Source organism: Paenibacillus sp. FSL W8-0919 (assembly GCF_038003785.1).
Lineage (GTDB): Bacteria > Bacillota > Bacilli > Paenibacillales > Paenibacillaceae > Paenibacillus_AQ > Paenibacillus_AQ lactis.
This window is the reverse complement of sequence record NZ_JBBOPV010000001.1, coordinates 865,069-922,739: the sequence shown is the minus strand read 5'-3', so window position 1 is coordinate 922,739 and position 57,671 is coordinate 865,069. Positions and strand designations below refer to the sequence as shown.

Here is a 57,671-nt window from a genome sequence, read left to right as displayed (position 1 = left end):
CAACAAACTGAAAGATAAAGCCATTAGTAAATACACAATCAAGGCAGCCGACTAAGCGAAAATCCCACGGAGTAAATCCGCGGGATTTTTTTATTTGGGGGCTCGTCTTATTGGCCGCTATTTGGCTTTCTATGGGCTTAGCTGATCTAAGACAGCAACCGGGAACAGCCTTCAAAAGGATAGGGTGTAAACACTTGATCGTGAATGGTGTCAAATTAAGGCAACCTTGAGTCAGCCTCTTATGTAACAACGGACCTCTCGTGACTTAATCGAGATCCTTCCACTTCATATCCAGCATAGGCGGTGTATAACTCTCCATTAGCTCCAGAAGCTTGATCGGATCGTCGGAAATGTTGATCAGATTCAAATGGGACGAATTAGCAAAGCCGGCGGTAATGCTGGATTGGACCAGGCTCATCAGCGGGTCGTAGTAATTTCGGATATTCAGCAGCCCGATCGGCTTCTGGTGAATCCCGATTTGAGACCAGCACAACACCTCGAACAATTCCTCAAAGGTTCCGAAGCCCCCAGGCAAAGCGATAAAGCCGTCGGCGTATTTCCCCATCGTTGCCTTACGCTCATGCATATCCGCAACTTCAATCAGCTGCGTTAGTCCGGTATGTACAATTTCGCCCTTAAATAACCCCCGGGGCATGACCCCAATGACCTCGCCGCCAAGCTCAAGCACCGTATTGGCCACCTCGCCCATCAGTCCGACACGCGATCCGCCGTATACCAGCCGGTATTGTTTTCGGGCAATCAGTTCGCCTAGCGCTGCCGCTTGGGTCTTATAATCCGGATGCTCACCCATGTTCGAGCCTGCAAATACGCATATTGATTTCAATTCAGCCACTCCTAACCAGATGTTGATAATCATTCCGAGTAATTATACTATATATAGTGATTGGTGTCATGGAACGAAAAAACATGTCTTCGTGTTCCTTAAGTTAGAGCATGTTTATATCGTACTCGCCTTATGTTAAACCGCATGTTAGAAGACCCTTATATGTAAAAATTTATGAATAAGCCGACAACACTCGCGGTTTCAACCATGAAATGAATCGGCTTTGGGCAAGGCGTATCTTTTTAGCGGCTCAAGACATAGGGTACAGCCCAGAACTCGGAGGTATTTGGACAGTGAACATGAATGAAGCGCAGCAATGGATCAAGCAATTTTACGGAGGGCGGGGCTGGACGGACTACGGTCCTTTTATCCGCATCGGTTTTCTGATGGAGGAGGCGGGGGAGGCCGCCAGGGCAGTACGCGCTTATGAAATCGGGAGAGACCGACCGGACGAGGAAGTATCGTCCCGAGAGCGGCTGAAGCAGGATTTGGTGGAAGAAATCGGCGACGTTCTTGGCAATATATCATTGCTGGCCGATCTCTATGATATATCGCTGGAGGAGGCATTTCGGGCACATCAGCAGAAGCTGCTGAAACGGTTCAGCTCCTGAGTGGAGTGACGGATTGACATAGAACATTAATGTATGAAAAAAAGAAAGGTCGAGTCCTGTCATCCGATATGCCGGATGGGAACTCGACCTTCTTTGAGCTGGAGAAGCCGGGTAGGCTTCAATAGCACAGACCGCTAATGCTTCGGCCGGTTAAGACACCAACACCTTGCGGAATTCCTGGGTGAGCAGCGGCACGATGTCGAACAGGTCGCCGACGATGCCGTAATCGGCTACCTTGAAGATCGGCGCTTCCGGGTCCTTGTTGATCGCGATAATGACCCGCGATTGGCTCATGCCTGCCAGGTGCTGAATGGCGCCGCTGATGCCGCAAGCGATATAGATCTCCGGCGTAACCACCTTGCCGGTCTGCCCGATCTGGAGCGCATAATCGCAGTATCCGGCATCGCATGCGCCCCGGGAAGCGCCGACGGCGCCGCCGAGCAGCTCGGCCAGCTCCTCGAGCGGCTTGAAGCCCTCCGCGCTCTTCACGCCGCGCCCGCCGGAGACGACGATTTTGGCCTCGGAGAGGTCGATTTTTCCCGTCGTTTTGCGGACGACATCCTTAACGACGGAGCGGAGGGAAGGCGCGGGGAAGGCGACATCCTCGATGCTCGTGTCCACACCCTCAACAGCTTCGGCTGCCGGGATGTTGTTGGGCCGCACGGTCACCACCCATGGTCCGTTTACGAACACCCGCTTCTCGAATGCTTTGCCGGCATAGAGCGGACGGGTGAATACCGCTTCGCCGCTGTTATTCTCAATCGCGGTTACGTCGGAGATTTGACCGGCATCCATGGAAGCCGCCACCAGCGGAGCGAGATCGCGTCCGATCGCTGTATGTCCGAATAGAACCGCATCCGGCTTCGCAACGCCTAGCACCGCTTCGATCGCCGCCATGTAAGCGTCGGGATTATAGTGCTCCAGGTCGTCATGCTCAACGGTATAGATGATTTCGCCGCCGTAAGGCTTAAGCGCGGATACGGCCTCCGTAATGTTCGAGCCAGCCACGAGAATGCGGATGCTGTCCCCGTCACCTGCGATCAGACGGGCTGCCTCCAGCGTTTCCAGGGCGACCTGACGCAGCTTCCCGTCGCGGGTTTCCGCGTATACCAGTATCGTTTTGCTCATAACATAACCTCCTTAGGTCCCTATCGAGATGGATGAAGAGATGATAAATCAATAAGTTAAGAGCCAATCAAACAAATCACGGTTCAAGCTTAGATTGATCAGAGGGCTGTAATTCGCCCACCCGAACCTAGGGCCCGGCCATCGAAATGCGTGCATGACGGACATCCCATGAACCATACAATCAGAATACGTAGTGAAAGGGGAAGTGCTCGATCAGCCCCTGTGTAACCGCATTCAACGAATCGTATAAAAGTAAGGAGCGAAGAATCTCCCCGTATTCCGTAAAAAACTAGATCACCTTGGACTCGGTTCGCAGCAGCGTAACAAGCTCATGCGCCACCTCGGCAGGCTCACCCTTCAGAATGCGTCCGGCGCTGCGCTCCGGCGGCAAGGACAGATCGCTTTGCTTCGTCGCCGGGCGGATATCGTCCTCGGAGAGACCGAGATCATCCAGCGACAGCGTTTGAAACGGCTTCTTCTTCGCCTTCATAATGCCCGGCAGCGACGGGTAACGCGGCTCGTTCAAGCCCTGCTGGGCGGTGAAAATCGCTGGCAGCTGAACCTCCAGCACTTCGAGATCGCCCTCGGCGTCCCGGTGCACTTCAGCCTTATTGCCGCTGATCGTAAGCTTGGTAATCGATCCGGCATGGGCTATGCCGAGCAATCCCGCAAGGCGTATCGCGACTTGGCCCGAACCCCGGTCGACCGAGAAGTTGCCGCCTAGAATCAGATCCGGCGTTTCTTTAGCCAAATACGCATGGAGCACTTTCGATACGGCATATTCGTCATCCGGTATCCGTTCATCCGAGATAAGCACCGCATCGTCCGCACCCATCGCAAGCGCGGTCCGCAAAGCCTCCGACGTGCGGTCCGGACCGACCGAGAGAAGCGTGACGCTGCCGCCATGCTCGTCGCGGAGCTTTACGGCTTCCTCCACAGCATATTCGTCATACGGATTAATCACGAATTTGACGCCATCCTCGGCAATCGACCCGTTCTCAATCTCAATCTTCTCCTCGGTGTCAAATGTTTGCTTCAGCAATACTACAATCTTCATGGGCCTCAGCTCTCCTTTCGAATGGTTGCCTTCATAAAATATGATGAGCGGGACTTGTTTTATTGCCCGCTGGACACACCGTTCAGAAAAAATCCAAGCGTCTCCTCCACCTGATCGGACAGGGAATACTTGCGGCCCGAGATGAGCCAGGAGGTTACCGCTTCGTCCATCGCTCCGAATATCAGGCTGCGCACAAGCTTAACGTTAAGATCGGGGCGGAACTTCTTCTCTTGGATACCCTGCTCCAGGATATTCTCGATCAATACGATATAGGGCTTAAGCGCATTGCCGATTTCCTTGCGAAGCTCGAGATCGCTCTGCCGGAGCTCAATCTGCGTGACATAAGCCAGTTCCGGATTGCTCTCCAGCTCGGAAAAATGAATGCTGCATACGGTCCGCAGGGCTTCCACTGCGTCTGTCGTTCCTTTCACGCTTTCGTGGAATTTTCCGACGAGCTCGCCGAGCTTCTCCTGGAACAGACGGATCAAGATATCCTCCTTTCGCTTGAAGTATAGATAGATGGTACCGTCGGCTACGCCGGCCGCCTTGGCGATCTTGGACACCTGGGAGCGGTGGTAGCCGTTCTCGGCGAATACTTTCAGGGCGCCTTGAAGGATCAGATGGTACTTCTCATTTTTTTTACTTGTCATATGCTCACCCCGATGTTAGAATACAGTTAAAATTATGAATGAATACTCATTCAGTTCTTGTATCCATCATAAAATACGTTCATGTCATTGTCAACGACCGGTTGACTGGGGCCGGGAAATTTATGAAGCGGGCGTATTCGGACCACAAATTATAGACGTTCATATCACTAGGGCAACAGACGGCAGTTTAACCGTAAGAGCGAAATGCAGCTTTAAGGATCGGCAAAGCCATTACCGGTTTAAAGGATCTAGATACGCAGCTAACGCAAGCAAGTTCGGTTTGAAGAAGTCGGCAGGGCACAGGTATGAAGGTCTATTTTTAGTCCTTGAATGTAAGCGCTTCATATGTTGTCCGAGTAACGCATGGACGGGCGGATTAGCGGAAGGAGTGACGGCAGCCTGGTTTCACGGTGCAGAGTGCAGTTGGATCAACACCAACCTCGTTGTTGGCAGTCTTCCGGCTTAGGAGGCGGGTTAAGAGTCCAACCACATCGCCTGAGCGGCAAGCAGGGGAAAGAAAAATAACGCAAGGAGCTGAGAGGGATGATTCTTGATCTGATCAACGCCGTGCTCTTTGTTGGAATCACAGGCTGGGCGGTATATATGTTCGCGAGCGTGGTGTATCGCCGATACCTGTACATCCGTTTGGGAAAGCCGGCGAATTTGAAAAAGGATCTGAAGGAGCGCTTGAGCCAATTTGCGATTCAAGTGTTCGGCCAGAGCAAGCTGTTCAAGGACCGCAAGAGCGGGATCATGCACTTTATCGTTTTTTATGGATTCATCATCTTGCAGTTTGGCGCGATCGACATTATATGGAAGGGCCTGTCAGGGCACGGACTCCCGATTCCGGGGTATGCGGGCTTCATCCTGATGCAGGAGATTACGGTGGCCCTTATTCTGCTCGCGATCGGCTATGCGGCATACCGGCGGTACGGCGAGAAGCTGAAGCGGCTGAAGCGCGGGTGGAAGCCGAGCATTGTGATCTTCTTCATTACCTCGCTGATGGCTTCCGTGCTGCTGACGATGGCATTCGAGCGTCTGCGGGAAGGTCTTCCCTGGTCGGCATTGGCACCGATCACCTCGAGCATTGCCGCCGCGTTTGCCTGGATGCCTTCCACGGCGGTCTCGGTATGTTATTTCGCATTTTGGTGGATTCATCTGCTCATTCTGTTGTCGTTCTTAGTCTACGTGCCGCAGTCGAAGCACTTTCACCTTATTACGGCACCGATCAACATTCTGGTCCGCCGTACCGATCCTCCCGGCAAGCTCAGCAAGCTGGATCTCGAGGATGAAGAGGCGGAGTCGTTTGGCGTCGGCAAAATCGAGGACTTTACCCAGAAGCAAATGCTCGATTTCTACGCCTGCGTCGAGTGCGGACGGTGCACGAATGTGTGTCCGGCCTCGAATACCGGCAAGCTGCTGTCGCCGATGCACATGATCGTGAAGCTGCGCGACCACCTGACGGAGAAAGGGGCGGCCCTTACCTCCAAGTCGCCGTGGATGCCGGCTTCGGTGTTTGGATCCGCCGGCGTGCATACGATGGCCGCCACCGATCTTGCGCTGGTCGGCTGGAAGGGCGAGGGCATTACCGATATCGGGCCGACGATGGAGGTCCAGAAGCGCTCCTGGCATCAGGTTGAGGGCGTGGATCCGAAGGATGTCCAGCTGATCGGCGGGGTCATGACGGAAGAAGAGATATGGGCATGCACCACCTGCCGGAATTGCGAGGATCAATGCCCGGTCGCGAACGAGCACGTTGACAAAATCGTTGACCTAAGGCGGCATCTGGTCCTGATGGAAGGCAGTGTGCCGCAGGAGGGGCAGCGTGCCATGCAAAACATCGAGCGCCAGGGCAATCCATGGGGCATCAGCCGTGCTGACCGCAGCAAATGGGTGAAGGAGATTGATCCGGAAGGAACGCTGGATTTAAAAATTCCGACCGTGAAGGAAAATCCGGATTTCGACATCCTGTTCTTCGTCGGTTCCATGGGGTCCTATGACAACCGGAGCCGCAAAATCACCCGCGCCTTCGTCCGGCTCATGAATGAAGCGGGCGTGAACTTCGCCATTCTCGGCAATGAGGAGAAGAACTCGGGCGATACCCCGCGCCGGATGGGCAATGAATTTTTGTTCCAGCAGCTGTGCATGGAGAACATCGAGACGTTCCAGAAGTACGATGTGAAGCGAATCGTCACAGCTTGTCCGCATACCTTCAATATTTTCAAAAACGAATATCCGGAGTTCGGGCTCACGGCTGAAGTCCTCCATCACACGGAGCTGCTGGATCAGCTGGTAAAGGAAGGCCGGCTTACGCCGAAGCATCCGATCCGGGAAAAAATCACCTACCACGATTCCTGCTACCTCGGCCGGTATAACGACGTCTATGACCAGCCGCGAAACGTGCTTCGCGCGATTCCGGGCGTGGAGCTGCTCGAGATGGAGCGCACCCGCGAGAACGGAATGTGCTGCGGAGCCGGCGGCGGCCAGATGTGGATGGAGGAGGATGCCGGCAAGCGCGTCAATCTGGCGCGAACCGAGCAGGCGCTGGCGGTCTCGCCGACGATGATCAGCTCGGCCTGCCCGTACTGCCTGACGATGCTGGAGGACGGCACGAAGCTGAAGGAAGTGGAGGACAGCGTAAGGACGCGGGATATCGCGGAAATTTTGGAGTTATCCGTATTTGGTCTATCCGAAATCCATGAACAGGAGGTCGTTGTGCAATGAATCAAACCACTACCCGGGAAGCCGTCAGAGGCTCCGGCGTCGCTAGCCGAAACATTACCAAAGCCGCTGTCATCGGCTCCGGCGTGATGGGATCCGGCATTGCCGCCCATCTCGCCAATGCAGGCATCCCTTGCCTGCTGCTCGATATTGTTCCAAAGGATCTGACGCCGGAGGAGGAGAAGGCCGGTCTTACGCTCGACCATCCGAAGGTGCGTAACCGGTTGGCGGCCAAGGCTGTTGCCGCGCTGCCGAAATCAAGCACCGCTCCGCTGTACCGTGCCGATTTTGTCAGCCGCATTACGCCTGGGAATATGGAGGATCACCTGAGCCAGCTGAAGGAGGCCGACTGGATCATTGAGGTCGTCACCGAGCGGCTGGAGATCAAGAAGAGCATTCTGAAGACGATCGAAGGCGTTCGCAAGGATGGAGCGATCGTCAGCACCAATACATCCGGGATCTCGGTCAATGCGATGGCGGAGGAGTGCGGCGAGGAATTCCGTAGGCATTTCCTGGGGACGCATTTTTTCAACCCCCCTCGCCATATGAAGCTGCTGGAGATCATTCCGGGCTTCGATACCGATCCCGATATTACGCAGTTCATGGTGGATTTCTGCACGAAGCGTCTTGGCAAAGGCGTTGTGCTGGCGAAGGATACGCCGAATTTTATTTCGAACCGCATCGGCACCTATGGCCTGCTCGTCACGCTGCAGGAAATGGTAAAGAACAGCTACTCCGTCGAGGAAGTGGATGCGGCGACCGGGCCAGTGCTGGGACGGCCGAAAAGCGCCACCTTCCGTACGCTCGATCTGGTTGGGATCGATACGTTCGTCCATGTGGCGAAGAATGTGTACGACAACGTGCAGGACGGACATGAGAAGGACGTATTTACAGTGCCCGACGTGCTGAATGAGCTTGTATCCCGCGGATGGATCGGGGAGAAGGGCGGCCAGGGCTTTTATAAGAAAATAAAAGGAGATCAGGGCAGCACCATTCTGTCCCTGAATCTGTCCACGATGGAATATAACCCGAGCGCTAAAATCAGCTCCGCATCCATTGAGGCGGCTAAGGCGGTGAAGGGGGCTAAGCGGAAGATCAAGGCTTTTCTCGGCACGAAGGACCGCTACTCGGAGCTCGCCTGGAATGTGCTGAAGCAGGTACTCGTGTACTCCGCCGAGAAGCTGGGCGAAATTGCAGATTCCATCCAGGAGATCGACAATGCCATGAAATGGGGCTTCAACTGGGAGCTGGGGCCGTTTGAAACCTGGGATCTGATCGGCCTGCCGGAATCGGTGCAGCGGATGGAGGCCGAGGGGCTGACGGTGCCGGCCTGGGTCAAGGACTGGATCGCCGCAGGGAATAAATCCTTCTATCAAGAGAAGGACGGTCAGGTGTTCCATTATTTGAAGGGCGAGTACAGAGGCGTGGACGTGGAACCGGAACGAATCTCGCTATCGGCGCTCAAAGCGCAGAATCGGGTGATCCGATCCAACACGGGGGCGAATCTGATCGATATCGGGGACGATGTCGCACTGCTGGAGTTCACGTCACCGAACAATGCGATCGGTGCGGACATTCTGGTCATGATCCAGCAGAGCGTGGAGGAAGTCCGGGCGAATTACCGCGGGTTGGTTCTTGCTAACGAAGGACGCAATTTCTGTGTCGGGGCGAATCTGATGCTCATGCTGATGGAGGCCCAGAGCGGCGATTGGGATGAGGTGGATGACATCATCCGTCTGTTCCAGGGCAGCATGATGAAGCTCAAGCGGCTGGAGAAGCCGGTCGTCGCGGCGCCGCATCGGATGACACTCGGCGGCGGCGTGGAGGCGTGCCTGCCGGCGGACCGGATTGTTTTCTCGGCCGAGACCTACTTCGGCCTGGTAGAGACCGGTGTCGGCCTGATTCCAGCAGGCGGGGGCTGCAAGGAGCTCGCCCTGATGGCTAGCAGCCGCTACCCGGATCCGGGCAGCGATCCGCAGCCGGAGATTAACCGCATGTTCGAGATGGTGGCCATGGCGAAGACGTCCACCAGCGGTCACGAAGCGGTTCAAATGTACGGCCGCGGGGCGGATACGGTGGTCATGAATCAGGACTACCGGATCTATGAGGCCAAGCAGGCCGTGCTCGAGCTTGATCGCGCAGGCTATGTCCCGCCGCAGCCGGGCAAGGCCCGGGTCGTCGGCCGCGACGGCCGCGCCGTGCTCCAGATGGGCGCCATCGACATGAGACGCGGCGGATATATCAGCGACCACGATCTGCTGATTGCAAAGAAGCTGGCGCATATTTTGACCGGCGGCGACGTGCCGACCGGAACCGTCGTCAGCGAAGAGCATCTGCTCGATCTGGAACGCGAGGCGTTCCTCAGCCTGCTCGGCGAGGTGAAGACGCAGCAGCGCATGCAGCATATGCTCGCCAAGGGTAAGCCGCTGCGGAACTAGGGACAGCTGTTGGTCAAAAGCAAGTCACTGCGGAACTCGGGGAGTTGTTGGTAATCCGTTGGGGATTAGATTTTACTTTGACAATTCCTCTGTGATTCACCATTCATCAAATGCTGTTGCTGCTTGCAAATAGGTCTTATACGTTCATCGAACCTTTCGATTTCCAGCAGTGCCTTAGGTCCTGATTGAATTATAGTCGGCAAATCCGATTAGTAAATGAAGTTAGAAGTTGTCCTATTATATCCAACCAATTCAAGGTGACGAGGTGAAGATGGCATGAGAGAAGCAGTCATCGTATCGCTTGCCCGAACTCCGGTGGGGAAAGCGAAGAAAGGGAGTTTGGCCCAGACGCGCGTGGAGGACCTGGGGAAGGCGGTGCTGGAAGCCGTCATAGCTCGTGCGCCGGGCCTTAAGAAGGAGGATGTTGAAGACATCATCCTCGGGTGTGCGATGCCGGAAGGCGAGCAGGGATTGAACGTCGCCCGGATCATCTCGTTGTATGCGGGATATCCGGTCACGGTTCCCGCCCTGACGGTGAACCGGTTCTGCTCCTCCGGCCTGCAGGCAATCGCCTTTGCAGCGGAACGGATTATGCTCGGTTACGCCGACGTGATTATCGCTGGCGGCGTCGAGAGCATGAGCCATGTGCCGATGACCGGCTTCAAGCCGGCTCCGCATCCGACGATCGTTGATGAGATGCCGGAGGTGTACATCGGCATGGGGCATACGGCGGAAGAGGTCGCCCGCCGGTTCGGCATTACCCGCGAAGCGCAGGATGCCTTCGCGGCCAGCAGTCACCGCAAGGCAGCGGCTGCCATTGCGGAAGGGAAGTTCCGGGACGAGATCGTGCCGGTGAACGTGTCCTTGGCTGCCGCAGACGAGTCGGGCAAGGTGCGCAGCAAGTCCTTCACCTTCGAGATGGATGAAGGCGTACGTCCCGACACATCGCCGGAGGTACTGGCGAAATTGCGGCCTGCCTTTGCTCTCGGCGGGACCGTAACCGCCGGGAACGCCTCACAGACCAGCGACGGCGCGGCGGCGGTCGCGGTCATGAGCCGCGAGAAGGCGGAAGCGCTCGGCCTTAAGCCGCTCGCGACCTTCAGGTCCTTCGCGTTGGCGGGCGTGGAGCCCGAAATTATGGGCGTGGGTCCGGTGGAGGCCATTCCGAAGGCTCTTCGGATGGCGGGCATCGGGCTGGGTGAGGTGGATGTGTTCGAGATTAACGAAGCGTTCGCTTCGCAATGTCTCCACATCATCCGCGCCTTGGACATTGACGAGAGCAAAGTCAATGTCAATGGCGGAGCCATCGCCCTTGGTCACCCGCTCGGCTGCACCGGAGCGAAGCTGACGGTCAGCCTTGTGTCCGAGCTGGCCCGGCGAGGCGGCGGCTACGGCGTCGTGAGCATGTGCATCGGCGGCGGTATGGGCGCCGCGGGGGTGTTCGAGGTGCATGCAGCCGGGGCGTGAGGTAGCTATTCACTACATCGGAGCAGGTACCTTCACAGCCAACAAGCGCTGTGCCCGCTCCGAACACGGACCGGGCACCCGCGCCCTTCCCCCCACCAACAGTGATTGTGGGGGGAGGCGGTCCTACCCAGCGGAGAGGGCGGAATTGGACTGAGAAACGGAGTGTTCGCCTTTAATTTCAGATTTCGACCGCACTAAGGGTCATTCAGGAAATCTGAAATTAACAGCGATCGGAAGTACAATCCGCCATCGTAGCGGACACCCGGCCATTACCCGCACCAGTCATCGAAGCGACGCCATCCAATACATCGCAGCAGCACCCGTACAGTCTTCGAAGCATAAACACAGCCAACAAGCGCTGTGCCCGCTCCGAACACGGACCGGGCACACGCGCCCTTCCCCCCACCAACAGTGATTGTGGGGGAGGCGGCTACCCAGCGGAGAGGGCGGAATTGGACTGGAGAAACGGAGTGTTCGCCTTTAATTTCAGATTTCGACCGCACTAAGGGTCATTCAGGAAATCTGAAATTAACAGCGATCGGAAATACAATCCGCCATCGGAGCGGACACCCGGCCATTACCCGCACCAGTCATCGAAGCGACGCTATCTAAGGAGGTACATCGAAGCAGCACCCGCACCAGTCATCGAAGCAGATCACAGCCAACAAGCGCTGTGCCCGCTCCGAACACGGACCGGGCACCCGCGCCCTTCCCCCACCAACAGTGATTGTGGGGGAGGCGGCTACCCAGCGGAGAGGGCGGAATTGAACTGGAGAAACGGAGTGTTCGCCTATAATTTCAGATTTCGACCGCACTAAGGGTCATTCAGGAAATCTGAAATTAACAGTGATCGGAAGTGCAATCCGCCATCGCAGCGGACACCGAAGCAGCACCCGCACCAGTCATCGAAGCAGAACACCAGGAAGTACAATCCGCCATCGTAGCGGACACCGAAGCAGCATTCACAGTAGTCATCGAAGCGACGCTATCTAAGCAAGCAGACCTAAACATCGCAGCAGACGCACCACCACAATCACTAATCCCATTCCAGAAAGGAGCCATAACCATGAGCGACAACCAAACGAAAGAACCGAAAATCAAAGGCGGCAGCTATATTATCGATAACCTGGACGTGCAGCGCATCCTGACCCCGGAGGATTTCACCGAGGAGCATAAAATGATCGGCGACACGGTCCGGGACTTCATCGACGGTGAAGTGGTGCCGCATGACGAGGAGCTGGAGAAGCTCAATTACGAGCTGACCGTGGATTTGCTGCGCAAGTCCGGGGAGCTCGGACTGCTGGGCGCTGACGTGCCGGAGCCGTTCGGCGGCGTCGGGCTGGATAAAGTGAGCTCCACGATCATCAGCGAAGCGTTGGCCAAGGGCTCGTCCTTCGCCCTGTCCTTCGGGGCGCACGTCGGCATCGGGACGCTGCCGATTGTGTTCTTCGGCACGGCGGAGCAGAAGAAGAAGTACCTGCCGGACCTGGCCACCGGGGCCAAAATCGCGGCCTACTGCCTGACCGAGCCGACGTCGGGCTCCGACGCGCTCGGCGCCAAAACGACGGCACGTTTATCCGATGACGGCGAATATTATATTTTGAACGGATCGAAGTTATATATTACCAATGCCGGATTTGCGGATATCTTTATCGTGTACGCCAAGATCGACGGCGAGCATTTCACCGCGTTTATCGTGGAGAAGGAGATGGAAGGCTTCACGCTCGGACCCGAAGAGAAGAAGATGGGCATCAAAGGCTCCTCGACGCGTCCGCTCTTCTTCGAGGACGTGAAGGTGCCGAAGGAGAATTTGCTGGGCGAAATCGGCAAAGGCCATCGCATCGCCTTCAACATCCTGAATATCGGACGGTATAAATTGGCAGCCGGTACGGTCGGCGCGGCGAAGGAAACGATCGAGCTGAGCGCGAAATATGCAAATACCCGCAAACAGTTCGACACCCCGATCTCCCAGTTCCCGCTCATGCGCAAAAAGCTGGCCGAGATGAACATTGCCACCTTCGTGATGGAGAGCATGGTGTACCGCACAGCCGGCCTGCTCGACGAGGCGCTGCAGGACATCGATTATGCCAGCGAGGACGCGGGCGCCTTATCGGCCGCCGCAATCTCGGATTATGCCATCGAGTGCTCGATCAACAAGGTATTTTGCTCGGAAGGGCTGGATTTTGTAGCGGACGAGGGGGTTCAAATCCACGGAGGGTACGGGTACATTCAGGAATACAAGGTGGAACGGATCTACCGCGATTCCCGCATCAACCGCATCTTCGAGGGCACGAACGAGATTAACCGCCTGCTCATCCCGGGAACACTCGTGAAAAAAGCCATGAAGGGCGAAATCGCGCTGCTGCAAAAAGCTCAAGGCCTGCAAAATGAACTGCTGCAGATCGTTCCAGGCCAAACGTTCGAGGGTACGCTGGAGCAGGAAGCCCACTTCCTGGACATGAGCAAAAAGATTTTCCTGCTCGCCGGCGGCCTCGCGGTTCAAAAATTCGGGACCAAGCTCGAGAAGGAACAGGAGCTATTGTCCAATCTGGCGGACATGATGATTGATATTTTTGCGCTGGAAAGCGCCCTGCTGCGCACCAAGAAGCATATCGCTCGTACATCGGAAGAGAAAGCGGCCGGCATGATCGAGATGACGCAGGTATTTGCGTATGAAGCGTTCCAACGCATCGAGGCGCTCGCCAAAGAAACGCTGGCCTCGGTGGAAACCGGCGATATGCTGCGCATGCAGCTGTCGGTATTGAAAAAGCTGACCCGCACCAGCCCGGTCGATACGGTAGCGCTGAAGCGCAGCATTGCGGCCCGCGTCGTCAAAAACGAGCGGTATACGGTGTAAGTAACGTTGCGCCCATACTGCTGCCGGCATATTAACAAGGTATCCAAATCTTCCGGCGGATCGCCCTGAAGCTCATTGCGCAGTTTGCGGATAACGGAGAACCCTGTGAACGAGTTCATAGGGTTCCCGCCTCGTATAAACGCAGGGAGGAGTCAAGTCGTGCGAACAGCCAAAGGGCGTACGACTCGGAGACCGGACCAAAGCGGTTCGATAAATCCGGGCAAACCGATGTCCAGACATTCAGAGCACGCGGACATTCTAAGACAGCGGGCAACTCCAAGCAAGCGCACGATCTAAACCGTTCCTCCCGGGATGTGCGGGGGTGATCTATACCGGATTTTTTTGGAGCTTATCAAAAGAGACAGGTTTTTTCTTGGAGTAGGAAAGGAAGAAGCATTCCTTAGGAAAGGGTTGGTTTTGTATGGATACAAAGCCTTGGCTGCAGTTTTATCCGCCGGAAGTAGCCCCCGCTTTTGATTATCCGAAACAGAATTTGGCGTTGTTTCTCGTGACGTCGGCACAGAAATATCCCTGGAAGCCGGCGATGTATTTTATGGGGAAAATGATCACCTACCAAAGCTTGCTGGACTCCGCCTACCGCATGGCAAATGCGCTCCGCAGCAAGGGCGTGAAGAAGGGAGACCGGGTGGCGATCATGCTGCCCAATTGTCCGCAGGTCGTCATCTCGTATTATGGCGCGCTGCTCGCTGGAGCGGTGTGCGTCATGACCAATCCGCTCTATATGGAGCGGGAAATCGCGTATCAGATGAAGGACTCCGGTGCCAAAATCATCATAACGATGGATATGTTCGTCTCCCGGGTGGAGAAGGTAATAGAGGAGACGAAGCTTGAGCATATCATCGTAACGTCGGTGAAGGACTATCTACCGTTCCCGAAGAATCTGCTCTATCCGATCAAAGCGAAGCAGGCAGGCCCTCTCCCGGTCGTCCATTATGGCAGCCGGGTGCATGCATTTAAACAGCTGCTGGCCGCATCGCCTAACGATCCAATCTGCGAAAGCGTGGATGCGGAAAGGGATTTGGCACTGCTGCAGTATACCGGCGGCACGACGGGGACGCCCAAGGGCGTCATGCTGACGCATCTGAATTTGGTGGCCAATACGGTCCAGTCCGCGAACTGGTGTTACCAGGTTGAAGACGGGAAGGAGCGGTATATGGCCGCGCTGCCGTGTTTTCACGTATTCGGGCTGACGGTGCTGCTGAATCAGGCGGTGTACCGTGCCGGTATGCTGATTCTGGTCCCTAAATTCGAAGTGGCGATGATTCTGGATTTGATCAAAAAAGTAAAGCCGACGCTCTTCCCCGGGGCGCCGACCATGTATATTGCTCTCATCAATCACCCGCGGATTCAGGAATACGACTTGTCTTCCATTAATGCTTGCATCAGCGGCTCCGCCGCGCTCCCGGTCGAGGTGCAGGATAAGTTCGAGGAGCTGACGAAGGGACGGCTGATCGAGGGCTACGGATTGACGGAAGCCTCGCCGGTGACCCACGCGAATCCGATCTGGGGAAGACGCAAGATCGGGACGATCGGTATCCCTGTTCCCGATACGGAGGCAAAAGTGGTCAACCCGGAGACAGGCGAGGAGATGCCGGTCGGCGAGCCAGGCGAGCTTATTGTGAAGGGCCCTCAGGTCATGAAAGGCTATTGGAACCGGCCGGAGGAGACCTTTGATACGATCCGCAATGGCTGGCTGTTTACCGGCGATATGGCAACGATGGACGAGGAAGGATATTTTACGATCATCGACCGGAAGAAGGATATGATAATTGCAAGCGGTTACAATATATACCCGAGGGAGATCGAAGAAGTGCTGTATGAGCATCCTTCCGTCAAGGAAGCCGTAGTGGTCGGCACCAAGGACGATTACCGCGGCGAGACGGTCAAAGCCTACATCGTGCTAAAAGATGGAGCTGCTCCCGATCCTTCGGGATTGGAAAAGTTTTGCCGCAGCCAGCTTGCCGCTTATAAGGTGCCGCGGCAGTTCGTATTCCGTGACGCTTTACCGAAGACGATGGTCGGAAAGGTGCTTCGCCGCAAGCTGCTGGAGGAAGAGGAGGAAGGCAGACCGACGGGCTGATGCATAGGATGGAGAAGTTAGGTGCAGGCACTGTGGGCATGCATCGGTCGACAAGACGTAGCTTCTCCTCTTACCGCGTGCCTCTCCCGGCGCTGTGTAAGGATGACTGCTGCACGATGCTTAGCGTCGACGCTCGGGCGACCAGCCATGCCCTTTGGATGACCCACTGAGGTCACTCCCAGCATGTCGTCGGCGATTTTCCGCCGATTTTTAAGAAGTTATCATCAATAACTAGGATTAGGTAACGTTGAAAATCGGAAGATGGGGTACCCTAAACGTTGAATATTGTAAGTATGCCGTGTAATAAATTCGATACAAGGAGGCGGCCTTATGCATAAAGCCGATACGAGCCAGGATCCGAAGGCCGAACAGCCGACATTTGACCGGGAGGCCTACATGGAGGCGATGGCCAAGGCGGCCGAGCCCACCTTCTGGGGATATCTCGGCTGTGAGCTGGCTTCCGCTACCCCGGAAGCGGTTGTCGTCACCCTGGATGTGCAGCCTCATCACATGAATATGATGGGGATCGTGCATGGCGGTGTCCTCTCCTCGCTGATGGATAATGCTATGGGCATCGCCGTCATGCTGGAGCGTCCCGGCGAGTCGACCGTGACCAGCAACCTGAACGTGCATTTTGTCATGCCGGCCAGGGAGGGGGTTCTCACGGTGACGGCAAGCATCGTTCATCAGACGCGCCGGTCGGTCACGACGGAATGTAAAATTACGGATGCAAAGGGAGAACTGGTTGCCATAAGCACCGGATCATTCCGGGTGAAATGAAGCAAGACGGAATAAAAAGCGGTCTGTCGTCTCCTAAGGGTGGAGAGGGCAGGCCGTTTTTTGTTGAAACCAGGTAAGCTCTATAGGCTTTGTTGCGATACATAGTTAGATAAACGTTTCTCAACGTTGAATTTCTCGTATTCACGTATTATCGCTCACAAACTTCGAATCAGGGAATCCTACGAATCTTGTGTCTGTCGAAACGTTCTCATGAATTTGTTGCGTTCTTGGAATTCTGCCTTCTCTTTTAAATCACTTGAGTCTCTTGAATCCAAACATTAGATCAGATCACCAGAGACGGTTGGTAATGCCTTGTCAGTCAGAATAAGCTATGGTACAATAATAATGCTGTTTTTCATCAGAATTTGAACATTATATTTGATTATAAATCTGATGTTTACATACGCGTAGGAGGTGGAAGTCATGGTTGTATTGTTCGAAGTGCTGCTCGTCATTTTCTCCATCGGGTTGATTACGGTTGTTCTTCTCCAGAAAGGGAAAAGTGCAGGTCTTGCCGGTGCCATCTCCGGCGGTGCGGAACATCTGTTTGGCAAAACGAAGGCTCGCGGTATGGATCTCGTGCTGCAGCGCATTACCGTTGGTTTGGCGGCAGGATTCATGATCTTGGCGATTGTTGTTGCGATGCTGAAATAATTGGAATACGGCCCTCGCTTTTCACTCTGGAAGAGCGGGGGCTTTTTATATGCCCTTGGGCGAATGGTGATCTTTGGGGGGATTTCGAAGGATACCGCGGATTAAATTCGTGTATACTAGGGTATGTGTATATGTAGGTAAAGAATGGATAGAGGAACGAATGAATTCGCAGGTTCCCCGAGGTGATAATCATGATAACGGAACAAATTTTACTCGATTTTATGCGGGAAACTGCATACAAACCGATGACGTACCAGGAATTGGAGCAGCATTTTGCGATTGAGGATGCTCATGATTTCAGGGAGTTTTTAAAGCTGTTGAACGATCTGGAGCAGTCCGGAAAAATCATTCTCACCAGCACCCAGCGTTACGGCGTGCCGGAGCGGATGTCTTTGCTGCGCGGGCGACTGCAGGCGCATCCGAAGGGTTTTGCTTTTCTGATTCCGGATGATCGGGAGCATCCCGATGTGTACATTCATGCGAACGACCTGAAGAGCGCCATGAACGGCGATACGGTGCTGGTTCGCATTAGCTCGCAGCATAGCGAGGGCGGCAAAATGGAAGGCGAGGTTGTCCGCATCGTCACCCGCGCGGTCACGCAGGTAGTGGGCGTCTTCCAGAATCACGAGGCATACGGCTTCGTGCTGCCGGATGATAAGCGGATTAACCGGGATATTTTTATCCCGAAGCATGCGATGAACGGCGCCGTGGACGGCGTGAAGGTCGTCGTTAAGCTGGTAAGTTATCCGGAGGGCCGGGCCGCAGCCGAGGGCGAGGTTGTGGAGATTCTGGGCCACAAGGACGATCCGGGCGTCGACATCCTGTCGATTATCCGTAAGCATCAGCTGCCGGAAGGCTTTCCGGATGAGGTGCTGGCTGAAGCGGATGCTGCGCCGGATTCCATTACGGAAGAAGAGATCGTCCAGCAGGGCCGGCGGGATCTTCGCGGCTTAAATATCGTCACGATTGACGGTGAGGATGCCAAGGACTTGGACGACGCGGTCAACGTGGAGCGCCTGCCGAATGGCCATTACCGTCTGGGCGTGCATATTGCGGACGTGAGCTATTACGTGCGCGAGCATTCCGAGCTGGATAAGGAAGCGTACAACCGCGGGTGCAGTGTCTACCTGGTAGACCGCGTTATTCCAATGCTGCCGCACCGCTTATCCAACGGCATTTGCAGCTTGAATCCGAAGGTGGACCGTCTCACGATGTCCTGCGTCATGGAATTCAATGAGCAGATGAAGGTCGTGAAGCACGATATTTTCACAAGCGTGATTCGGACGAAGGAACGGATGACGTACAACAATGTGCGCAAAATTCTGGTCGACGAGGATCCGGAGCTGATCAAGCGTTACAGCGATCTGGTGGAGGATTTCCGCCTGATGCAGGAGCTGGCGCTGAAGCTGCGGAACCGCCGGATGCGGCGGGGAGCGGTCGATTTTGATTTTGTGGAGTCGAAGGTCATTGTCGATGAAAACGGCAAGCCGATCGATATCGTCAAACGGGAGCGTTCCATCGCGGAGCAGATCATCGAGGAATTCATGCTGGCCGCCAACGAAACGGTGGCTGAGCATTTCCACTGGCTGAAGGTGCCATTCATCTACCGAATCCACGAGGACCCGGATCCGGAGAAGCTGCAGAACTTCATGGCGTTTGCCGCGAATTTCGGCCACCATGTGAAAGGGCGCGGCAATCAGATTCATCCGCGTGCCCTGCAAAGCCTGCTGGACGACATCCACGGCACGAAAGAGCAGACGGTGCTCAGCACGATGATGCTCCGTTCGATGAAGCAGGCGAAGTACGATGCGGAGAGTACAGGTCATTTTGGTCTGGCGGCCGAGTACTATTCCCACTTCACTTCACCGATTCGCCGTTACCCGGACCTGGTCATTCACCGGGTGATCCGGGAGGTGCTGGAGAGCGGCGGAACGCTGAGCGAGCAGCGGCATGAGCAGCTCGCGGCCCGCATGGCGGACATTGCTCAGCAATCCTCGGAGCGCGAGCGCGTCGCCGTTGATGCCGAACGTGACACCGAGGCCCTGAAGAAGGCCGAGTTCATGCTGGATAAGGTCGGCGAAGAATTCGAGGGCATTATCAGCAGCGTGACCAGCTTCGGTATGTTCATCGAGCTGGAGAATACGGTGGAAGGCCTGATTCGGCTCAGCGCGCTGACCGACGATTATTACCACTTCGACGAAGGCCACATGGCGCTGATCGGGGAGCGGACATCGAAGGTGTTCCGCATTGGCGATGACGTCAAGGTGCGCGTGGCGAAGGTGAATATGGATGAGCACACCATCGATTTTGAGATGGTGGATATGAAGCCGCGCCGGCAAGGCCGCGGCGGCGGTACTGGCGGCGGCGACCGCGGTGGAGCCGGTGGCCGCGGGTTTGGCGCCCGCGATGGCGCAGCCCGCGGGGGCAAGGGCCGCGGCAAGCGCAGCGCCGCGGCAGAAGGCGGCGCGCCGGCAGGGCGCCGCGAGGGCAGCGCCGGCGGCCAGGGCGGCCGTGCCGGCGGGAAGCGCGGCGGCGGAGAGGCCGCCGCCGAAGGCACGGAGACGCGCAGCTTCGCGTTCGGCTCCGGCAAGGGCGGCTACAGCTCCGCCGGCGGCGGGGCCCTTGGCTTTGACCGCAACGCCCGCTCGGGCAGCGGAGGCGGCAAGGGCCGCCGGAAGAAGACGTCGCGCAGCGGCATCTTCATCGGCGAAGGACCAACGCCGGGCAGCGGGCCAGCCGGCGCTGAGGGCGATGCCGCAAGCGGCGGCGGACGGCGCAAGCGGAAGAGCAAAGGCGGGAACGGCACAGCCGCTTTTGTGAGGAAGAAGAAAAAGTAGGGCTGGGGCGGACGGCAAGCGCTTTGGCATCCCTAGGACCAGCACTGTGAACACAGTAATGAAGGGGAATGGGATACTTTTAATCTTGAAGTCCCTCCCCGGTGCACTTGGCCTTGGAATCATGGCTGCCGATTTTGCCATTCGATATTCAGAGTGGAACGCTTGCCCCGCCTTGCGTAAGCAGGCCTACGTTTGATACAATGGACTTCTGGTGAGATTGCATATTTTCGGCGGTCTGCCGAGAGTCCTTTTTCCATTTACTGCTCATGACAAGGAGTGAGACCATGGGTAAGAAGAGTGACGGGAAGGTTCTGGCCCAGAACAAGAAAGCTTCCCATGATTACTTCATAGAAGATACGTACGAAGCGGGGATGGTTCTGACCGGGACCGAGATCAAGTCGATCCGTAACGGCCGTGCCAATATTGGCGACGCGTTTGCGACAATTCGCAATGGCGAGATCCACATTCACAATATGCACATCAGCCCGTTTGAGCAAGGGAACCGGAGCAATCCATCCGACCCGACGCGTGCGCGGAAGCTGCTGCTGCACAAAGAACAGATCCGTAAGCTGCTAGGTCAATCCAAGCAGGAAGGATATACGATCGTTCCGCTTAAAATCTATATCCGCAACGGCTATGCCAAGCTGCTGCTGGGCCTCGGTAAAGGTAAGAAGCAGTATGACAAACGTGCGGATGCTGCCAAGAAGGACGCGCAGCGCGATATCCAGCGGGCACTGCGGGAGAAGCAGAAGATTGTGCGTTGAGGAAGCAAGTTGGCTTTTTGAGTGGCATGTTTTAGCTGTGTTACCTGCATTATATATATCATTTTGATGCAGTTTGTGATATACTATTTGATGTAAGGCAAGATCGATTCTTTGACAACAGCATGCAGTAGACGGCATTTTTTCTTTGGAGGGAAGGAATGCGAACGTTTGATTGACTACTGTGGCTGAATCATCTTTAGATCTAATCCAGGTACCCTTTTTGGCGGAAACGTCAGGTGCTTCGCGCATCGGCATTTCTCCACATAAGGGGGCGTTCTTTGGATTCGACGGGGATAGTTCGGGCATGAGTAGCGGGTAGTGGGGACGCGTCCACTTCATCAACGCTAAAGCCATAATAACTGGCAAACAACAAACTTCTTACGCTGTAGCAGCTTAATAACCTGCACGCGTGCTCTCGCTCTGTATCGCCCATGTACCGGGATGAGGGCTCAACTTTAGTGGGATACGCTGTCACATCTCCGCCTGGGGTGTGCTGAAGAAGACAATCAGGCTGGGCATAGCGAAAGCCGGTTACGGGGCGTTTGCTTTGCCGACATTAAAACTGTAACTACACCCGTAGAAACTTGTGTTGTCGTTATCTTCGGACAGGGGTTCGACTCCCCTCGCCTCCATACATACCAATGATAGAGCCATCAGCCAGTGATCTGGTTGGTGGCTCTTCTGTTTATGATATAATAAGCGTAATTAGAAAACTGGAGGGGACTCAGGATGGTTGCCAATCGAGAGCAGCTCCAAGAAATTCTGAAAAAAGCAAATCAACATGCACGCAAGCAAGCCAAGGAGTCAGGGGCATCCATTTACTATATCAAGAATAATAAACGAGTTCGTGAGGATGCTAACGGAAATAAGTTCGAAATCATTTATGATGCAACCGGAAAACGACATGAGTTCGAATATCATGAATAAGCAAAAACCAGTTATGACGGTTTTTGCAGGAACAAATGGGGCCGGAAAAAGCACGCTGAGTATGCAAATGAGAGCATGGTTAGGCGAGTTGGTTGATCCTGATCAGATTGCCCGTGAACTAAAACCAGATGATCCAAGAAGTGTCGATCTTTCGGCGGGAAGAGAAGCGGTCAAAAGAATCAGATCGTTATAAAAAGACAGGAGCATTTTGCCATTGAAACTACCCTATCAGGTACATTTGTTTTAAAGCATATGCAAGTTGCTAAAGAAAGCGGTTATGACATCGTCATGTACTATATTGGACTTCAAGATGTGCAAAAAAACCATGATTGTTGCTGAAATCGCAGAAAGCAAGCTGATATATTGCATAGATCATATACCTGTTTGGTCTGCTATTGTTACTAGGGACCATAGTTGATGAGGTATTCTAGGGGAGATATTACTGCTTAATAACCTGCACGCGTGCTCTCGCTCTGTATCGCCCATGTACCGGGATGAGGGCTCAACTTTAGTGGGATACGCTGTCACATCTCCACCTGGGGTGTGCTGAAGAAGACAATCAGGCTGAGGCGTTTGCTTTGCCGACATTAAAACTGTAACTAGACCGTAGAAACTTATGTTGTCATTATCTTCGGACAGGGGTTCGATCCCCTACCCCTTGCCTCCATACATATGCTTAAAAAGCGACCTTAGTAGGTCGCTTTTTAAGTAGATTTCTTTAAATTGAGTGGAAGAAAGTTTACCCGCTATGACAATCATTACAGCAGAAATAGCAGCCGTCAAAATTATTTTTGCCCGTTTCCTTTTTGACCCGTTGAATAGCAGATTGACAATTGTTTTCGTAACCGATCAATACACTATTTAATACATCAGGTTTGTAAGAGCAGTTTTCTGTATGAACCTCATGATTACCCTTGCTATCAATATTCTTATTATAGTAGTAGAATTTTGCCAATGTTCTTCCTCCCTTATTTTTAGATATAAATTTATTATTATAGTATCAGAAATCGATCTTAATAACTAGAACAAACGTTCCTATGGATGATCGCTCCTTACTTTGTGTACTTTGGATATTTTTAGGGAAGAATATTGTATAATGATAATAATTTAAGTGCAGAGTGAGGTGATAGCCTTGAGTCGGACAGAAGAATACTTGAGAAGTTTACTGAAAGAATTATGTAGTTTGCCGAGCGAAACTGGTTGGGTAGAATTTAAACATAATAATAAGGATTTTGAGAGTATTGGAGAGTATATATCTGCCTTGAGTAATTCTGCTACTTTGGACGGAAAAAGTCATGCTTTTATGATTTGGGGAGTCAAAGATGAGACGCATGACATACTTGGCACAAACTTTAGCCCTCACTTAAGCAAAGTCGGAAATGAAGAATTGGAGAGTTGGTTATTAAGGCAATTATCACCTCGTATTTATTTTAAATTCTATGAATTAGTTACGGATTCTGGGAAAATCATCATATTAGAGATCGAAAGGGCTACAGATAAACCTGTACAATTTAAAGGAATAGAGTATATACGTATAGGGTCTTACAAAAAGAATCTAAAGGATTACCCTGATAAAGAACGTGCTCTATGGAGAGCTTTTGATAAAACACCTTTTGAAGAAATGATTGCTGCTGAAAATGTAAAAGACTCTGAGGTGCTTAAGCTTCTTGATTATCCAACTTACTTTGAGCTATTGGATCTAGAACTGCCAGAGGATAGAAAACGGATTTTGGAACGTTTATCAAACGACAACATGATAAAGAAGTGTGATGCCGGTGGGTGGAATATTACAAATCTAGGTGCAATCTTATTTGCCAAGAGGTTGTCAAGCTTTAATCATCTAAAAAGAAAATCAGTACGAGTTATTATATATAGCGGCAAAGACCGCACTCAAACTGAGCGGGAACAAGAGGGCGTTAAAGGTTATGCTGCTGGATTCGAAGGACTTATTGGATTCATAGACAATCTTTTACCGAGGAACGAGATAATCGGAAAAGCCTTAAGAAAAGATGTTTCAATGTACCCCGAGTTAGCCGTTAGGGAATTGGTCGCTAATGCTATAATACATCAGGACTTTTCATTACGTGGTACAGGGCCAATGATTGAAATTTTCTCGGATCGTATGGAAATAACGAATCCAGGAATACCGCTCGTCCAAGTGGAACGATTTATCGACAGTCCTCCTAGGTCACGAAATGAAGCGATCGCCTCATTCCTACGTCGTGTTGGAGTCTGTGAAGAACGAGGTAGTGGCTTTGATAAAGTTGTGTCGCAAACAGAGTTTTATCAGTTACCAGCTCCAATAATTGAGGTTACTGAAGAACACACTCGAGTAATTTTATTTTCGCATAAGCCATTTGCAGAAATGGATCGAGAAGAACGGGTCAGGGCGTGTTACATGCATGCCTGTTTGAAATATGTAACTAGAGACTTTATGACAAATGCAACTTTGCGTCAGCGTTTTGGAATGGATAGTAGGCAAATCTCTATTGCCTCCAGGATAATTAAAGATGCAGTAGAAACATCAAAAGTTAAGGCAAAAGATCCTGATACTGCTCCAAAACATATGAAGTATGTGCCTTATTGGGCTTAGGAGCTTACTTGACGGTAACTTGCACGTAACTTGCATATGGCTTCCCCATTGGGAAGGAAGTAATGGGATTAGTGCTGCAGATACTTTGTTTTGGGGCATTCAGAACTTGGGGGGTATCAGTGATTTAACTTGCACGTAACTTCATAGAATGAGCTGGATGTATTAGCAGCATTATCGAATCAAACTTCGAATGGAGTCTCTAGGGTGACATCAAAACCGTAACTACACCCGAAGAAACTTGTGTTGTCGTTATCTTCGGACAGGGGTTCGACTCCCCTCGCCTCCATCATGAAACACACCATCCGCATGAGGATGGTGTTTTTGTTTTATATTAATACTATAGGCTAGAGCATGTCTTACAGATGGAGTGAAATCGATGAATCATAGTCATGAAGGAGAGGATCGATTGATAACGGTGCTCAATATGGATGGTCAACAGCTAACCCCGTGTTTGCTCCATCGGGCTTGGCGGGAAGTTGAGCGATCGCGAGCTGTCTGGATTGATGAGCAGACCATCCAATTGCTTTATAATCCTTTCTTATTCCGGGGCTATCGAAAAGCTGCACTGAAACGAGATCATCACACTTGTTTGTGGTGCGGGGGGCACGCTACGACAGTAGACCATATTATCCCCTCAAGCAAAGGCGGCTCGGATCTTCCCCACAACCTGATCGCTTCATGCAGCGAATGCAATACGAAACGTGGAAACCGTCCGGCATGGTCCTATCTCAAAGAAAACGCACGCGCTGTTCCGAATCTTATAAAGCTGTGCTGGCGTATCTTTATCGCTAATTACAGACATCGCCCCATGAAAAAAGGGGACACTTGAGTAAAGGTCTAGAATTGTTGTTTCGACCGACCGAAGTCTTTGCAGGAATCGTGACACGCTCCTTAATTTTGCCGACATTAAAACTGTGACTACATCTGTAGAAACTTGTGTTGTCGTTATCTTCGGACAGAGGTTCGACCTCCCTCGCCTCCATACATACAGTAAAAAAGCGACCCTAATTGGTCGCTTTTTTACTGTAGCTTCAGTCTGAATTCAACATGTTCTTTGTAGAAGGGTTTGCTTTCTTATTACTTGGGGAGGGGGCAGCCACCTCTACCCAAATGCAAATCCACCTATTCATTTGCCGTCATTGTATGTGTCTTGGGCAGTAGAAATGGCATGTGTTTTATTGCTTAAGTGCCGACATTTCATAATGTAACAATCTTCATATATAATTGAACTGTCTAAGTTGAACTCCGTAAATGATTAGATAACTAAAATATAGTTAAATGAGGGAAGCGAATGAATTTTTTGCGGGAGTTTTTTGCTAACAATATAGTAAGAAGAATTCTATTCCTCCTACTAGTCGTTTTATTGCTGTATAGCTTGAGAGATATGCTCAATTTGCTGTTATTGCTGTTTCTTGTTACCTTCGTCATGGGACGCCTCGAGCAATATATTACGAAGAAAATATCTAAGCTGTTTCCTATATCGCCTATTGTCGTTAATACGGTATTGTATGCGGCTTTAATATTTGGGCTTGTCTACGGAATTCTCCATTATGTTCCGAAGCTCATTAGTCAAATTTCTGATTTGTATTTTTCCATTATCCGATTTCTAAATACACCTCAGTCAGATGAAATTGCTGCGCTTGTCTCCTCCGCACTTAGTAAGCTGGAATTAGAGCAATACGGAAGCCAGGCACTAAATTATATTCTGAAGCTAGGCAAGTGGGCGGAGGTTATCATTTTTGTTATTGTATTGAGCTACTTCTACTTAATCCAGAAGAAAACCGTCAATGACTTTACAGATAAGTTGAGCAAAAGCAAAATAAGCTGGGCTTACAATGAGTTTAAATATTTTGGCCAAAAATTCACCTCCTCCTTTGGTAAAGTGATCGAGGTTCAATTAATGATCGCCTTGTTGAACACGATTCTAACGACGATCGGGTTGTCGATTTTGGGCTATCCTTACTTGTTCGCTCTAGCGATTATGGTTTTTCTACTAAGTCTTGTGCCGGTAGCCGGTGTTGTTCTTTCCTTCATTCCGATCAGTATTATCGGTTACCAGATTGGCGGTATCTCAACCGTCATTTGGGCGATTGTCATGATTTTGATCATCCATGCAGTTGAGACATACTTCTTAAATCCGAAGCTGTATGCTCATAAAACGAAGCTGCCGATGTTTTACACCTTTATTGTTCTTATTTTCTCCCAGCACTTCATGGGGATCTGGGGGTTAATTCTCGGGATTCCGATCTTTATGTTCCTGCTCGATATTTTCGAAGTCGATCAAAAAACCGCGATATCACCAAACATTGAAGCTGCGCAGCTTTTAGGAGAAAACGTAAGTCCTAGGAATAATCAACAGCCCTAAGTCACTTCCCGAAATAATCTTGCTGTGTTCGATTAAAAGTGTAAAATTCTTAGCTATAAGTTTGCAAAGCAAGACACCTCACTCAAAGAGTATCAAATGTACATTATGCATAAGAAGGGCCTTTAGAGGTCCTTCTTTTTTTGCCCCCTTTTTTTCTGACATTTGTCATAATCGGCTTGTGACAACCCACACTAATTGGTTCTCGCGCTTTTTCAATATAATAAGGACATCAAGGAACGAAAGAAGAAATTAGCGGAGGTTAGGAAAAATGACAAAGGCGATTGAATGTATCAATCTAGTGAAGAAATTCGGCGATTACTGTGCCGTTGATCATATGAATCTATCTTTTGAGAAAGGTCAAATATCAGCATTGCTCGGACCGAACGGTGCAGGCAAGACAACAACCATTTCCATGATCCTCGGAATGATCAAGCCGACATCAGGAGAAGTCAGGGTCTTGGGGGTCCCGTCCGGCACAAAAGAATTGCGGCAGCGCGTCGGAGCTCTTTTGCAGGATGTGAAAGCAGCAGATGGACTTACGGTGAAAGAAGTGCTTCAATTGTTCCGCAGTTATTATCGTAATCCGATGTCGCTGGAGCGATTGTTAGACATTTCGGGTCTCCATGCGGATCAGAAACGGCGCGCATCCTCCCTCTCTGGAGGACAACGCCGTAGATTAGCTTTCGCCCAGAGTTTGGCGGGAAATCCGGAGCTTCTCCTGCTGGATGAACCAACCGTCGGAATGGATATCGAGGCTCGTGGCCGCTTTTGGGACACCATCCAAGCGCTGGCAAATGACGGACGTACGGTGCTCTTAACTACACATCATTTGGAGGAAGCGGATGCTGTCGCAGATCACATCGCAGTCATCGCTAGAGGACAGGTTGTTGCGGAAGGGACTCCAGAACGTTTAAAGGCTCAAACAGCGCTTAGAACCGTTTCATTTCGAGCGGTGAACGCGCCAGCTGAGCAGGAGTGGCTCACATTGCCTGGTGTAGAAAAGGCAGAGTGCAACGGCGAGCGAATTCGTCTGCATGCCCAAGAGACCGATGTATTGTTATTTACACTGATGCAGTCTGAATGGGGAATTTCCGATATTGATATACAATCCGCCAGTTTAGAAGATACATTCCGAAGTCTTACAGGCTCAAATAAATAAACGATTATACGATAATAAACATTTTTAGGAGGAAAATAGCCATGTTCCATATGTTTGTTGCTCAGACGAAAGCAGAAAGTATACGAATTATCCGCAGTCCATTTTTCTTACTCTTCTCCATTGCGATGCCGCTTGCTTTCTACTTTTTATTTGCGAGTATGAATGGGGTAGATCAATCGATTCAATCAACAACTTGGGGTGTCTTTTCATTGATGTCGATGACGGCATTCAGTTTGATCGGTACAGCCGTATCTCAATTCGGTATCCGTCTATCGTTCGAGCATCAAGACGGGTGGGTACGCTTGTTGAAGCTGACTCCCCTATCCCCTGCAGTCTGGATTGGCAGCAAAATTGTATCGCAAATGGTTGTTCACTTGATCGTCATCGTAGTTATCTTTTTATCTGCCGGCCTTGTTCATGATATACAATTGACAGCAGGGCAATGGATTTTATGCGGATTATGGTTATGGATTGGGAGCATATCTTTTCTGGCGCTTGGTGCCTTGTTAGGAACGCTTAAAAATGCGAATACCTCCGTTGCCATAGGAAATGTATTACAGATGGGACTTGCCATTGTGGGGGGGCTTTGGATGCCGCTTAGTACTTTGCCGAGCTGGATGGGATCGGTCGGGGAATGGCTTCCATCTCACCGTTACGCCAATGGGGCGTGGAATATGATCGCTGGAAAAAATCCAGCAAGCATCGATTTCATAATTTTGACAGGATGCGGTCTCCTCTTTATGCTACTATCAATCTATATCTATAATCGACGGGATGCGGTCTAATTGAATAGAGAAAAGTGGCGTCTCTTTCCAAAATCGGAAGGAGTCGCTCCTTATATTTTGTTAACAAATTTAATGATACCCATGTACTTTCTACTCTATGAGCCGTCAAGTATACAGTGGCTTGGCTTTGTTCTGTTAGGCATATTCGTTCTATTGTTTCGACAATCCTACTTTTATTTAAAGTGGGCCACGCCAATATTGATCGTTCAGGTGGGTATACTTTTGATTTTAGCAGCTGTATTTCACCCTATGTATACGTTTATGGGTTTTATGATCGCTGCTCCGCTGAGCAAACAAAAGCTGCCGATGTTACTCTCTATAACGATCGTTTTCACTGTAGCTATGGGATTTATCGCTGTTCCTTACTTGGACCTGATGGGCAGCCTAGTATGGATAGGGCTGGTGCCTATGTTTGGCATCTGTATTCTGCCGTATATTATTCGAACTTCGACCCGATTTCAACAGAAGTCTGCGCGGCTGCGGGCAGAAACGGCTGAACGAATGGCACAGCAGGAGGAGCGCCAGCGGATCGCACGTGAATTACATGATACATTGGGACATACGCTGTCATTAATCGCACTAAAAGGTGAGGTCGTTGAGAAATTGGTCCATCGTCAACCCGAGAGAGCGATAACAGAGGCTCGTGAAATACGAGAAACGGCACGCGCAGCCTTGAAACAAATGCGAGAATTGGTTACGGAGATGAAAGTTACATATCTCGCTGACGAATATAAGCATGCTATATCGTTATGTTCAGCAGCGGGCATACAGCTTTTTTTCCAATATCAATCGATTTCAGATCCCAGACCTTCTAATGGAGGGACGCAAGACGCCTTAGTGAACAATCCGCTTCCGTTAACACCCTTGCAGGAGACGATTTTGGCGATGTGTTTTCGCGAGACGATTACAAATGTGGTTCGTCATAGCCGAGCAACAAGTTGCAGCGTTCTTCTCGACATTCAGGAAGGGGAAGTTCGTGTATCCGTAAGTGATGACGGTATTGGGGCAGATATGGATCAATTCTATACTAGCAGTAATGGCCTCGCCGGTTTACGGCAGCGGTTGGTTATGATCGATGGTCGTATGTCGCTGTCTTCGTCCCCAGGCAAGGGGACGGAGGTCACCTTACATATACCTAGGGTAATACGAAATGAAAAGGTAGGTAGCGCTTAGATGATTCGTATTGTTTTGGCAGAAGATCAAAAGTTATTAAGGGGAGCATTGGCAACGTTACTCTCGTTAGAAGATGATATCGAAGTCGTCGGTCAAGCTGAAAATGGGGAAGAAGTGATGTCCATGATTCAGGAGAATGAACCCGATGTAGCCGTTCTGGATATTGAGATGCCACTGAAAACGGGGTTAGATATTGCGGAATGGGTTCAAAAAAATAAGTTGGGTTGTCGTGTCATCATCTTGACGACGTTCGCGCGTCCCGGATATTTCCAGCGGGCCATGCAGGCAGGAGTTTATGGTTATCTTCTTAAAGATACAGGCAGCGATGAACTGGCTGATGCGATTCGTCGGGTCTATGATGGGAAACGCGTCATCAATTCAGAATTGTCGCTCGCGGTATGGGATGATCCATGTCCATTATCACCCAGGGAGCGTGAAGTCATGAAGTTGGCTGCCCAAGGCTTAGTTCTTCAAGATATTGGAGCACAGCTGTTTCTATCCTATGGAACGGTACGGAACTATATGTCAGAGGCGATTGGGAAGCTCGGGGCGAATACACGGATCGAGGCAATCGATATCGCACGTAGCAAGGGATGGTTGGATTGAGGAGAACTCCGAGAAATTCTGAAAAAGCGGGTCAATTTTAATAGGATTTTACTGATGTAAAGGCGAAAGAAAAAAGCCCCGAACAACGGAGCTTGTATGCTATAATTTGGAATGTACAACACACCTTGAGTGGGTGGGGCTTCCTCCGGAAAGGAGGTGAGTCCATATGAACTTCTCTTTTTCCGATGTGATCGTATTCGCAGGGTTTATCGTTGCGTTACTGACCTATATCGACCGAAAAAAGAAGTAACCCACTCTTAAGGTTGGCAAACCGTGGGTTACTTCTCTGGACAAGCATTACCCTGGAGGGAATCCCCACTCAAGAGGTTGTGCTGAGGACGGACTGCCATCCGTCCTTATTTCTATTCTTATCTTATCATACCCGGTTTTAGTCCTCAAGGATCAGCATTAATGAAGGTCCCCCGGATAGTTCAGTGAATGGGTGTACAATCCCTTCGCCTACATATATATCAAAGAGCAACGATTCGAATTGGACCCTTTACAGAAGCTCCGATTGAGAATAGCCGTAAAATAAGTTCACCAGAGCCAGGTCCATTCCTAGTCTAAGGTCTAGGTTCAGATACCCCTTAAGACGGTTATTTCAGGTAAATGAGGCGGTTATAATGAATTTATATAACTCGCTGATACGTGATATATGAAGCCAAAAGGGGTGTTTGAATTTGAAAGCAATCGAAGCGACGAACACGGCGCGGGCAGGTAAGGTGAAATGGGTGCTTTTTAATCCAAAAACCTACGCGACGATCCTCTATTTATTGCTATCCCTCCCGTTAGGGATTATTTATTTTACAGTAGCGATAACAGGACTAGTATTATCAATCGGTCTAACTCCCATATTTATCGGAATACCGCTGTTCTTTGGCGTAGCGAAGCTGTTGAACGGGATTGTGCTCTTTGAACAAAGCATGATTAGGCAAATTTTGGGCCTTCCTGCCCCATCCGTTTCATATTCCTACCATCAACAGCCTGTAGCTGGGCAGAACTGGTTGAAACGAATGGTGAGCGGTTTTGACGGAGCGCTATTTATTCGAAATCTGCTGCTCGTATTCCTAAGGTTTGTTACTGGCATCGTATTCTTTGTTATTATGGTAACGGTGATTTCACTGGGACTCGGATTGATTGCTCTTCCCGTCGTGCATATCATTTTGATGAATGAATTGAAGCTTGATATTTTGGAGAATAGCTTGTTCAGTTATTTCCATATCGATTGGACTTATAATCAGCAATACCTGCTGTACGTAGGCGTTGGTCTTGTCCTGTTCTGGGTCGCGCTGCGCGTCGTGAATGGGCTCATGCAAATTCAGCGCAGAATCATGTACGTGGATGAACCCTATCAACGTCCGTCCGTGTCCATGGAACCCCCAAGCCATGAGCCTTTTCAGCCGCAATATGATGAGTACCTGGAGGATCAGCCCGCTCAAGGGATGATGCAGCCAGCCTATAGAGAGCTTTAAAAGCTCTCCCTAAAGCGACCTTAACCGGTCGCTTTTTCGTTTGCGCCCGGTTAAGCCTGAACTATCCTAATCTGCACCTTGAATTTGTTGCTTTCTGCAGTTCACGACTTACCGGCAAGGATGTTCTTCAAGCGTAAGTGTCATTTCCCAGACGAGTAATCATTAACTCAGAATATCGCGGAAAGTGAAAAGTATGAGAAAATGATTATTTCGGAACTGCTTTCGCAGCTGATATGCTGTGGGTGAAATTCCAAAATTTGTTGATTTCCAATAAGGACCTTGAAAAACCTGGTCCATAAGCGAGGAGGTCGATAAGAAAGCTCAATTTATTGCAAGCGGTTACAAACATCGGATGAGTAAAAAAGGAGGAGATAAAATGAAGAACAGCGTTGCAAAGGCAACCGGCATGGTGTTGTTGTTTTCTCTGGCACTGTCTCTCATAGCGGGAGGGTGGACGAATAAGACAACGGTCCATGCAGCCGGTCTTTCGATCATCGGCGGTGGGGGCTGGAATGAAACGGCGTATATCGAATGGTCACCCCTAAGTAATGCGGAGGGATACAATGTATATGTTAAAAACGCAGTCGCGCCGGATTCCAGCTATCAACAAATCGATAATGAGCTGATCCGGCAATACCCTTCCTATTGGAGAGCAGATGCCGTTGGACTCGCAGCAGGAAATTATGTGATGAAGGTTGAAGCCAGGCTGTCGGACGGTTCAACGGTAAGTGTCGTTTCGAATAACCTATCCGTAGCGCCGCATGATCGATCCGGATTTGCTTTTTCCTCAGACTCGCCATACGGGACAGGCTCGGGTGCCTACAATGATGACGGTACGCTTAAAGACGGTGCACAAGTTATTTATGTGACCTCCGAGACGGCACGAACCGTGACTCTTGATGTGAAAATCAATAGCTCAGGCGGGGTTCAAACGGGCGTGGGGATCGGCGAGATTTTGACGCTAAGACAAAAAGGCTATGATACAACCCCTCTTGCTATCCGGGTTATTGGAAAGGTTACCGATGACGACATGAGCGGACAGCTGAATAGCAGCGGCTACCTTCAGGTAAAAGGCAAAAACAATTACTCGGAAATGAATACGACGATCGAAGGGATCGGAGACGACGCTTATGCTTATGGGTGGGGATTGCTCCTTAGATATGTAGGGAATGTGGAAGTAAGAAACCTCGGACTCATGTTGTTCCCTGATGACGGGATTTCCATGGATACTGGAAATGTCAACGTGTGGGTTCATAATAATGATCTATTTTATGGAACTGCTGGAGGAGATGCCGACCAGGCCAAGGGCGATGGTTCAACGGATCTGAAGAAAGGATCGACCTATATTACCATCTCTTACAATCACTACTGGGATTCGGGAAAAGCGGCTCTTGTCGGGTTGAGTGAATCGGAGGAATTCTTTGTCACCTTCCATCATAATTGGTTTGATCACTCGGACTCCCGCCATCCACGAATTCGATTGGCATCGGTTCACATCTATAATAACTTCTATGACGGAGTATCAAAATATGGGGTCGGTGTGACAACGGGAGCTTCGGCCTTTGTGGAATCCAATTACTTTAGACATGCCAAATACCCGATGCTGAGCTCCTTGCAAGGTACGGATGCTTTAGGGGAAGGGACATTTTCGGGCGAAGACGGAGGCGTGATTAAGGCCTATAACAATAGGATCGTAGATGCGGACAGTCTGATTTATGCAAACTCCAATACAGGGACAGCTCCGGCACATGCAACCTCATTCGATGCATACTTGGCTTCGTCAAGAAATGAAACCGTACCAAGCTCTTACAGAGCGTTAGTGGGAGGAACGGCTTATAATAACTTTGATACAACCGTCGATACGGGAGTGAATAACGCCGATATTGATAACGTCAGCGATGTGGAGAAAATTGTTACCGCACAAGCCGGACGCCTGAATAACGGAGACTTCACGTGGCAATTCGATGATTCCGTTGACGACACGTCGTATGCCCTTAACACCGCTCTTATGGCTAAAATACGCAGCTACACCAGCGGGCTCGTATCCGTAGGCGGGAATTCAAGCGGGGTAGATCCGGATCCCGAGCCCCAGCCAGAGCCCGAGCCATCCACAGGGGAACGGGCTCATAACTTTACAACGTCCGGATTGGAAAGTGATTTCTTTGATATTGTAGGGAATCTTTCCACAACGAAGGGAACCGTGGTGTATAAAGGCTTGACGCTAACCCAATGTTTGAAAATCGAGAGTTCCACCCGTGTTACTTTTACCTCTACGGAAACGGCCACATTAACATTAGTGTTTAATTCGGCAGACGGAACCAAGATCAAGATTGATGGAATGAGTTATCCAATGACGAATGGTGTTGTCAGGGTGTCACTTCCCCCAGGAGCGCATACGATTACAAAAGATAACACGGCGAATCTCTTTTATATGGAGTTGGAGTAGAGCGGACGTCGGTCAAAAAAGGGATGCACGGGGCATGACTACCTCAACTGCAATGCTTTCGGGTGACATTAAAGGGCGACCCCATCCGTGGAAGCTTATGTGGTGTTGTCTTCAGACAGGGTTAGGCTCCCCTCGCCTCCTCTTACGAATATAAAAGCGACCGTGGTTCGGTCGCTTTTATACTTCCCCTGTTGGTTTGGCTACTGGGACACAATGCTTCCGAATGGTAGCTGCTAAGTCGGGAAACTGATGCTTATGATTAACCATATCTACCGTAAAATCCTCGGCTTTCTTTGGGTTCATCCTAAAATACCAGCCATTATAACGCAGGAATATGACAAGTGCTGTAAAAGCGGTGCGTTTATTAGCATTGTAGAAAGGATGATTTTGCCCTAATGACTCAAACAAAGCCGCAGCCTTTTCGAACACGATCTGATAAGCCTCCTCCCCAAAAGCGGAGGACTGAGGGCGTAGTACAGCGGATTCGAGCAACCCGGGTTCCTTTACCCCGATTTGTTCACCAGGACTGTAGCGTTGAATCATCGATACATTAATAGCAATGACTTCTTGGACGGATAAATAACGAGTTGAAGTCATCTATCTTTGAGTCCTTGCAGTGTTTGATCGTATTCCTCAATAACATTTGTTAAAGTATCCATGAAGTCTGCGCTAATTCCTTCAGGTAATGAGACTCTTGTTGACTTCTTGATTATAATTTCTCCTGTTTCCGGGCTAACATCAATGCTGACTGTATCACCTTGATCCAATCCGATTTGCTTCAAAGCGTCAGTCATGGTTATACCTAAACTGTTGCCGAATTTGGTCACTTTTCGTTCCATCACAACCATCCTATTCATAAAGATTCTCTCCTTATCAGCATATTCAATCGTTATAACAATTATACAATTATGAATTTGAATTTCAACTAACTACGTTCTCTCACTCTCCATCGTTTAAGAGCTGTAATGAGGATTCAACTTTAGTGGAATACGCTGGCTAGTCTTCGCCTGAAGCTAACTGAAGAAGACAATCAGGTTGACCATGGAGAAGCGGTGACGGGGCATCGGGGTCAGCTAGAAATTCGTGATCGTCTTGTTCCATCTATGCCATAAGAAGGCGATAGCTAAAAGAGATATGGTACATATAACCATCAAATCCGTGTCCTTTACCTCGGGTCTCCATCTACTTTATAATAGTAGGCTATATAAGTTGAACGAAATGAGGTGTAGACGGCACGAACATTTTACGTACTAGGCAGTGCATCAAGTTCATACTCATATAGTAAACAAGGCTTTAGGAGGCAACAATGGATTTTATCAGAAATCAACTAGACGGATATGGCATGAGCGAACTAACGATAGGGTATCTTTCGAATCTGATCATGGTCCTTTTCATCGCGCTGGTCTCCATACTGGCCAATGTTATAACCAAAAAGATTGTGCTGAAGATCATCATTCACATCGTCAATAACAATCGATATACGTGGGACAATATCATTGTGGAGAAAAAAGTGTTTCATAAGCTCTCGCACCTGGTGCCGGCAATCATCATCTATTATTCGGCGTCGATCTTTCCGTCCTATCAAACTTTGATTGAAAAGGCAGCCATGACTTATATGATTATCGTAACGATCATGGTATTTAATGCGCTGCTCAATGCGTTTGATGCGATTTATCGTTCGTTCGAGGTTTCCAAGATCAGGCCGATTAAGGGATACATTCAGGTAGCGAAGATCGTTCTTTACATCGTCGGCGGCATTGTGGTCATCTCGAACCTCATCGGGCAGAATCCCCTGATTATTCTCAGCGGGCTGGGTGCATTATCGGCTGTGCTGATGCTAATCTTCAAGGACTCCATCTTAGGCCTGGTGGCAGGCGTTCAGTTATCGTCAAATGATATGGTGCGTGTCGGCGACTGGATTGAAATGCCGAAATACGATGCGAACGGCGACGTCATCGACATTACCTTAAACACGGTGAAGGTGATGAATTTCGATAAGACGATTACCATGATTCCGAGCTATGCACTCATCTCCGACTCGTTCAAGAATTGGAGAGGCATGCAAGTATCCGGCGGCAGAAGGATCAAGCGCAGCTTCTATGTTGATACGACCAGCATCTGTTTTTGTACCAAGGAAATGATTGAGGAATTTCAGAAAATTCACTACCTTACCGACTATATCACGACCAAACTAAGCGAAATTAATGCGTACAACCTCGAACACCAGATTAATACGGAGAGCAAAGTGAATGGCAGACAACTTACGAATATCGGCGTGTTCCGGGCATATATCCAACAATATCTGAGGCATCATCCGAGAATTCATCAAGAAATGACGCTGATCGTCAGGCAGTTAGAGCCGGGAGATAACGGGCTGCCATTAGAAATCTATGCATTCAGCAATGATACCACCTGGGCAGTGTATGAATCGATTCAAGCGGATATTTTTGACCATATTTTCGCAGTCGCGCCGACATTCGGGCTTCGTGCCTTCCAAAATCCAAGCGGCCATGATATCGTCCAACTCAAGCAAAGCCCGGAATTTTCGCGGGGATATTGAGGCAGGGATAGAAAATATTCATTAGAAGGCGACCGGACCTGGTCGCTTTTTTTTAATTTCATCTCCCGATTCCTTACAAATCGGGGTAATTTGGATTTCTTAATTCAAAATAATCCGCCTTGGGCCAGACGGTTGAGCTCTATGTTTGGGAGAGACGGTTATCTGACAAAGGAAATCACCCCCATTATTTTCCCGGCTGCGCAAGCATGGAATCAAGGTAACCGCGCTTCATAACCATTGGTTATTTACGAATCCGAATCTCTGGTATATTCACTTTGAAAGGCTGGATCAACCGCTCGACTTCGCAAGAGATACCCGGGATACGCTGAATGTATTAACGACACGGGTAGTTCGGCCTGTGATCCATAAAAAATAATATAATTAGCCATCCTTCGATCACGAGAGTTCGAGTTTTCATGGAAATAGGGTGCAAGGGTCTGTAACATAGGCTCAGATCCCCTCGCCTTTCTGCAAAATCCACAGCCTTACTGGTTGTGGATTTTTTTCGTGTTATAAAGAGTAAATAAAAGATGCGAGCTAGCTGAATCATGAATGGGTCATGTCCCCTGAATGAGGTTTATAATAGGACTAGCGAGGACTCAAATTTATGTAAGGAGGCTTTCCAATGAATCAGAATGTTCCGGAGCTTACGCTAAATGACGGCTTGAAGGTGCCCGCAATCGGACTCGGTACTTATAGCCTGAAAGGCGAAGAAGGCGTTAAAGCCATGGCTGCCGCGATGGATGCAGGGTATCGGTTGATCGATACGGCTTTTAACTATGAAAATGAAGGTGCCGTCGGCAAAGCCATCAAGCGGAGCTCCGTTGCCAGGGAAGAGCTGTTGATTTGCTCCAAGCTGCCGGGCCGCCGCCATGCCTACAAAGAGGCGCTCGTAACCATCGAAGAGTCGCTGTACCGAGCGGATCTTGATTATTATGATCTTTATCTGATCCACTGGCCGAATCCCAAGCAGGATGTGTACGTGGAAGCCTGGCAGGCGATGATTGAAGCCAAAAAACGCGGATACATCCGGTCTATCGGGGTTAGCAATTTCCTTCCCGAACATATTGACCGTCTAATTAAAGAGACCGGGGCAGCGCCTAGTTTGAATCAGGTGGAGCTTCATCCTTTCTTTGACCAGGCGTACCAGCGGAAGAAGGATGCGGAGCATGGCATCGTTACGGAATCGTGGAGCCCACTTGGGCGCGGCAATGATATCGTGCAGGATGAACAAATCGTCCGAATAGCCGAGGCTCATGGAAAGACGGGAGCGCAGGTGATTTTGCGCTGGCACACCCAGCTTGGGGCCATTCCGATTCCTAAGTCGGGCTCCCTTCAGCATCAGACGGAAAATCTCGATATTTTAGATTTCGAGCTGACTGCGGAGGAGATGGATGTCATTTCATCCTTCAGCCGCGAGGATGGACGGTTGTGGGGACAGGATCCGAGCACTTACGAAGAATTTTGATCGTAGTAAGCCGCTTCTTTGGCCAATATCCCCCATCATCAAAAGCAGACGCCGATTTTTAACCGGCGTCTGTTTTTTCATCCTGTTCTAATGCTGTACTACAGCTTCCAAATACGGTACAGAATCACCGCTGCTTCGGCGCGGGTGAGGGGATCGTGCGGTGCAATGCGGCCGTTCTTGCCGTTTACAATCCCGGACTTGACCAGTCGGGCCGCACTTTCCAATGCATAACCGGAGACGCTTGCCGCATCGCGGTAACCGTCCAAGCTTCCGGTACCTTCGAGGGACTTGCCGGCTGCCGATAATGCCCGCACGGTCAGCGCCATCATGTCTTGTCTTGAGATCGGCTCATTCGGCTGGAAGGTCTGATCTTGAAAACCTTTTACGATTCCGAGCGCATAGGCGATGTCCAGCTCGCTGTGATCGAAACCGGCAGACTCGGCATCGCTGAAGCCTGCTTGCAGAGCCGCTGTCCCTTGGCCGCCGGATCCCTTTAACTCGAGCGCTCTGACAAGAAGTGCGACGAAGTCGCCTCTCGTCATAAATGCTTCGGGAGAGAAGCGGCCCTCGGACGTCCCTTTGATGACATCCCGCGCAGCCATATGATGAATGGCTTGCTCGGCCCAAGGAACCTTTTGCAAATCTTCGAAAGACTTGGCTTCGTAAGCTATAGCGTAGGTACCGAAACGGGTCGTTTGAAAAACAACCGCGCCCGCCGATGCATCATATCGGCCATTTGGAATGACCGCAATCTTGCCGTTGCCGTCCATGTACCAAACCACCAGGCGCTCCGGATTAAGCAGTTCTTTGGCGGTTGGGGTATATGGAATTTTTACCGTTACAGGAACCTCAGGATGATCCCAGTCTATGGCGTTCCCGTCTGCCGAAAGACTTAGATCGATGGCTGGTCGGCCGCTGATCCGTTCGAGGTCCGCTGCGGCCAGATGAGCCGTTGAAGCTGTACCTATGCGGATCGACACCTGTTTTGCAGTTTTTGCGGCTTGCGACAACCCGCTGCTTGGGATATGAAGGATCGCGTTGTCCGTTTTCAGCACAAGCTCAAAGGCTGGATGGGCGTTCAGGCTATGGCCCGGCAGCTGTACTTCATATACATCCACGGCATTTTGAGGGGCCACTTCAATTACGATTTGTTTCTTGCCGTTGGGGTTAGGAGTGGCTAGCCCAAGCGCTTTTACGAGATCTTCGCTAGCAATGATGCCTACTGCATGTCGATTAGCGACCTTCACTTCAGGATTGATGGTAACCACGCCGTTTTCGTTCCTAATGCTTCCGGCTTGCGGGCTGCTTCCATTGCCGGAGCCGGGATTGCTGCCATTGCTGCTGCTTGGGCTGCTGCCATTGTTGTTACCTCCACCGCCGCCGCTGCCATTGTCAGAGCCGCCGCCGTTCCCAGGGCTTGCGGGTTTGCCGTCTAAGGTAACGACGCCGAACACGGAAGGATCCTGATAGCCGTTGCCGGTCGTATCATTCCACGCGGCAACGCTTTGGCGAGCCCCGTCTTTCGCGTCATTGATCTGGGCGTCGAAGCCTATTTTAACCTGATTTGCAGGTTTGATGGATTTGAAAGGGATCTTTGCTTCCACCGTGTAGTTCGTTCCGGAAATTTTGGTTGCGGATACAAAGCCTTCTGCGATCGCTGGAGGATTAAACGAGGTCTCATTATCAAAGTTGATTCTGTACTGCCCGTCATCCGCTTGATAGAACGTTGTTTTGGCATTGTTTTCATCCAGGAAAATTTCAACGGAGTCCTGCTCCCACACATTCACGCTCGCTTTGTCAAGCTGGGCGTCGCTAACCTGGATCAATACATATAGATTGTGGTCATCCCAGAGCGTTCTGGCCACACCGGTCGCACCCTGCCATGCCGTCTGGTATTGATGGATCGACATCTCGGGAGCTTGGCTCCAGATCGGGTCGACTGTGCCGTCTACGCCAGGTGTGCCATACATGGCAGTGGACTGGTTGGCATCCTTCGAATCAGGCTGGTGCTCCTGAATAAATGTATCAGGATCAATGACACCGTAATAGGCCGGTTTGGCCCGCAAGTTCTTATCAAACAGCAGCGGGTTGGAGGCGGCCCGCCAGCTTGAGCTGTCTTCAAGGCCCCAGAAGGTAACGCGGCTGATATGAGCCGCATGCTCCTTGAAAATTTTCATGAGCTGGGCATACAAATAGCCTTGTGCATTGGCTAACTGCTCGGAGAGCTGATGGTTGCTTCCGGCCTGGATGTCAAGCTCGCTGATGGTGATTTCCACGCCCAAGGAGATAAATTTCTCCAGGGAGCGCTTCACATTTTCCGGATTGGTGTTGATATTGTAATGTCCCTGCATGCCGATGCCGTCGATGAGCAGCTTGCCCGGATGGTCCAGCGCATACTTGTCATTGATTGCTTTCACCATATTGTAAATGGCCTGGGCCTTATTCTGATTGTCTTCGTTATAGTCATTGTAATGAAGCTTGATATCCCATTCCGGATGATCGTCAAGCACTTCCCTTGCCGCGAGAAATGCCTGCTCGACATAATCCGGGCCGATGGCCTGATACCAAGGGGACTGACGAAGCGAGGCTTCCCAATCGGACGGATTCGGCGGATTATCGCTCATCGCCTCATTGACGACATCCCAGGAGATGACTTTGTCGCCGAAGTGCTCCATTACGGTGCGGATATGCGTGCGCAGATTCTCAAGAGCTTCCTCCCGGCTTAAAGGGACCGTATTCCCTTGCCCGTCCTGGGTCGTGTTCATCCATGCCGGGGACTGCTGGTGCCATACCAGCACATGCCCGTGCATCTGCATGCCCTCAGCCAGAACTTTATCCACCATGGCATCCGCGGCCGTGAATGTAAAATTCCCCTTACTCGGCTGCAGCGCATCCGGTTTCATCGCGTTTCCGGCGGTGGCGGCATTATGATGCATCGATAACAGCTCAAGCCGCACGCCTTCGAGATCCTCCGCTGTAATGGCGTTGCCGATGAGGAAATCATTTTGATACGCTTGTTTGACCGGAATCAAGTCTTTCTCGATTTCGACGGGGCCGGCGCTTGTTTTCTCGAAGCTGATGTCATCGATATAAAAGGATGCCGTCGCGTTATTCGAGCTTTCTACATAGATGGTTAAGTATTCATTCCCCACACTGTTGTACCGATAGGTTCCCTCGAACTGGACCCATCCGTCGCTGGTGCTGATCGTTTTGGGGGAAAGGGCCACATAATTCGCGCTGCTTCCGGAGCCGATTTGGGAGGACAGCTGGAGCTGCGAGCTTGCGGGCTCGATCAATTTGATCCATCCCGTGACTTTATATTCGCTGCCTTGATCAACGTATTTCTCGACTCGCAATGATGGCCCGTGCCATGTGGCTGTACGGCCTTCTACCTTCAAAGCGTAAGAGCCGCCGGGGGTATGGTTGGCTTCCTGGGTGACGGTCAACGTTTCATTACCGGATCTGCCTTCAAATCCGCCAGCCGTTTGGTCTTCAAAATCGATGGGAGTGAAGGGTAAAGCGGGTTCCCTAGGAGGCTCTTCCTCACCATCACCGCCGGAAGCCGCCTTCTTGGTGATCCGTATATCCCCGATGTAGAAGGGAACCGTCTTCCCGTCCTCGTTGGATTGAACCCGGAGGGCCGAATCGACTTCGGTATTAACGGTGAATTCTTTACTTAGCTGTACAGGCGTGCCTGCGGCAAAATCCGCACCGGCCAGCCAACCATAGCTGTCTACCGTTTGAAGAAAAGCCTGAGCGCCTGTTGGCACAGGCTCATTGGCGTCTACATATACAGAGACGGTCACCGTATACGTTATGCCGTTCTCCAAGCCCAAGTCGACGTATTTGAAATCGGCCGCGTCCCAGTTATTGGCTCGGTTGCTTACATACAGAGCGCCTCCGTCCTCATTGCCGGCAAACGCTTTATTGGATACATGCGATATGCTGGCACTGCCGGATTGCACGGCTTTTCCTACGCCCGTCCCAAAGGTTTCATGATAAACGGTTTCGGTGGCTTCCGGTTCCTGTGCGTCAGCCCGAACATCCGGGGCTCTCCAGCCCGTCGGAAGAAGTAAAGCTGCCGCGATCAGAATCGAGATGCCTTGTTTGATCCATTTACTCATTCACTGTACTCCCCCTACCCTAAGAATATTAAGCGCTTTCATTAATTTACAAACAGCCTCCTTTCTCCAGAAATTGTAACATCCGGTTGGATCCAGTGTCTTTTTGCAAATTAAAGGAGATACTTAGTTTTTTACATACATTTGTTGGTTAGAAGCAGAAGAAAGTGGAGGAGCGGCTGACTTAAGGGGGGTATAAAAAGGTATGTTCATGCGGAGGACGTCCCGACCGATCGTACCCATAAATATGTATACATTTGACCATATGAAAAGCGACCGGTGCTCGGCCGCTTCTTTGGGTGATTGTTTTTGGAACAGGGTAGTAGTGTAAACAGTTAGAAGGGGGTAGAGAGCACCCTTAATGATAGTTCTTGGACTCATTTTCCTTGTATTTGCCATCGCTGTCATGCAGTGCTTGCTTCCGGCGATCATTGCGGGCTTGCTGCTGCTGCTGGGCGTCCAAGCTGTTCACGGGCGTCTCATCCAGTTTCTCGACCGTATTGATCAAGTTCTTGTCCGGTTGGTTCGTGCTCAAATGTAAGGCCCTCCTTAAATGCTGGGATCGGTTGTGATGCTTATTATGTGCGGGAAGCCAAGCAGATATTCGATCGCTGCCAGGTCAGGGGTTCCGCTTTAACGATCCGGCTGCAGCTGTGGATGAAACGGCTGAAATGAAAGAAAAATTCCGTGTTCGACGATCCGTATGGTTGAAACGGCTAAAAGCGAAGTCCCCATGCATGACAAAGCCCCGTTTTCCGGGGCTTTATACGAGTGTTTCATATGGAACCTTATTTAACTTCCTTCTCCGTAATGAGCTCAATGGTTTTACCATCCGATACGAGCATAATATTGCCGTGAAGGGCAGTGGACGCTACAAGGGCTCCGTTTTTTTCATAACGCTGCTTGATGTTGAGATTTTGAAAAATATTGGCGCTTAGAACCGCGATGTCAGGCGAAGCCGCTTTGACGAATTGCGGTGAGGACGACGTTTTGTCGCCGTGATGGGGAGCATGCACCATATCGGCTTTAAGCTGATCGGCATGCCGCTCCGCAAGATCATATTCTCCGGACTTGTACAAGTCGCCGGCAAACAAGAAGGTGTTGTCGCCATAGTGAAGCTTCATCACGAGCGACTGATTATTGATATTCTCCGTCGACCAATCCTCAAATTTATCCGGGGATGTGCCTTTTTCCGGATTCAGCAGCTCAACCTCCACATGCTCGCCGATCTGAAGACGGTCGCCATCCTCCAAATAATGGAGCGGAATATCATGCTGCTCAATCAAATCCATCACTGTACGGTATGTGCCGGTCGTGTGTTCAATATTCGGCATATAAAATCCGCCGATTTCTTTCGTTCGCAGCAGCGATGTATATCCGCCCATATGGTCATAATGAGGATGTGTATTGATGGCGTAATCGATTCGGGTTACACCCAGCCGCTTCATATACTCCTCCAATTGGGAGCTTGTTGCGGGAATGCCTGCGTCAATCATGAGGTTGAGGCCGTCCGGGGTCTGCAGAAAAATAGAGTCGCCGGATTTCTCCTCCGAATCCAGGAAAAAATAACGTACCGTGAGCTTATCCCGGTATGCAGCGGTATCGAATACGTTGCCAGTCCGGTGGACAATGGCAGATTTGGACGGCTGCTCAGCAGGTGTATCGGCTGAAGCGCTGACGCTCTGCAGGCTTGAGGGATCAGTAGTTCCAGCCTCCTTAGCCTGAGTGCATCCGGCAAGAACCAGAAGCATAGCGAGCGCTAGAGCGAGCAGTCTATTGAACAACAGATGGGGCAGCCTTGATCTCATATCCGCTCGTTTCCTTCGCTTATAAGGCTATGGAGCTTGAGTTTATCATGGAACAAGCGGTGCATGCGCCGGGCAATCAATTTATAGCCTTCCGCATCGGGGTGAAGCTTGTCGGACAAGCGTTCTTGATCCGATTCCCCGAATATGTCGAGACCTTCAACATAGAACAGGTGGCGATCGCCATGCTCCCGCAATATCTCGTAGGCCTCGCGCAGCTCCTGCCGGATTTTCACCAGATTCAGACCGACCAGGTTGTCCGCGGTTTCACGCTCTGGTGCGAAGATCGGCGACATGAGCAGGAGGGGGATACCCTGATGTCGTTCGCGGATAATTTGAATGAGCCCGATGACGCTGGATTTAAAGGCTCTCGCATTCAGGCTGGATTGTCCCATCACGTTAATGCCAAGACATAAGGAAATGAAATCGGCCGGGAGCTCCCGGATCATCCTTGCGACCATAGGCTCGAGGTGGCAATTGGCCGAATAGCCGAGACAGGTCAGCTGAAGCTCCGAGCTTTGAGCGACAAGCGCCGGCCAGGTTTGCGATGGGCTGGCAGCCGCCTTGCACTGCGTGATCGAGCTCCCGTAAGCGATCCAGCGGGGCCGGGTGTCTTGGTAATAGGAGAAGCTTGAGTCCTGATCGAGCAGGATGCGCTGAACACAGACTGGGTGCTTCGGAGATAAATAGATTTCGATAAGCTTGTTCGTGCCGGGCAATGCGTTCCACGTAACAACGGAATCCCCCGGCTGGGCGGTACAGGTCGAATGGAACTGCCCGTCGATCAAGCAATCGAAGCTTAGCGTATTCTCGGTTTCGGCAAAGCCTACTTGAACAGAGGTCGAATCACTCCAAAAGGATATGCGCACGCCTGCGGGGACCTTCGCTTCCCCGCCGATTCCGTCCGGCGGAAATAATGCGGCTTCAAGATAAGGAATGCGCCAGGGCCGGGCCCCATCCTTCGTGATTTCGACACTGACGGCACCGTGAAACAAAGCTTCATGCATGGCAATGACGTTCATGGACTCACTCCTGTGGACGTTTTTTTTCAAGACCGGTATGAATTTCGTAAAGGTACAGCAGATCTGCGAGGGATAACAAGAAAAAGCCCTTTGCATCCAAAAACCTTTAATCAATAAAGGCTCTAATGATGCAAAGGGCTTCTCATATTCTCTGCCCGCTTCAATTTCCAATATTCACTCTCATAGTACACATATCTTAGAATTATGACAAGCTATTTCGTAAGTAACGTAATCGCCGATTCATCGGTCACATTTTCGCCGAAGTCTATTCTCAATGATGTATGGTTGATGTATATCTTCCGCGAGTGCTTAGTCTCAACAGAACACAAAAGGTCAAAGATAGTCAAAATCAAAAATCGAATGCAAAAACATGGCCATTTCCGGCCAAAACAAGCGGATTCAGGTCTATATCGGGTTTATTCGGCTTTGTCATAACCCTTCGACGAGCATATAATGAACATGTAAGGTCAAACAAGGTCAAAGAAAGGGGAATGCATCATGTTTGATATGATTCCTTTTGGAAAACGCAGAGAGGACTCCATCAGCCAGCTGATGAAGTCATTCAATGATGTGTTTAGCAACGACTTTTTTGCACCGTTCAAGGGTTCGGCGGCGATGTCCTTTAAGACCGACATCCGTGAGACGGAGAACGCTTATCTGGTTGAAGCGGAATTGCCCGGTTTTCATAAAGACGACATTGAAATTCGCTACGAGGAGCCTTACCTGACGATTAAAGCCGTGCGCAAGGAAGCTAGCAGCGTGGAGGATTCCGATCAAAATATCATCCGGAGAGAACGCAGCTACGGCGAATACGTACGCCGCTTCCATGTTCAGCATATTGACGAAGACGGCATCACCGCATCGTTGAAGAACGGGGTGCTGAAGCTGGAAATCCCGAAACAGCCGGACACTCGTGCTAAACGGATCCAAATCCGGGATGACATGTAATCCAATTTCGCGGCCTTAAGCCGCGTTTATATATAAAAGGCTGCCTCCAGGGTGCTATTACCCAGGGGGCAGCCTTTTTGTTGAGGGCATTGGCAGCGCGATCTAATATTGTGAATCCTTAATGCGTAGCTAAGGTAACACATGGCATATGTAGTGAATTAATATGATGGATTTTGGGTCAATCATCAATTCATTAGAATACGAACTTTAAGAAGACCAGGAAATCCAATAGAAAAGAATAGCAATACGGCCGGATGGGCCGCATTCGAAGAGAATTTATTTTTTTTCAATGGCATCTAACACCATATCCATCAGCTGGTGTACGGTAGGTTCGTTCAGCGGCCGCCAGAGCTGATGAGCAGTAATGCTGCCAGCTATCTTAGCTGTTATACTGAAGTGCCATTGTGTTAGCCCACTGTCGGCAAGAAAAGATCTGCGATAGGTGTGGCGCTGCAGAAGGGGAATTCGCTGTAGCTTATCAAACGGCCGAATTCCGGGGGCTGCACAATCCGTTTTGATCAGCTCGAAAATGCCGGCTAACGGCAGTGCTTTTGTTGCGAATTGAGACTTCACTGGCACCGCAAACTTCGTTTCACGTTCAAACAGCGGACGAAATTGCCCAGCATTCATACCGAAGGTGTCCAAGCTTTCCTGCCACAGCTTTTGCTGAGGATAGGCGGGGGAAACCAAGGGTAAGTTCTGCTCATTTAAGGTAACTGCGATCACATCATCGGTTATCATGCAGAACCCTTGCTGAATAAAGGCGGAGGCCAGCGTCGATTTGCCGTGCCCGGAATGACCGACAAAAGCATAGGCCTTGTTGTCTATTACTATGGCGCTGCCGTGAAGGGGGAGAATTTTACGCTGGAGTAAAATGGCGCCCATGCAGGATCCAAGGATGAACAGGCGTAACTTGTCTTCATCGGCGCCTGGTTCGGGAGAGATGTGAATGGTGTTCCCGTTCTCGATGGCGAAAATGGCGAGATCGGGTACTTTAAACATGATTTGGCCAGGGGCACATATGAGATTATGAGGAACCGGCCTATGCTGGGGCCAAGTCATATTTAAATCAACATAGCGAACCGAAATATCGGTAGCACCATGCAAATCTGCTGCCTTTGCCTGCGGCAGTTCCGGGAGCGGAATATCACTTTGGATGGAGAGACCGAAGGCTTTATACATCGTTTGATTGAGCGTGTGGGACAAGATTATCACTCCATTGCTTATTGGCATAGAAAAGAAGATAGCCCTTATACCCGAACAGGCGCATAGGGGCTCGCTTCTGGAGATGATAGATTACAAGGATTAGCTATAGTTGACGTGCTCGTCTGGATCCGGTTGAACTGCATCCGGGAGTGAGCTTCCAGGACCCGCCATTGTCATGTTGACATCAAGAATTTCAAGGGAAGGTACGTTCCATTCTTTTTTCATAGATATCACCTCCTTTCAAAAGTTTTTTTGCAGAAATCGGTACAGAATAATACTTCGCAGTAACACTTTGATAGAAGGGCCGTAGGCTTCGCTAGGATCGAGGCCATTCCTCGCATGTGTTAGTGCCTCCTCGATGACAGGCATATTTAAAAGCTGTTTCATACGAGAGTCCCGGCTTAATTGCTCTACCTCTTGCATAATCGTCGGCCATTTGGCTGACATTCTGTGGATGGAGTCGGCGGCCTGAATTCCTCGGGTACGCTGGTTCAGACGGATGGCATCCGGCAGCCAGCCCTTGGTCGAACGACGGATGAGGGCTCGATCCATGCCGTCTTGCACAAATTGCTCGATGGGAGTGCCTAGACAAAAACGAATAACGCGAAGGTCATTCGTTGGGTCATGGCCCCAAACAGAGTAACGGACGGAAAGCTTGCTTCCGCTGGTACCGGTAGTACTCCATACATTGATTCGGTCGAAGTGCAGCTTTCTGGCTTCCAGTGGATCTGACGGAAGGTCAGCCGTCGATCCGATTCCGGTAAACTTTGGGTCGCTGAGCTTTTCATAAATCCCGGTTCGTTTCGCAAAATCAGAGTGAACCAGCTGAGGAAACTCATAGGGTGTAGGAGTAGGCTTTAAGCGATCAACAAAAGAGAAAGCTTTGCGGCCGACTATGGAGTAGATTGTTTTACGACCTGCACCGACATTTTTACTGTATTGTTTAATTTCTCGGGATAACCGATACCAGTGCAACCTTTTTACAAGCTTGCTATAGTAATCCAGTGCAGGCCCCCAGGAAATGCTGTAATTGCCTCGTGCGCCATTCAGAAGAATGCCGATTCCGCGTTGTTGCGATTGTTCATAAAACCCTCTAAGCCAAAAAGTGTTATCAAAAAATTTATAGGGAAACTCCAAAATATCAAGCCAATCGTCAATCTCGGTATAGGGGTCGCTACCCGAAAAGTTTAGATAGTTGTCTTCTATATTACCTACGTATTGGACGGTCTGCTGTATAAGCGGCCGTTCGTCTGCCAGTCTGCGCTTGGGAGTCCAATCCACAAAGCCATCATCCGGCACATAGCTGAAGGTGTGAAGTTGGCGGTTGCTCTCTTGAAGGGCTCTTGCCGCGAAGCTGACGACGGATCCGGAGTCCAACCCCCCGCTGAGGTGGGCGCCAACATGGCGCGGGGTACGCTTCAGTCTTGCCGTTACAGCTTTATGAAAGACATCCCGGAACCCTTCCTCATATTCCTGAGGTGAGGAAAGCTTTATAGGAGTTATTTCAGAAAGGCTGCTGTATTTTGAAATTACAATCCTGTTATTACTGACGATTAAGGTATGTGATGGAGGCAGTTGGAAGATATTCTTATAAACCGTTGCGGCGACATCCGGAGGCTCGAAAACACCTTTGATCGCTAGGAATTCCGCCAGCCATCGTTCATTAAGCTGCTTATGTACGTGTGGCAGTGATAGTAGGGGACGGGTCATTGTGCAGAACGAGAATTGCTCAGCATCCTTGTGATAGTAGAGGGTGCGTGAGCCTGAGAAATCCCTTGCGCAGAATAGAAGCTGTCTCTCTTCATCCCAAATAGCGAAGGCAAAATCGCCGACTAATCGCTCTATCATGCGCTCAGACCATTTGTCGTAAGCAAGGAGAAGGAGTTCACTGTCGGACATATCAGGTCTTCGTGCTGATGAGACTTGCAGTGCATCCATTAACTCTTCGCGGTTATCAATGATGGCATCGGCCGTAATAGCAAGTCTCCTCATCGAATCATAGAAGGGAAGCTGTTCATGAACCGATTGCTCTGTAATCCACTGTGCATGACACGCGAGCATTATCCTGCTGCCATCCCATACCCCGCGATGATCTGCTGAATACTTTTCCATTGCATGCATGAATAGTCTTTTATCCTCTTGCTGGACAGCATCTCCATTTAAACGATAAACACCGGCAATGACGCTCATTAGAGTTCCTCCGTTATAATCCCTTCCTGTCAAACGAATTGATACATTCCGTATCGACAATCATTATATAACGAGTATACAAAATGTATCAATAGTTTTTTTGAAGAAAATTATTTAGTGAACAGGCTATGATTTTGTTTACCGTTCTTAGCTGCCACTCATCCCGTTGAAATCTTACGGATAAATCAAGCGCTGCGTATGAGCGCACCCCTCCCCGTGAATGCGCTTCCATTATATATGTCACCCCTTTCAGATCCTAAACGATACGAAACGTGCCTAAATAATATATGAGTGGGTATTACACATTCAATAACTTCTCAAGGGTGCGGAAATAACTTTATATAGGAAAGCGCTAACAAGTGTTGTACCGCATGATTGCGATACATGATGCCATTTTTTTGAAAAGATAAATATTAAATATAGCCTTGACATGATACAATCTGTATCGTAAATTATGGGATATGAATTATACATATTGTATCGTTGTGCGGGTTGAAATCATCAGATTAATTGATTGTAAGCAGAGATTTGCGATATGTCACGAGCTGTTCACTAATTAAGCGGGGGGTTAATCTCTAATGGAACTTAAACAGTATTTCAAAATAATTCAGAAAAGATGGTGGCTCATCGCAGCAATCGTTACTGTTGCAATCGCTGCTACTGGAATCAAGAGTTACTACTTTACGACACCGGTCTATGCGGCAAATGCCAAACTGATCGTTAACCAATCCTCGAGTGACGGGCTTAATACAAGCTCAATCCAAACAAGTATTTTCCTCATCAATTCCTATAAGGAGATCATCATGTCGACCGCAATTATGAACAAAGTGGTTGAGAAATATCCTGATCTCGGAGAAAGTCCAACGACGCTTGCCGCCAAAATTTCGGTGTCCTCAGCCAACAACTCTCAAGTGATGAACCTAGTTTACCAGGATACTTCCTATACTCATGCAGCTGCTGTAGTTAATGCGGTTTCAGCAGTATTTAAAGAGCAGATTCCTCAAATTATGAATGTTGACAATATTACAATTCTGAGTGAGGCAGACCCAGCAGCCAAAGTGGCCCCAATCAACTTAAATCCGGTAATGAATATAGTTATCAGTTTTGTTGTTTCGTTAATGCTGGCTTTAGGCTTCGTATTCCTGCTGGACTATTTGGACGATACGGTGAAAACGGAAGACGACATTGTGGAGATTCTTGAGGTGCCTGTACTTGCCGTAGCAGGGAAGATGAGTAAGGCAGAGCTCAAAAAAAACGCAAGATTAAAGACCACGGAAAAATCAAAAGTAGGAGAGGGTCAGTATGCGACGATCAACCAATGACGCTAGTTTAATCGTATCCGTAAATCCCAATTCGCCTCGTTCAGAAGTATACCGTTTGCTTCGAACCAGAATCCAATTTTCCTCAAAAGATCAGGATCTGAAAACGCTAGTGATTACCTCTGCACAAACAGGAGAAGGAAAAACAACTACAATCAGTAACCTGGCAGTGATTTATGCGCAAGAAGGCAAGAAGGTTCTTCTTATAGATGCAAATATGAGAAAGCCATCTCTTCACAAGATGTTTTCTCAAATGAATCATCAGGGGTTAAGCACCGTCATTACCGGGAAAGACAGCTTTGAAAATGCAGTGCAGGACACTTATATCAGCAACCTTCGATTACTCCCTGCCGGTCCAATCCCCTCGAACCCTTCGGAACTAATTGATTCCCCTGCGATGTGGGGGCTCTTGGAAGAACTAGAGGCTCAGTATGACGTCATTCTTATTGATACGCCGGCCATGTTAGAGGTTTCAGACAGTGTTATATTCAGCGCTATGTGTGATGGCGTTGTAATGGTGGCGGCTGCAGGTCGGGCCAGGAAGGATTATTTACGAAAGGCGAAGGAACAGCTGCACCATGTGAATGCACGGATATTGGGTGTCGTATTGAATCAAGTCGGATAAACAGGCGCACAATCTGCAGGTTGCAATCTCATCTAGATATACAGGTAATGTCTACTGAACCTTTATCACTGTAGGCACTCGGTTACGCTGTGGGTCTGTAACGACCTTAGACATGATTGTCGAGGGTGTAACGTGAGGAAGGGTTTAATGCCCTGATTAGAAAGCTTAGTTATGCTCTCTTCTGATGGAAGAGTGTATAGGTAAACTTGTCTACAGCAGCAACACAACTCAGCTTCCATATGAAATTAATTGAGATAGGAGAGGACCATCAATGAAAAAAGTAAAAAAAGCCATAATTCCCGCAGCGGGGCTGGGTACTCGATTTCTGCCGGCAACGAAAGCCATGCCGAAGGAAATGCTTCCAATTGTAGATAAACCTACGATTCAGTACATTGTCGAAGAAGCGGTGGCTTCCGGAATCGAGGATATTATCATCGTTACGGGGAAGGGTAAACGTTCGATCGAGGACCATTTTGATCATGCCTTCGAGCTGGAGAACAATCTGTTCAGCAAGGGAAAATTTGATCTTCTGGATGAGGTTCGCCGCCCCTCAAATGTGGATATTCACTATATCCGTCAAAAGGAGGCAAAGGGTCTTGGTCATGCCGTTTGGTGCGCACGCAATTTTATTGGTGATGAGCCCTTTGCAGTGCTATTAGGCGACGATATTGTCCAGTCACCGACTCCCTGCATTCGTCAGCTGGCGGAGCAGTTTGAACAACTTCAGCGCTCTATTATCGGAGTTCAGACGGTTCCATCCAATCAAACGCATCGTTACGGAATCGTCGCCCCACTTAAGAGAACCGATCGCTTGTACGAAGTAGACTATTTCGTCGAGAAGCCTCTTGCAGGGCAAGCTCCATCGAGGCTGGCAATCATGGGTAGGTACATATTAACGCCGGAAATTTTTGATTTCCTTGAGCATCAGGAAGAGGGGGCGGGCGGTGAGATTCAGCTTACGGATGCCATTCAAAAACTGAATGTAAGCCAAGGCGTGTATGCTTATGATTTTGAAGGCATTCGGTACGACGTCGGTGAAAAACTTGGTTTTATTATGACCACGCTTGACTTTGCTCTTCAGAATGAAGAACTTCGTAAACCGCTGCTTCAGGGTATGGAGGAAATTTTGGAGCGAGAGCATTTGGGAAAAATAAATCGTTAAAGAGGTGAATTGGAGGATATGTATCCGACCCCGCAAAGAAATGAAGCAGAGGTCGCCTTGGACGGAGCCTCCGCATATAACGGTTATGCGCAAAATGAAACTAAAATTGCTTATCTAATGATTAAACGGTCAATAGATTTCATATTTGCGCTTTTGGGGCTTCTTCTTTTATCACCGCTTTTTTTAATCATATCTATTCTCATTAAATTAGAGGACCCTAAGGGGGCCGTTTTTTTTTACCAAACACGTATCGGGAAAAACGAGAAGCCGTTTCGCATGTATAAATTTCGGTCTATGGTCTCGAACGCAGAAGAACTATTAGACAAGTTACTGGAACACAACGAGATCAATGGGGCCATGTTTAAGATGAAGGAGGACCCGAGGGTAACTAGGATCGGGAAATTCATACGAAAGACCAGTATTGATGAATTACCGCAGCTCTGGAATGTCATTCGAGGCGAGATGTCGTTGGTTGGCCCAAGGCCGCCGTTGCCCCGGGAAGTAATGGAATACAGCAATCACGATAAACAGCGGTTAAGAGTTACTCCGGGATGCACGGGATTATGGCAGGTTAATGGAAGGAGTAGTGTAGGCTTTTCACGGATGGTTGAGCTTGATCTGATCTATATCAAAAACAGATCCCTGCTTTTCGACATGAAAATCATATTAAAAACGATCTGGATTATGCTCACATCCAAAAATTCTTACTAACTTCATTTCGATTAGGAGGACTTATTCTGAAGGAAAAGATAGCATATTGTATCCTGGCCCATAATGACTGTAAGCATTTTGGGCGACTTGTCCGCATGCTGAATGACAAGGCGGATTTTTATGTGCATATTGATAAGAAAACATCCCAGTCTCCTTTTCAGAGTGAGGTCAGCCAGCTGAGTAATGTTCATTTTTCTGAGGAGAGATATCCGGTGTTCTGGGCTGGTTTTAATGTAATAAAGGCAACAATTGCATTGTTGCATCTCTGTATATCTTCGGGAAAGCAATACAAAAAAATTGTATTGCTTTCCGGTTCCGATTATCCCCTTGTTAGCAATGCAGATATTCATGCTTTTTTCGATAAGCATCCTGATATCGAATTTATTAGAGCATCAAATGTCTCTAAAAGCCATAGCAAACATCATCTGAACCACATTCAAAGGTATTTCCTGAGAGACTGGAATATCAGAAATAAGCTTGTTTATAAAGTGGTAATGAAAATGGTGGAGATGATTCATGGTTTTCTTCCTTTTCAAAAGAAGCCTTTCATTGAGATGAACCGGAAGAAATTTGACATTTATATGGGATCTCAATGGTGGGCTCTTTCTCAGGAGTGTGTCGTGGATTTACTGACATGGATAGAGCAGTATCCAGGGATCGACCGGTACTTCAAGCATTCTTTTGCGCCAGACGAAAAATACTTCCATACGCTTATCTACAATTCCCCCTACAGAAACAAAACGGAACTGGGCGATGAGGAGCCGTTCCGGACGAAAGAATACAAATGGCCAATTTGGCCCAATGTCCACCATATTCATCCATCATTGCAAAAGTGGTATACCGCGGATGATGCAGATGAAGTTTTGTCCTCGGATAAACTGTTTGTACGAAAAGTCAATTCTTCAGTTTCTTCAACACTGCTCAACAGGATCGATAGTCGAATTAAGCTATCGGAAAAACGAGTATTGAAAGCATAAAAAGTATATGGAGTTGTTCCCATGATTCCCAAAAGGCTTAGCAAGCTGATTCACAGTAAAAATATAGCAGGGACGATATTTATTTCGAGTTTTACAAACTTATCTATAATGCTGCTTACTATGCTTCACTCCATCATTACAGCAAGAGTGCTGGGTGTAGAGGGCAGAGGTGAATTAGCTGCTATTCTTTTTTGGCCGATGTTCATTTCCGGGTTAATTGGCCTTGGCTTGCCGACTTCTCTTATATACAACGTCAAGCAAGTCATTGGTAACACTCCTGTTTATATGAAGGCTTCCTTGAGTTATCTGGTTCCAGCGGGCATCTTTGCCGGAGCTGTTGCTTGGTTTCTTCTGCCTGTTTGGCTTGGCGAGTATTCCGAGACAGCTGTTCGCTTAGCACAAATGTATACGGTATTCTCAATCCCTTTAACTTTGATGACCAACATTTTAAGCGCTTTAGCTAAGAGCATGGACCGCTTCTATATCAGCAATGCATTACTGTTGACAGTACCTCTTATTAATGCAATCAGTCTTGCTGCTTTGAGCCTAAGCGGAAGCTTGAATTTGATTACTGCCACCATAAGTTACCTCGTGCCGACTCTTTTAACCGTTGTGATTGTTGGATTCGTCCTAAAGAAACACGTATCCAATATAGAGTCTGCTAGCTGCCGCGCAGATCGGTCTGTCAAACCGTTGTTTCATTATGGATTCAAGGTTTACGGCATGGACCTTATGAGTACCTTATACACGCAAGCGGATAAGATCATTATCGTTTCTTTATTAAGCCCGAGGGATTTTGGCTTATATTCGGTTGTATTTGCACTATCACGGGTTTTTAATACCGTACAGCTGGCTATTACCGATGTCTTATTCCCAAAAGTTTCGGGTCTGCAAAAGCATGACATTATTTCAATTGTCGGCAAGTCGTTTCGCATTTCAATGACCATTATGCTGGTACTGCTTGTGCCATGTCTAATCATAGGTCGTTTTTTTCTGTTAGTCCTGTTTGGAGAAGAGTTCCTGGAAGCGGACACTACCTTTTATATTTTATCGCTGGAATGCATTATTGGCGGTGGATCCTGGATTTTAGCCTCCTCGTTTAACGCCATTGGCCGGCCGGAGCTGGTTCTGATAAGGCAGGCAACAGCGATAGCAGTCAACATTGGGTTATTCTTTGTGTTTACGCCTTTATTTGGACTTCAGGGAGTCGCCTTGGCGCTCATGTCGGGATCTATCGTGCGGCTCGCAATCACATTAGTCCAAATTCCCATGATTTTTAAAGTAAGGCTTGGAGCTTTATTGTTTAATCGCGGTGATTTTACTGATTTAAGAAATATCCTAAAAGATAAAACGATGAAAAGAAGGAGAATGGTTTCATGATGTCAACTAAAGAAATGCATCCGATGGACGAGTTAAAAGAGAAGCTGAAAGTAATCCTCCAGGCAGTCCCATCTGGGTCGAGTATCTATTATATCGATTATCCCTTGTATGATAACGGCGGCGATCTGCTGATAATGAAAGGTACCGAAAAATTTTTTGCCGATCACAACATTAACGTGATGGCAAGATATTGTCTTAATGATTTTCCTAAAAAGCTGTCGATTCCGCAGAATTGCATCATTGTTTTACAAGGAGGAGGGAATTTCGGAGATTTATATCCTAACCATCAAGGGCTGAGAGAAAAAGTCATTGAGCGTTATCCTGAACACCGTATCGTCATACTGCCCCAGACGATCTACTACGAAAATGATGCTGCCTATAATAAAGCAGCCGCAATTGTAAACAAGCACAGGGATCTTCATATATTTGTAAGGGATACGGTAAGCCTTGAACAGGCCCGCACAAAATTTAAATGCTATCTCTATTTATCCCCCGACATGGCCCATCAGCTTTGGCCGCTGTTGCCTTCTAAGGAGTCCAGTAAAGAGGTACTGTATTTTTTGCGTCTAGATAAGGAAGCAAGCGGCAGCCAGGAGAGTATTCCTCTTCAATCCAGCAGTGACTATCAAGATTGGAAGACGCTTTACTCATTTCGGGAGCAGTTGATGATTAAGTTTATCTCTAAACTAACCTCCTTAAAAGGAAGAATAGGTTTAAAGTTTTCTATGAATTTCATGTGGTACCTCTATTCCGACCATCTAGTTAATAAAGCACACAGCTTGTTCAGTAATTATAAAGTTATAAAGACCTCCAGGTTGCATGGACATATTCTGTCTTGTCTAATGGATAAACCGCATATTCTGGTGGATAACTCTTACGGAAAAAATTCAAACTACTATAACACTTGGACCTATCGATGCCAGAGCGCCCGATTAAACGTTAGTGAAGCTAAGTTATCCGGAGGGGCTGGAGCATGAAAGTTTGCTTGGTAAGTTCTACAGGGGGGCATCTTGCTGAGCTGCTAAAGTTGATTCCCGCAGTAGAAGAGCATCAGTACTTTGTCGTGACTGAATACAGCGAAATGAGCCGGTCCTTGGCCGAAAAAGAACGAGTGCATTATCTGCATCAGCAAGAAAGGAGTAACTGGAAATTTTATATTGTTGTTGTAGCGAACATGTTTAAATCATTGAAAATATTAATTAAGGAGAATCCGAAACTCATCATCACGACGGGTGCTGGGGCGGTATTCCCACTTTGTCTGTTTGGAAAGTTACTGGGGAAGAAGGTAGTTTATATTGAAAGCTTTGCGAAAATTCTAACCCCGAGTTTAACAGGTAAAATGATTTACAAATTTGCGGATGAATTTTTTATACAATGGCAAAGTCTATCCGACCATTACCCTAAAGCGAAGTATAGGGGGTCATTGTATTGATATTTGTGACAGTAGGCAGCCAGAGGTTCCCGTTTCCGAGATTGTTTCAGATGGTTGATCAGCTTATTCGTGACCGTGTGATTACGGGAAAGGTGATCGCTCAGGTCGGTTATACCGATTATCAATCGGATAATATGGACATTCACCAATTTTTACAAGAATCTGAAATGAAGGAATGTATCAGAAACTCGGACATTATCGTTACACATGCGGGTATTGGGACTATCACTCAATGTTTAGAAAGCGGCAAGAAGATCATCGTGGTACCCCGTAAAAGGGAGCTAGGTGAGCATGTAGACAATCATCAGAT

Annotated in this window: 49 protein-coding genes and 1 other RNA gene (2 of these 50 only partly in view); 37 read left to right on the top strand and 13 right to left on the bottom strand. The window is 49.5% G+C overall.

The window, feature by feature from the left end; translation table 11 throughout:
• A protein-coding gene (locus tag NST44_RS03850; RefSeq protein ID WP_007132921.1) for a hypothetical protein crosses the window boundary here: on the top strand, nt 1–55 show its end. The gene continues 590 nt to the left of window position 1, outside the view; the window shows 55 of its 645 coding nt (coding positions 591–645); its start codon lies off the left edge, out of view; it ends in the stop codon at nt 53–55.
• Between the two features lie 210 nt (nt 56–265).
• Here NST44_RS03850 and NST44_RS03845 read toward each other — a convergent pair whose 3' ends face one another.
• A complete protein-coding gene (locus NST44_RS03845) occupies nt 266–844 on the bottom strand; it encodes an LOG family protein (protein ID WP_007132920.1) in 579 nt (192 codons plus the stop codon).
• Between the two features lie 299 nt (nt 845–1,143).
• Here NST44_RS03845 and NST44_RS03840 point away from each other — a divergent pair, with 299 nt between their 5' ends.
• Nucleotides 1,144–1,455: a MazG-like family protein gene (locus NST44_RS03840; protein WP_245255874.1), complete on the top strand. Its 312-nt coding sequence runs from the start codon at nt 1,144–1,146 to the stop codon at nt 1,453–1,455.
• Nucleotides 1,456–1,605: 150 nt separating this feature from the next.
• On the opposite strand, the gene NST44_RS03835 is transcribed toward NST44_RS03840, so the two are convergent.
• The 3 genes from NST44_RS03835 to NST44_RS03825 form a co-directional block, all read right to left on the bottom strand.
• The gene (locus NST44_RS03835; protein ID WP_007132918.1) at nt 1,606–2,583 is read right to left on the bottom strand and encodes an electron transfer flavoprotein subunit alpha/FixB family protein; all 978 of its coding nucleotides are present in this window, start codon (nt 2,581–2,583) and stop codon (nt 1,606–1,608) included.
• Nucleotides 2,584–2,872: 289 nt separating this feature from the next.
• Entirely contained in the window at nt 2,873–3,640 is a 768-nt protein-coding gene (locus NST44_RS03830) for an electron transfer flavoprotein subunit beta/FixA family protein (protein ID WP_007132917.1), read from the bottom strand.
• A 59-nt stretch (nt 3,641–3,699) separates the two neighbouring features.
• Nucleotides 3,700–4,290, bottom strand: a complete 591-nt coding sequence (locus NST44_RS03825; RefSeq protein ID WP_007132916.1) for a TetR/AcrR family transcriptional regulator — start codon at nt 4,288–4,290, stop codon at nt 3,700–3,702.
• Nucleotides 4,291–4,833: 543 nt separating this feature from the next.
• Between NST44_RS03825 and NST44_RS03820 the strand changes: the two genes are divergently transcribed.
• From NST44_RS03820 to NST44_RS03715, 22 genes are all read left to right on the top strand, one after another.
• Nucleotides 4,834–7,014, top strand: a complete 2,181-nt coding sequence (locus NST44_RS03820; protein WP_213613342.1) for a (Fe-S)-binding protein — start codon at nt 4,834–4,836, stop codon at nt 7,012–7,014.
• Complete coding sequence (locus NST44_RS03815) at nt 7,011–9,449, top strand: 3-hydroxyacyl-CoA dehydrogenase/enoyl-CoA hydratase family protein (RefSeq protein WP_340897884.1); 2,439 nt, start codon at nt 7,011–7,013, stop codon at nt 9,447–9,449. The genes NST44_RS03820 and NST44_RS03815 overlap by 4 nt, the downstream gene beginning before the upstream one ends.
• A gap of 276 nt (nt 9,450–9,725) precedes the next feature.
• Nucleotides 9,726–10,916 carry an acetyl-CoA C-acyltransferase gene (locus NST44_RS03810; protein ID WP_007132913.1) on the top strand — a complete coding sequence of 397 codons (1,191 nt, stop codon included), beginning with the start codon at nt 9,726–9,728 and terminating at the stop codon, nt 10,914–10,916.
• 1,066 nt (nt 10,917–11,982) lie between these two features.
• Nucleotides 11,983–13,773: an acyl-CoA dehydrogenase family protein gene (locus NST44_RS03805; RefSeq protein WP_007132912.1), complete on the top strand. Its 1,791-nt coding sequence runs from the start codon at nt 11,983–11,985 to the stop codon at nt 13,771–13,773.
• Between the two features lie 159 nt (nt 13,774–13,932).
• A complete protein-coding gene (locus NST44_RS03800) occupies nt 13,933–14,070 on the top strand; it encodes a hypothetical protein (protein ID WP_186332929.1) in 138 nt (45 codons plus the stop codon).
• 124 nt (nt 14,071–14,194) lie between these two features.
• The gene (locus tag NST44_RS03795; protein ID WP_210094323.1) at nt 14,195–15,874 is read left to right on the top strand and encodes a long-chain-fatty-acid--CoA ligase; all 1,680 of its coding nucleotides are present in this window, start codon (nt 14,195–14,197) and stop codon (nt 15,872–15,874) included.
• A 330-nt stretch (nt 15,875–16,204) separates the two neighbouring features.
• Nucleotides 16,205–16,654 (top strand): PaaI family thioesterase, encoded by a 450-nt coding sequence (locus NST44_RS03790; RefSeq protein WP_028404207.1) that lies wholly within the window; start codon nt 16,205–16,207, stop codon nt 16,652–16,654.
• 423 nt (nt 16,655–17,077) lie between these two features.
• The gene (gene secG, locus NST44_RS03785) at nt 17,078–17,308 is read left to right on the top strand and encodes a preprotein translocase subunit SecG (RefSeq protein WP_007132909.1); all 231 of its coding nucleotides are present in this window, start codon (nt 17,078–17,080) and stop codon (nt 17,306–17,308) included.
• A gap of 191 nt (nt 17,309–17,499) precedes the next feature.
• Nucleotides 17,500–20,145 (top strand): ribonuclease R, encoded by a 2,646-nt coding sequence (gene rnr, locus NST44_RS03780; RefSeq protein WP_213613340.1) that lies wholly within the window; start codon nt 17,500–17,502, stop codon nt 20,143–20,145.
• A 284-nt stretch (nt 20,146–20,429) separates the two neighbouring features.
• Complete coding sequence (gene smpB, locus NST44_RS03775) at nt 20,430–20,909, top strand: SsrA-binding protein SmpB (protein ID WP_007132695.1); 480 nt, start codon at nt 20,430–20,432, stop codon at nt 20,907–20,909.
• 267 nt (nt 20,910–21,176) lie between these two features.
• Nucleotides 21,177–21,544, top strand: a transfer-messenger RNA (tmRNA) gene (ssrA, locus tag NST44_RS03770).
• 94 nt (nt 21,545–21,638) lie between these two features.
• On the top strand, nt 21,639–21,836 hold the full coding sequence (locus tag NST44_RS03765) for a hypothetical protein (RefSeq protein WP_099477846.1): 198 nt from the start codon (nt 21,639–21,641) through the stop codon (nt 21,834–21,836).
• Nucleotides 21,829–22,029 carry a dephospho-CoA kinase gene (locus tag NST44_RS03760; RefSeq protein WP_050954097.1) on the top strand — a complete coding sequence of 67 codons (201 nt, stop codon included), beginning with the start codon at nt 21,829–21,831 and terminating at the stop codon, nt 22,027–22,029. Before NST44_RS03765 ends, NST44_RS03760 begins: the two co-directional genes overlap by 8 nt.
• Before the next feature lie 939 nt (nt 22,030–22,968).
• The gene (locus NST44_RS03755) at nt 22,969–24,429 is read left to right on the top strand and encodes an ATP-binding protein (RefSeq protein WP_007132692.1); all 1,461 of its coding nucleotides are present in this window, start codon (nt 22,969–22,971) and stop codon (nt 24,427–24,429) included.
• A 376-nt stretch (nt 24,430–24,805) separates the two neighbouring features.
• A complete protein-coding gene (locus NST44_RS03750) occupies nt 24,806–25,258 on the top strand; it encodes an HNH endonuclease (protein WP_007132691.1) in 453 nt (150 codons plus the stop codon).
• A 462-nt stretch (nt 25,259–25,720) separates the two neighbouring features.
• The gene (locus NST44_RS03745) at nt 25,721–26,794 is read left to right on the top strand and encodes an AI-2E family transporter (RefSeq protein WP_007132690.1); all 1,074 of its coding nucleotides are present in this window, start codon (nt 25,721–25,723) and stop codon (nt 26,792–26,794) included.
• Between the two features lie 268 nt (nt 26,795–27,062).
• Nucleotides 27,063–27,953: an ABC transporter ATP-binding protein gene (locus NST44_RS03740; RefSeq protein ID WP_007132689.1), complete on the top strand. Its 891-nt coding sequence runs from the start codon at nt 27,063–27,065 to the stop codon at nt 27,951–27,953.
• Nucleotides 27,954–27,994: 41 nt separating this feature from the next.
• The gene (locus NST44_RS03735; protein ID WP_007132688.1) at nt 27,995–28,738 is read left to right on the top strand and encodes an ABC transporter permease; all 744 of its coding nucleotides are present in this window, start codon (nt 27,995–27,997) and stop codon (nt 28,736–28,738) included.
• On the top strand, nt 28,739–29,911 hold the full coding sequence (locus tag NST44_RS03730) for a sensor histidine kinase (protein WP_340897876.1): 1,173 nt from the start codon (nt 28,739–28,741) through the stop codon (nt 29,909–29,911).
• On the top strand, nt 29,912–30,517 hold the full coding sequence (locus tag NST44_RS03725) for a response regulator transcription factor (RefSeq protein ID WP_007132686.1): 606 nt from the start codon (nt 29,912–29,914) through the stop codon (nt 30,515–30,517).
• Nucleotides 30,518–31,197: 680 nt separating this feature from the next.
• Nucleotides 31,198–31,989, top strand: coding sequence for a sensor domain-containing protein (locus tag NST44_RS03720; protein ID WP_040740261.1), 792 nt, complete (start codon nt 31,198–31,200; stop codon nt 31,987–31,989).
• A 376-nt stretch (nt 31,990–32,365) separates the two neighbouring features.
• Entirely contained in the window at nt 32,366–34,435 is a 2,070-nt protein-coding gene (locus NST44_RS03715) for a pectate lyase family protein (protein ID WP_213613339.1), read from the top strand.
• Between the two features lie 177 nt (nt 34,436–34,612).
• On the opposite strand, the gene NST44_RS03710 is transcribed toward NST44_RS03715, so the two are convergent.
• Together NST44_RS03710 and NST44_RS03705 are read right to left on the bottom strand one after the other, a co-directional pair.
• A complete protein-coding gene (locus NST44_RS03710; protein ID WP_213613338.1) occupies nt 34,613–35,032 on the bottom strand; it encodes a type II toxin-antitoxin system death-on-curing family toxin in 420 nt (139 codons plus the stop codon).
• The gene (locus NST44_RS03705) at nt 35,029–35,292 is read right to left on the bottom strand and encodes an AbrB/MazE/SpoVT family DNA-binding domain-containing protein (RefSeq protein WP_007132682.1); all 264 of its coding nucleotides are present in this window, start codon (nt 35,290–35,292) and stop codon (nt 35,029–35,031) included. Before NST44_RS03705 ends, NST44_RS03710 begins: the two co-directional genes overlap by 4 nt.
• A 449-nt stretch (nt 35,293–35,741) precedes the next feature.
• Here NST44_RS03705 and NST44_RS03700 point away from each other — a divergent pair, with 449 nt between their 5' ends.
• The 3 genes from NST44_RS03700 (at nt 35,742) to NST44_RS03690 (ending at nt 38,463) form a co-directional block, all read left to right on the top strand.
• A complete protein-coding gene (locus tag NST44_RS03700) occupies nt 35,742–36,995 on the top strand; it encodes a mechanosensitive ion channel family protein (protein WP_213613337.1) in 1,254 nt (417 codons plus the stop codon).
• Nucleotides 36,996–37,191: 196 nt separating this feature from the next.
• Entirely contained in the window at nt 37,192–37,371 is a 180-nt protein-coding gene (locus NST44_RS03695) for a DUF1259 domain-containing protein (protein ID WP_245255873.1), read from the top strand.
• A gap of 249 nt (nt 37,372–37,620) precedes the next feature.
• The gene (locus tag NST44_RS03690) at nt 37,621–38,463 is read left to right on the top strand and encodes an aldo/keto reductase (RefSeq protein WP_340897868.1); all 843 of its coding nucleotides are present in this window, start codon (nt 37,621–37,623) and stop codon (nt 38,461–38,463) included.
• A gap of 98 nt (nt 38,464–38,561) precedes the next feature.
• On the opposite strand, the gene NST44_RS03685 is transcribed toward NST44_RS03690, so the two are convergent.
• The 4 genes from NST44_RS03685 to NST44_RS03670 all read right to left on the bottom strand — a co-directional run bounded on the left by NST44_RS03685 (nt 38,562) and on the right by NST44_RS03670 (nt 45,411).
• Nucleotides 38,562–42,587, bottom strand: coding sequence for an endo-1,4-beta-xylanase (locus NST44_RS03685; protein WP_340897866.1), 4,026 nt, complete (start codon nt 42,585–42,587; stop codon nt 38,562–38,564).
• Between the two features lie 355 nt (nt 42,588–42,942).
• Nucleotides 42,943–43,119, bottom strand: a complete 177-nt coding sequence (locus tag NST44_RS03680; RefSeq protein ID WP_340897864.1) for a hypothetical protein — start codon at nt 43,117–43,119, stop codon at nt 42,943–42,945.
• A gap of 253 nt (nt 43,120–43,372) precedes the next feature.
• Nucleotides 43,373–44,392 (bottom strand): ComEC/Rec2 family competence protein, encoded by a 1,020-nt coding sequence (locus tag NST44_RS03675; RefSeq protein ID WP_340897863.1) that lies wholly within the window; start codon nt 44,390–44,392, stop codon nt 43,373–43,375.
• Nucleotides 44,389–45,411 carry an SGNH/GDSL hydrolase family protein gene (locus NST44_RS03670; RefSeq protein ID WP_340897860.1) on the bottom strand — a complete coding sequence of 341 codons (1,023 nt, stop codon included), beginning with the start codon at nt 45,409–45,411 and terminating at the stop codon, nt 44,389–44,391. Before NST44_RS03670 ends, NST44_RS03675 begins: the two co-directional genes overlap by 4 nt.
• A 498-nt stretch (nt 45,412–45,909) precedes the next feature.
• Between NST44_RS03670 and NST44_RS03665 the strand changes: the two genes are divergently transcribed.
• On the top strand, nt 45,910–46,359 hold the full coding sequence (locus tag NST44_RS03665; protein ID WP_007132667.1) for an Hsp20/alpha crystallin family protein: 450 nt from the start codon (nt 45,910–45,912) through the stop codon (nt 46,357–46,359).
• Between the two features lie 276 nt (nt 46,360–46,635).
• Here the strand turns inward: NST44_RS03665 and NST44_RS03660 are convergent, their stop codons facing one another.
• From NST44_RS03660 to NST44_RS03650, 3 genes are all read right to left on the bottom strand, one after another.
• A complete protein-coding gene (locus NST44_RS03660) occupies nt 46,636–47,574 on the bottom strand; it encodes an aldolase (RefSeq protein WP_425262132.1) in 939 nt (312 codons plus the stop codon).
• Nucleotides 47,575–47,664: 90 nt separating this feature from the next.
• On the bottom strand, nt 47,665–47,790 hold the full coding sequence (locus NST44_RS03655) for a paeninodin family lasso peptide (RefSeq protein ID WP_007132665.1): 126 nt from the start codon (nt 47,788–47,790) through the stop codon (nt 47,665–47,667).
• Nucleotides 47,791–47,805: 15 nt separating this feature from the next.
• Nucleotides 47,806–49,755, bottom strand: a complete 1,950-nt coding sequence (locus NST44_RS03650; RefSeq protein WP_007132664.1) for an asparagine synthase-related protein — start codon at nt 49,753–49,755, stop codon at nt 47,806–47,808.
• A 578-nt stretch (nt 49,756–50,333) separates the two neighbouring features.
• On the opposite strand from NST44_RS03650, the gene NST44_RS03645 reads away from it, so the two are divergent.
• The 9 genes from NST44_RS03645 to pssE all read left to right on the top strand — a co-directional run.
• Complete coding sequence (locus NST44_RS03645; protein WP_007132663.1) at nt 50,334–51,077, top strand: YveK family protein; 744 nt, start codon at nt 50,334–50,336, stop codon at nt 51,075–51,077.
• Nucleotides 51,058–51,699 (top strand): CpsD/CapB family tyrosine-protein kinase, encoded by a 642-nt coding sequence (locus NST44_RS03640; protein ID WP_007132662.1) that lies wholly within the window; start codon nt 51,058–51,060, stop codon nt 51,697–51,699. The genes NST44_RS03645 and NST44_RS03640 overlap by 20 nt, the downstream gene beginning before the upstream one ends.
• Before the next feature lie 271 nt (nt 51,700–51,970).
• Nucleotides 51,971–52,861, top strand: coding sequence for a UTP--glucose-1-phosphate uridylyltransferase GalU (galU, locus tag NST44_RS03635; protein ID WP_007132661.1), 891 nt, complete (start codon nt 51,971–51,973; stop codon nt 52,859–52,861).
• 18 nt (nt 52,862–52,879) lie between these two features.
• On the top strand, nt 52,880–53,572 hold the full coding sequence (locus tag NST44_RS03630) for a sugar transferase (protein ID WP_007132660.1): 693 nt from the start codon (nt 52,880–52,882) through the stop codon (nt 53,570–53,572).
• A complete protein-coding gene (locus NST44_RS03625; RefSeq protein ID WP_083832679.1) occupies nt 53,500–54,549 on the top strand; it encodes a beta-1,6-N-acetylglucosaminyltransferase in 1,050 nt (349 codons plus the stop codon). The genes NST44_RS03630 and NST44_RS03625 overlap by 73 nt, the downstream gene beginning before the upstream one ends.
• 21 nt (nt 54,550–54,570) lie before the next feature.
• Nucleotides 54,571–55,929, top strand: coding sequence for a lipopolysaccharide biosynthesis protein (locus NST44_RS03620; RefSeq protein ID WP_007132658.1), 1,359 nt, complete (start codon nt 54,571–54,573; stop codon nt 55,927–55,929).
• Nucleotides 55,926–56,906, top strand: a complete 981-nt coding sequence (locus tag NST44_RS03615) for a polysaccharide pyruvyl transferase family protein (RefSeq protein ID WP_007132657.1) — start codon at nt 55,926–55,928, stop codon at nt 56,904–56,906. The genes NST44_RS03620 and NST44_RS03615 overlap by 4 nt, the downstream gene beginning before the upstream one ends.
• A complete protein-coding gene (gene pssD, locus NST44_RS03610; protein WP_007132656.1) occupies nt 56,903–57,361 on the top strand; it encodes a PssD/Cps14F family polysaccharide biosynthesis glycosyltransferase in 459 nt (152 codons plus the stop codon). Before NST44_RS03615 ends, pssD begins: the two co-directional genes overlap by 4 nt.
• Nucleotides 57,362–57,366: 5 nt before the next feature.
• Nucleotides 57,367–57,671 carry the 5' portion of a PssE/Cps14G family polysaccharide biosynthesis glycosyltransferase gene (gene pssE, locus NST44_RS03605; RefSeq protein WP_244152790.1) on the top strand. Its footprint extends 166 nt past the window's final position, so only the first 305 of its 471 coding nucleotides appear in the window; the start codon lies at nt 57,367–57,369; its stop codon lies beyond the right edge, outside the window.

Coding starts and splice junctions, on each gene's coding strand:
- NST44_RS03840 (WP_245255874.1), top strand. CDS start 1,144: ATGAATGAAGCGCAGCAATGGATCAAGCAATTTTACGGAGGGCGGGGC.
- NST44_RS03835 (WP_007132918.1), bottom strand. CDS start 2,583: ATGAGCAAAACGATACTGGTATACGCGGAAACCCGCGACGGGAAGCTG.
- NST44_RS03830 (WP_007132917.1), bottom strand. CDS start 3,640: ATGAAGATTGTAGTATTGCTGAAGCAAACATTTGACACCGAGGAGAAG.
- NST44_RS03825 (WP_007132916.1), bottom strand. CDS start 4,290: ATGACAAGTAAAAAAAATGAGAAGTACCATCTGATCCTTCAAGGCGCC.
- NST44_RS03820 (WP_213613342.1), top strand. CDS start 4,834: ATGATTCTTGATCTGATCAACGCCGTGCTCTTTGTTGGAATCACAGGC.
- NST44_RS03815 (WP_340897884.1), top strand. CDS start 7,011: ATGAATCAAACCACTACCCGGGAAGCCGTCAGAGGCTCCGGCGTCGCT.
- NST44_RS03810 (WP_007132913.1), top strand. CDS start 9,726: ATGAGAGAAGCAGTCATCGTATCGCTTGCCCGAACTCCGGTGGGGAAA.
- NST44_RS03805 (WP_007132912.1), top strand. CDS start 11,983: ATGAGCGACAACCAAACGAAAGAACCGAAAATCAAAGGCGGCAGCTAT.
- NST44_RS03795 (WP_210094323.1), top strand. CDS start 14,195: ATGGATACAAAGCCTTGGCTGCAGTTTTATCCGCCGGAAGTAGCCCCC.
- NST44_RS03790 (WP_028404207.1), top strand. CDS start 16,205: ATGCATAAAGCCGATACGAGCCAGGATCCGAAGGCCGAACAGCCGACA.
- secG (WP_007132909.1), top strand. CDS start 17,078: ATGGTTGTATTGTTCGAAGTGCTGCTCGTCATTTTCTCCATCGGGTTG.
- rnr (WP_213613340.1), top strand. CDS start 17,500: ATGATAACGGAACAAATTTTACTCGATTTTATGCGGGAAACTGCATAC.
- smpB (WP_007132695.1), top strand. CDS start 20,430: ATGGGTAAGAAGAGTGACGGGAAGGTTCTGGCCCAGAACAAGAAAGCT.
- NST44_RS03765 (WP_099477846.1), top strand. CDS start 21,639: ATGGTTGCCAATCGAGAGCAGCTCCAAGAAATTCTGAAAAAAGCAAAT.
- NST44_RS03760 (WP_050954097.1), top strand. CDS start 21,829: ATGAATAAGCAAAAACCAGTTATGACGGTTTTTGCAGGAACAAATGGG.
- NST44_RS03750 (WP_007132691.1), top strand. CDS start 24,806: ATGAATCATAGTCATGAAGGAGAGGATCGATTGATAACGGTGCTCAAT.
- NST44_RS03745 (WP_007132690.1), top strand. CDS start 25,721: ATGAATTTTTTGCGGGAGTTTTTTGCTAACAATATAGTAAGAAGAATT.
- NST44_RS03740 (WP_007132689.1), top strand. CDS start 27,063: ATGACAAAGGCGATTGAATGTATCAATCTAGTGAAGAAATTCGGCGAT.
- NST44_RS03735 (WP_007132688.1), top strand. CDS start 27,995: ATGTTCCATATGTTTGTTGCTCAGACGAAAGCAGAAAGTATACGAATT.
- NST44_RS03725 (WP_007132686.1), top strand. CDS start 29,912: ATGATTCGTATTGTTTTGGCAGAAGATCAAAAGTTATTAAGGGGAGCA.
- NST44_RS03715 (WP_213613339.1), top strand. CDS start 32,366: ATGAAGAACAGCGTTGCAAAGGCAACCGGCATGGTGTTGTTGTTTTCT.
- NST44_RS03710 (WP_213613338.1), bottom strand. CDS start 35,032: ATGACTTCAACTCGTTATTTATCCGTCCAAGAAGTCATTGCTATTAAT.
- NST44_RS03705 (WP_007132682.1), bottom strand. CDS start 35,292: ATGAATAGGATGGTTGTGATGGAACGAAAAGTGACCAAATTCGGCAAC.
- NST44_RS03700 (WP_213613337.1), top strand. CDS start 35,742: ATGGATTTTATCAGAAATCAACTAGACGGATATGGCATGAGCGAACTA.
- NST44_RS03690 (WP_340897868.1), top strand. CDS start 37,621: ATGAATCAGAATGTTCCGGAGCTTACGCTAAATGACGGCTTGAAGGTG.
- NST44_RS03685 (WP_340897866.1), bottom strand. CDS start 42,587: ATGAGTAAATGGATCAAACAAGGCATCTCGATTCTGATCGCGGCAGCT.
- NST44_RS03675 (WP_340897863.1), bottom strand. CDS start 44,392: ATGAGATCAAGGCTGCCCCATCTGTTGTTCAATAGACTGCTCGCTCTA.
- NST44_RS03670 (WP_340897860.1), bottom strand. CDS start 45,411: ATGAACGTCATTGCCATGCATGAAGCTTTGTTTCACGGTGCCGTCAGT.
- NST44_RS03665 (WP_007132667.1), top strand. CDS start 45,910: ATGTTTGATATGATTCCTTTTGGAAAACGCAGAGAGGACTCCATCAGC.
- NST44_RS03655 (WP_007132665.1), bottom strand. CDS start 47,790: ATGAAAAAAGAATGGAACGTACCTTCCCTTGAAATTCTTGATGTCAAC.
- NST44_RS03650 (WP_007132664.1), bottom strand. CDS start 49,755: ATGAGCGTCATTGCCGGTGTTTATCGTTTAAATGGAGATGCTGTCCAG.
- NST44_RS03645 (WP_007132663.1), top strand. CDS start 50,334: ATGGAACTTAAACAGTATTTCAAAATAATTCAGAAAAGATGGTGGCTC.
- NST44_RS03640 (WP_007132662.1), top strand. CDS start 51,058: ATGCGACGATCAACCAATGACGCTAGTTTAATCGTATCCGTAAATCCC.
- galU (WP_007132661.1), top strand. CDS start 51,971: ATGAAAAAAGTAAAAAAAGCCATAATTCCCGCAGCGGGGCTGGGTACT.
- NST44_RS03630 (WP_007132660.1), top strand. CDS start 52,880: ATGTATCCGACCCCGCAAAGAAATGAAGCAGAGGTCGCCTTGGACGGA.
- NST44_RS03620 (WP_007132658.1), top strand. CDS start 54,571: ATGATTCCCAAAAGGCTTAGCAAGCTGATTCACAGTAAAAATATAGCA.
- NST44_RS03615 (WP_007132657.1), top strand. CDS start 55,926: ATGATGTCAACTAAAGAAATGCATCCGATGGACGAGTTAAAAGAGAAG.
- pssD (WP_007132656.1), top strand. CDS start 56,903: ATGAAAGTTTGCTTGGTAAGTTCTACAGGGGGGCATCTTGCTGAGCTG.